This window comes from Burkholderia sp. D-99 (genome assembly GCF_011605345.1).
Lineage (GTDB): Bacteria > Pseudomonadota > Gammaproteobacteria > Burkholderiales > Burkholderiaceae > Burkholderia.
This window is the reverse complement of the sequence record NZ_JAAOXM010000013.1, coordinates 1-57,671: the sequence shown is the minus strand read 5'-3', so window position 1 is coordinate 57,671 and position 57,671 is coordinate 1. Positions and strand designations below refer to the sequence as shown.

Annotated in this window: 47 protein-coding genes and 1 pseudogene (1 of these 48 running past the window's edge); 15 read left to right on the top strand and 33 right to left on the bottom strand. The window is 64.7% G+C overall.

Annotated features, from left to right (window positions below):
* From HAV18_RS32325 to HAV18_RS32315, 3 genes are all read right to left on the bottom strand, one after another.
* Nucleotides 1-684, bottom strand: partial view of a SulP family inorganic anion transporter gene (locus HAV18_RS32325; RefSeq protein ID WP_166964136.1) — the start only. 1,047 nt of this gene lie to the left of the window's left edge; 684 of the gene's 1,731 nt are visible here — the first part of the coding sequence; its start codon is at nt 682-684; the stop codon falls past the left edge of the window.
* A gap of 7 nt (nt 685-691) precedes the next feature.
* Nucleotides 692-1,318, bottom strand: a complete 627-nt coding sequence (locus HAV18_RS32320; RefSeq protein WP_166964134.1) for a ParB-like protein — start codon at nt 1,316-1,318, stop codon at nt 692-694.
* Nucleotides 1,319-1,446: 128 nt separating this feature from the next.
* Entirely contained in the window at nt 1,447-1,989 is a 543-nt protein-coding gene (locus HAV18_RS32315; RefSeq protein WP_166964132.1) for a GNAT family N-acetyltransferase, read from the bottom strand.
* Between the two features lie 281 nt (nt 1,990-2,270).
* Here HAV18_RS32315 and HAV18_RS32310 point away from each other — a divergent pair, with 281 nt between their 5' ends.
* The 4 genes from HAV18_RS32310 to HAV18_RS32295 all read left to right on the top strand — a co-directional run bounded on the left by HAV18_RS32310 (nt 2,271) and on the right by HAV18_RS32295 (nt 7,387).
* Nucleotides 2,271-3,491 carry an MFS transporter gene (locus HAV18_RS32310; RefSeq protein WP_166964130.1) on the top strand — a complete coding sequence of 407 codons (1,221 nt, stop codon included), beginning with the start codon at nt 2,271-2,273 and terminating at the stop codon, nt 3,489-3,491.
* Between the two features lie 215 nt (nt 3,492-3,706).
* The gene (locus tag HAV18_RS32305; protein WP_166964128.1) at nt 3,707-4,528 is read left to right on the top strand and encodes a TetR/AcrR family transcriptional regulator; all 822 of its coding nucleotides are present in this window, start codon (nt 3,707-3,709) and stop codon (nt 4,526-4,528) included.
* A gap of 157 nt (nt 4,529-4,685) precedes the next feature.
* Nucleotides 4,686-6,440, top strand: coding sequence for an AMP-binding protein (locus tag HAV18_RS32300; protein ID WP_166964126.1), 1,755 nt, complete (start codon nt 4,686-4,688; stop codon nt 6,438-6,440).
* Between the two features lie 29 nt (nt 6,441-6,469).
* Nucleotides 6,470-7,387 (top strand): DUF1571 domain-containing protein, encoded by a 918-nt coding sequence (locus tag HAV18_RS32295; RefSeq protein ID WP_166964125.1) that lies wholly within the window; start codon nt 6,470-6,472, stop codon nt 7,385-7,387.
* A gap of 27 nt (nt 7,388-7,414) precedes the next feature.
* Here the strand turns inward: HAV18_RS32295 and HAV18_RS32290 are convergent, their stop codons facing one another.
* Entirely contained in the window at nt 7,415-7,699 is a 285-nt protein-coding gene (locus HAV18_RS32290) for a hypothetical protein (RefSeq protein WP_166964123.1), read from the bottom strand.
* A 295-nt stretch (nt 7,700-7,994) separates the two neighbouring features.
* On the opposite strand from HAV18_RS32290, the gene hfq reads away from it, so the two are divergent.
* On the top strand, nt 7,995-8,576 hold the full coding sequence (gene hfq, locus HAV18_RS32285) for an RNA chaperone Hfq (protein WP_048020710.1): 582 nt from the start codon (nt 7,995-7,997) through the stop codon (nt 8,574-8,576).
* Between the two features lie 77 nt (nt 8,577-8,653).
* On the opposite strand, the gene HAV18_RS32280 is transcribed toward hfq, so the two are convergent.
* From HAV18_RS32280 to HAV18_RS32215, 14 genes are all read right to left on the bottom strand, one after another.
* The gene (locus HAV18_RS32280) at nt 8,654-9,361 is read right to left on the bottom strand and encodes a DUF2968 domain-containing protein (protein ID WP_166964121.1); all 708 of its coding nucleotides are present in this window, start codon (nt 9,359-9,361) and stop codon (nt 8,654-8,656) included.
* A 54-nt stretch (nt 9,362-9,415) separates the two neighbouring features.
* The gene (locus HAV18_RS32275; RefSeq protein ID WP_166964119.1) at nt 9,416-10,807 is read right to left on the bottom strand and encodes a sigma 54-interacting transcriptional regulator; all 1,392 of its coding nucleotides are present in this window, start codon (nt 10,805-10,807) and stop codon (nt 9,416-9,418) included.
* A 108-nt stretch (nt 10,808-10,915) separates the two neighbouring features.
* Nucleotides 10,916-12,853 carry a pilus assembly protein TadG-related protein gene (locus HAV18_RS32270; protein WP_166964117.1) on the bottom strand — a complete coding sequence of 646 codons (1,938 nt, stop codon included), beginning with the start codon at nt 12,851-12,853 and terminating at the stop codon, nt 10,916-10,918.
* A 95-nt stretch (nt 12,854-12,948) separates the two neighbouring features.
* Nucleotides 12,949-13,275: a DUF3613 domain-containing protein gene (locus HAV18_RS32265; RefSeq protein WP_166964115.1), complete on the bottom strand. Its 327-nt coding sequence runs from the start codon at nt 13,273-13,275 to the stop codon at nt 12,949-12,951.
* Between the two features lie 20 nt (nt 13,276-13,295).
* On the bottom strand, nt 13,296-14,141 hold the full coding sequence (locus HAV18_RS32260) for a tetratricopeptide repeat protein (protein ID WP_208102205.1): 846 nt from the start codon (nt 14,139-14,141) through the stop codon (nt 13,296-13,298).
* A gap of 17 nt (nt 14,142-14,158) precedes the next feature.
* Nucleotides 14,159-15,151 carry a type II secretion system F family protein gene (locus tag HAV18_RS32255; RefSeq protein WP_166964112.1) on the bottom strand — a complete coding sequence of 331 codons (993 nt, stop codon included), beginning with the start codon at nt 15,149-15,151 and terminating at the stop codon, nt 14,159-14,161.
* Nucleotides 15,152-15,155: 4 nt separating this feature from the next.
* Nucleotides 15,156-16,157, bottom strand: a complete 1,002-nt coding sequence (locus HAV18_RS32250) for a type II secretion system F family protein (protein WP_166964110.1) — start codon at nt 16,155-16,157, stop codon at nt 15,156-15,158.
* Nucleotides 16,150-17,517, bottom strand: a complete 1,368-nt coding sequence (locus HAV18_RS32245; RefSeq protein WP_166964108.1) for a CpaF family protein — start codon at nt 17,515-17,517, stop codon at nt 16,150-16,152. The genes HAV18_RS32250 and HAV18_RS32245 overlap by 8 nt, the downstream gene beginning before the upstream one ends.
* 3 nt (nt 17,518-17,520) lie before the next feature.
* A complete protein-coding gene (locus HAV18_RS32240; protein WP_166964105.1) occupies nt 17,521-18,795 on the bottom strand; it encodes a fimbrial protein in 1,275 nt (424 codons plus the stop codon).
* A 60-nt stretch (nt 18,796-18,855) separates the two neighbouring features.
* Nucleotides 18,856-20,184, bottom strand: a complete 1,329-nt coding sequence (locus HAV18_RS32235; RefSeq protein WP_166964103.1) for a type II and III secretion system protein family protein — start codon at nt 20,182-20,184, stop codon at nt 18,856-18,858.
* A 65-nt stretch (nt 20,185-20,249) separates the two neighbouring features.
* Nucleotides 20,250-21,182 (bottom strand): Flp pilus assembly protein CpaB, encoded by a 933-nt coding sequence (cpaB, locus tag HAV18_RS32230; protein WP_166964101.1) that lies wholly within the window; start codon nt 21,180-21,182, stop codon nt 20,250-20,252.
* Nucleotides 21,183-21,268: 86 nt separating this feature from the next.
* The gene (locus tag HAV18_RS32225; RefSeq protein ID WP_166964099.1) at nt 21,269-21,715 is read right to left on the bottom strand and encodes a TadE family protein; all 447 of its coding nucleotides are present in this window, start codon (nt 21,713-21,715) and stop codon (nt 21,269-21,271) included.
* On the bottom strand, nt 21,712-22,212 hold the full coding sequence (locus HAV18_RS32220) for a prepilin peptidase (RefSeq protein WP_166964097.1): 501 nt from the start codon (nt 22,210-22,212) through the stop codon (nt 21,712-21,714). Before HAV18_RS32220 ends, HAV18_RS32225 begins: the two co-directional genes overlap by 4 nt.
* A gap of 114 nt (nt 22,213-22,326) precedes the next feature.
* A complete protein-coding gene (locus HAV18_RS32215) occupies nt 22,327-22,536 on the bottom strand; it encodes a Flp family type IVb pilin (protein ID WP_166964095.1) in 210 nt (69 codons plus the stop codon).
* A 677-nt stretch (nt 22,537-23,213) separates the two neighbouring features.
* Between HAV18_RS32215 and HAV18_RS32210 the strand changes: the two genes are divergently transcribed.
* From HAV18_RS32210 to HAV18_RS32195, 4 genes are all read left to right on the top strand, one after another.
* Nucleotides 23,214-24,890: a collagen-like triple helix repeat-containing protein gene (locus tag HAV18_RS32210; RefSeq protein WP_166964093.1), complete on the top strand. Its 1,677-nt coding sequence runs from the start codon at nt 23,214-23,216 to the stop codon at nt 24,888-24,890.
* Between the two features lie 40 nt (nt 24,891-24,930).
* Complete coding sequence (locus HAV18_RS32205; RefSeq protein WP_166964091.1) at nt 24,931-26,352, top strand: collagen-like triple helix repeat-containing protein; 1,422 nt, start codon at nt 24,931-24,933, stop codon at nt 26,350-26,352.
* A gap of 144 nt (nt 26,353-26,496) precedes the next feature.
* The gene (locus HAV18_RS32200; protein ID WP_166964089.1) at nt 26,497-28,182 is read left to right on the top strand and encodes a ShlB/FhaC/HecB family hemolysin secretion/activation protein; all 1,686 of its coding nucleotides are present in this window, start codon (nt 26,497-26,499) and stop codon (nt 28,180-28,182) included.
* 161 nt (nt 28,183-28,343) lie between these two features.
* On the top strand, nt 28,344-28,805 hold the full coding sequence (locus tag HAV18_RS32195) for a DUF2147 domain-containing protein (protein WP_166964087.1): 462 nt from the start codon (nt 28,344-28,346) through the stop codon (nt 28,803-28,805).
* Between the two features lie 117 nt (nt 28,806-28,922).
* On the opposite strand, the gene HAV18_RS32190 is transcribed toward HAV18_RS32195, so the two are convergent.
* The 6 genes from HAV18_RS32190 to typA form a co-directional block, all read right to left on the bottom strand.
* Nucleotides 28,923-29,333, bottom strand: coding sequence for a transposase (locus HAV18_RS32190; protein WP_166964085.1), 411 nt, complete (start codon nt 29,331-29,333; stop codon nt 28,923-28,925).
* Between the two features lie 144 nt (nt 29,334-29,477).
* Nucleotides 29,478-30,575: a cell division protein ZapE gene (zapE, locus tag HAV18_RS32185; RefSeq protein WP_166964083.1), complete on the bottom strand. Its 1,098-nt coding sequence runs from the start codon at nt 30,573-30,575 to the stop codon at nt 29,478-29,480.
* 98 nt (nt 30,576-30,673) lie between these two features.
* A complete protein-coding gene (lpdA, locus tag HAV18_RS32180) occupies nt 30,674-32,104 on the bottom strand; it encodes a dihydrolipoyl dehydrogenase (protein ID WP_166964081.1) in 1,431 nt (476 codons plus the stop codon).
* Nucleotides 32,105-32,185: 81 nt separating this feature from the next.
* Complete coding sequence (gene odhB / locus HAV18_RS32175; protein ID WP_166964079.1) at nt 32,186-33,460, bottom strand: 2-oxoglutarate dehydrogenase complex dihydrolipoyllysine-residue succinyltransferase; 1,275 nt, start codon at nt 33,458-33,460, stop codon at nt 32,186-32,188.
* Between the two features lie 135 nt (nt 33,461-33,595).
* Nucleotides 33,596-36,460 (bottom strand): 2-oxoglutarate dehydrogenase E1 component, encoded by a 2,865-nt coding sequence (locus HAV18_RS32170; RefSeq protein ID WP_166964077.1) that lies wholly within the window; start codon nt 36,458-36,460, stop codon nt 33,596-33,598.
* Between the two features lie 319 nt (nt 36,461-36,779).
* Nucleotides 36,780-38,606, bottom strand: coding sequence for a translational GTPase TypA (gene typA, locus HAV18_RS32165; RefSeq protein ID WP_166964075.1), 1,827 nt, complete (start codon nt 38,604-38,606; stop codon nt 36,780-36,782).
* 328 nt (nt 38,607-38,934) lie between these two features.
* On the opposite strand from typA, the gene HAV18_RS32160 reads away from it, so the two are divergent.
* From HAV18_RS32160 to HAV18_RS32145, 4 genes are all read left to right on the top strand, one after another.
* Nucleotides 38,935-39,426, top strand: coding sequence for a MarR family winged helix-turn-helix transcriptional regulator (locus HAV18_RS32160; RefSeq protein WP_011351804.1), 492 nt, complete (start codon nt 38,935-38,937; stop codon nt 39,424-39,426).
* 87 nt (nt 39,427-39,513) lie between these two features.
* Entirely contained in the window at nt 39,514-41,010 is a 1,497-nt protein-coding gene (locus HAV18_RS32155; RefSeq protein ID WP_166964073.1) for an efflux transporter outer membrane subunit, read from the top strand.
* A gap of 52 nt (nt 41,011-41,062) precedes the next feature.
* Entirely contained in the window at nt 41,063-42,277 is a 1,215-nt protein-coding gene (locus HAV18_RS32150; RefSeq protein WP_166964071.1) for an efflux RND transporter periplasmic adaptor subunit, read from the top strand.
* Between the two features lie 28 nt (nt 42,278-42,305).
* Nucleotides 42,306-43,865: a DHA2 family efflux MFS transporter permease subunit gene (locus tag HAV18_RS32145; protein WP_166964069.1), complete on the top strand. Its 1,560-nt coding sequence runs from the start codon at nt 42,306-42,308 to the stop codon at nt 43,863-43,865.
* Nucleotides 43,866-43,950: 85 nt separating this feature from the next.
* Here HAV18_RS32145 and truB read toward each other — a convergent pair whose 3' ends face one another.
* The 9 genes from truB to HAV18_RS32100 all read right to left on the bottom strand — a co-directional run bounded on the left by truB (nt 43,951) and on the right by HAV18_RS32100 (nt 56,118).
* Complete coding sequence (gene truB / locus HAV18_RS32140; RefSeq protein ID WP_166964067.1) at nt 43,951-44,883, bottom strand: tRNA pseudouridine(55) synthase TruB; 933 nt, start codon at nt 44,881-44,883, stop codon at nt 43,951-43,953.
* A 13-nt stretch (nt 44,884-44,896) separates the two neighbouring features.
* A complete protein-coding gene (rbfA, locus tag HAV18_RS32135) occupies nt 44,897-45,292 on the bottom strand; it encodes a 30S ribosome-binding factor RbfA (RefSeq protein ID WP_166964065.1) in 396 nt (131 codons plus the stop codon).
* A gap of 113 nt (nt 45,293-45,405) precedes the next feature.
* On the bottom strand, nt 45,406-48,339 hold the full coding sequence (gene infB, locus HAV18_RS32130) for a translation initiation factor IF-2 (protein ID WP_166964063.1): 2,934 nt from the start codon (nt 48,337-48,339) through the stop codon (nt 45,406-45,408).
* 91 nt (nt 48,340-48,430) lie between these two features.
* Nucleotides 48,431-49,906 carry a transcription termination factor NusA gene (gene nusA / locus HAV18_RS32125; RefSeq protein WP_166964061.1) on the bottom strand — a complete coding sequence of 492 codons (1,476 nt, stop codon included), beginning with the start codon at nt 49,904-49,906 and terminating at the stop codon, nt 48,431-48,433.
* Nucleotides 49,906-50,364, bottom strand: coding sequence for a ribosome maturation factor RimP (gene rimP, locus HAV18_RS32120; RefSeq protein ID WP_011351796.1), 459 nt, complete (start codon nt 50,362-50,364; stop codon nt 49,906-49,908). The genes nusA and rimP overlap by 1 nt, the downstream gene beginning before the upstream one ends.
* A gap of 459 nt (nt 50,365-50,823) precedes the next feature.
* The gene (rluB, locus tag HAV18_RS32115) at nt 50,824-52,590 is read right to left on the bottom strand and encodes a 23S rRNA pseudouridine(2605) synthase RluB (protein ID WP_166964059.1); all 1,767 of its coding nucleotides are present in this window, start codon (nt 52,588-52,590) and stop codon (nt 50,824-50,826) included.
* A 60-nt stretch (nt 52,591-52,650) separates the two neighbouring features.
* On the bottom strand, nt 52,651-53,682 hold the full coding sequence (gene scpB / locus HAV18_RS32110) for an SMC-Scp complex subunit ScpB (RefSeq protein WP_166964057.1): 1,032 nt from the start codon (nt 53,680-53,682) through the stop codon (nt 52,651-52,653).
* 272 nt (nt 53,683-53,954) lie between these two features.
* Complete coding sequence (locus tag HAV18_RS32105; protein ID WP_166964055.1) at nt 53,955-55,157, bottom strand: pyridoxal phosphate-dependent aminotransferase; 1,203 nt, start codon at nt 55,155-55,157, stop codon at nt 53,955-53,957.
* A gap of 58 nt (nt 55,158-55,215) precedes the next feature.
* The gene (locus HAV18_RS32100; protein WP_166964054.1) at nt 55,216-56,118 is read right to left on the bottom strand and encodes a LysR family transcriptional regulator; all 903 of its coding nucleotides are present in this window, start codon (nt 56,116-56,118) and stop codon (nt 55,216-55,218) included.
* A gap of 431 nt (nt 56,119-56,549) precedes the next feature.
* Here HAV18_RS32100 and HAV18_RS32095 point away from each other — a divergent pair.
* Both HAV18_RS32095 and HAV18_RS32090 read left to right on the top strand, forming a co-directional pair.
* Nucleotides 56,550-56,945 (top strand): annotated as a pseudogene (locus HAV18_RS32095) (transposase); the annotation flags it as partial.
* 201 nt (nt 56,946-57,146) lie between these two features.
* On the top strand, nt 57,147-57,398 hold the full coding sequence (locus tag HAV18_RS32090) for a hypothetical protein (RefSeq protein ID WP_166964051.1): 252 nt from the start codon (nt 57,147-57,149) through the stop codon (nt 57,396-57,398).
* Nucleotides 57,399-57,671 lie beyond the last annotated feature (273 nt).

Below are 57,671 nucleotides of genomic sequence, written 5' to 3'. Positions count from 1 at the left end.
ATAGCCGGCCGCGATCGACAGCACGATCACGACGAGCGTCGCGGGCACGCGCGAGCTCCGCCCGAGCGTGAACAGCAACGCCAGTGCGATCGCACCGAGCACGACGCTCGCGAGATTCGCATGCGGCGCGCCGGAGATCAGGTCGAGCGCGACATGCGGCGCATCGCTGTGCTGCACGGAAATCGCGAGAATCTTCGGCAACTGCTTGATGACGATCGTCAGCGCGAGGCCGAACGTGAAGCCGCGCAGCACCGGCCGCGCGACGAAATCCGACATGCCGCCGAGCCGCGCGGCACCCGCCAGGATGAACAGCACACCCGTCATCGCGACGAGCGCCGCCGCGAGCGCGAGCTGCGCGGCGAGCGCCATCCCCGACTCCGCGAGCACGGTCGCCGCGAGCACGGCGGCTGACGACGACGTCGACGACACGATCGCGAACCGGCTGCTGCCGGTGAGCGCATAGACAACGAGCCCCGACAGCAACGCGATGAGACCGGCCTGCGGCGGCAGGTTGGCCAGCCCCGCGTACGCGACTGCCTCGGGTATCAGCAGGCCCGCGATCGACAGGCCGGCCAGCGCATCGAGGCCGATGCGTCGCGTGGGCGGCGGCGAGTTCGCGTCGAGCGCGGAAAAATGGTCGGCGTGCTGCGGGCCGGCATCGGGGCGGATCGGGGCGGTCGTCATGAGGTGGTCAGGGTTTGACGGCGATGACGCCCGACCATCCGGGCAGATAGCGTGCGTCCTGCTCATGCGCGCGATGCAGCGCGATATCGAGCGCCTTCGCGAAATTCTTGCGGATCTGGTCGAGCGACACGTGCTGGCGCAGGTAGTCGGCCCACAGGAATTCGCTGAACGGCGTCGCGTCCTTCGCATAGCCGCCCGCCGTGCGCAGCTCGCCGGCGAGGCTGCGGTACGGATCGTCCACGAGCCCCGTCAGCGCCTTCGGCAGATTCCCGTAGTCGCGGCGCGTGCCGTCCGCGCCGAACGGATGCACCCACTGGTTGTGTTCCATCATCCGCCAGAAGATCGTGTGGTCGAGCCAGGACAGATCCTTCAGCAGCATCGCGTTCACGCGCGCCTCGCCTTCCTCGATCAGCGCGAGGCCGAGATGGTGATGATCGGTGATGTAGTGCAGCCCGTCCGGGCCGAGCACGGCCGGGAACCAGTGCGATTCGATCGCGGCCTTGCGCGCGCCCTTGCTGAGCGCCTTCCAGTGCTTGCGCTTCGCCTTGACTTCGCGATAGCCGACCGTCATCTGCGTGGGACGCAGTTCTTCAAGCTTGACGGGAATCAGGTGAACATCGTTACCGAGTGCCATGGTCGTACCCCATGTTGCGAAATTCCGGCAACGATACTCCTGATCGCGCGAGCCGTTAATACGTCATGACCTCGATACGCATCCGGTTGACGATCTCTGACAAGCGCTCGCGCACGCATGGCGCCGCGCTACACGCTCAGATCGTTGCGTTCGAGACGATGTCGAATGTAAGGAATGCCATCGTGCACGACGCTCACTCGGCGCATCCCGAGCTTGCGCGCGACATTAAGCGAGCCGCTGTTGGCCTCCGCGATATCGGCGATCACGCGCGGCAGGCGCACGGTGTCGAAGGCATGACGCACGACGGCCGCGGCGGCCTCACTCGCGATGCCGTGCCCCCATGTCGCACGCACCAGCCGCCAGCCGATCTCGACGTCGCGCGCGCCGCCTGCATAGTCCGGAATCAGCAGGATCCAGCCGACGAACGCATCCGGCGCGGCCTTCTCGAAGATCGACCAGTAGCCGAGGCCCGGCGGATAGTCGCGCGTGATCCGGTGCGTGACGAAGCGCCGATGCTCGACGGGATCGTGCCACGGGCCCGCGATGTGCCGCGTGACCTCCGGATCGCGGTCCATCTCGACACACGCATCGAGATCGGCCAGCACACGCGGACGCAGCCACAGCCGGGCAGTTTCGAGCACGGGCAGCGTGGCTGCGGAACGTTCGGTCATCTGGACTCCTGATTCGGTGACGATGCGCACCGGGCGCATTACAAAACAGATACAAACAGCCTTCCGGAATGATACAGATACCTGTCGCCGGTTTCGCGCGACGCCGTTTCCCATTCCGAAACAGTTCATTTCCTAGGGATTATTCCCGATTCGACGTCATCGCGCCCCGCATCGCTCAGCGCCGCGGCCTACACTCGATCAATGCCCCCGCACCGCGCGCAAGCCGGGCCGGCATCCGCATGCACATCGTGAGCGCGCAAGCCAACGAGGAGACCTCGGACATGAGCTGGACCCGCGAACAACGCAACGTCACGATTGCCGCTTACCTGGGCTGGACACTCGATGCGTTCGATTTTTTCCTGATGGTCTTCGTGCTGAAGGACATCGCCGCCGAATTCGGATCGACGATCCCCGCCGTCGCGTTCGCGCTCACGCTGACGCTCGCGATGCGCCCGCTTGGCGCGCTGATCTTCGGCCGGCTCGCCGATCGCTTCGGTCGCCGCCCGACGCTGATGGTCAACATCGCGTGCTACTCGCTGCTAGAACTCGCATCGGGTTTCGCGCCGAGCCTGACCGCGCTGCTCGTGCTGCGCGCGTTGTTCGGCGTCGCGATGGGCGGCGAATGGGGCGTCGGCTCCGCGCTGACGATGGAAACCGTGCCGACCCATGCACGCGGCTTCGTGTCGGGACTGCTGCAGGCCGGCTATCCGAGCGGCTACCTGCTCGCGTCCGTCGTGTTCGGCCTGTTCTACCAGTACATCGGCTGGCGCGGGATGTTCATGGTCGGCGTGCTGCCCGCGCTGCTCGTGCTGTACGTGCGCGCACACGTGCCCGAATCGCCGGCGTGGAAACAGATGGAGAAGCGCCCGCGCCCGAGCCTCGGGGCCACGCTGCAGCAGAACTGGAAGCTCACGATCTACGCGATCGTGCTGATGACCGCGTTCAACTTCTTCTCGCACGGCACGCAGGATCTCTATCCGACGTTCCTGCGTGAACAGCATCACTTCGATCCGCATACCGTGTCGTGGATCACGATCGTGCTGAACATCGGCGCCATCGTCGGCGGCCTGTCGTTCGGCACGATCTCGGAACGGATCGGCCGGCGTCGCGCCATCTTCATCGCTGCGCTGATCGCCCTGCCCGTGCTGCCGCTGTGGGCATTCTCGAGCGGCCCGGTTGCCCTCGCCGCGGGTGCGTTCCTGATGCAGATCTCGGTGCAGGGTGCGTGGGGCGTGATCCCGGTTCACCTGAACGAGATCTCGCCCGACGAGATCCGGGCGACCTTCCCTGGCGTCGTCTACCAGCTCGGCAACCTGCTCGCGTCGGGCAACGCGACGATGCAGGCATCGCTTGCCGTTTCGCACGGCAACAATTACAGCCTGGCGCTCGCGCTCGTGGCCGGCATCGTCGCCGTCGTGATCGCCGTGCTGATCCTGTTCAGCCGCGAGCGGCGCGGCATCGACATGACGCAATCGGTCAATACGCGTAGCGCGGTCAGCTAGATCTGCGTATTTCCGCATCGCACCATCGCGCGTGCCCCGCCCCGCCGGGGCCGCGCACAATACTTTCCGCATTCGCACATCGAACTAGAGGAATTTGTCCAGATTCCCCGCTTGCCCGCTCGGCCCGTGATTTTTTATCTTAATAAAAACGACTGTTTGAATCAGATAATCAAATCACCTGTTCGCGGCCGGGAGACCGGCATGGGAGGCGGAACATGGCAGTAAGTCAGGAGGGGCGACCGTCCGCAGGACGGCCGTCCGGGGCGCGGTCATCCGGCACTCGGCAGACCGGCGGGACGAAGGCGCGCATTCTCGATGCGGCGGAGGATCTGTTCATCGAGCATGGCTTCGAGGCGATGTCGATGCGCCAGATCACCTCGCGCGCGGCGGTCAACCTCGCCGCGGTCAACTACCACTTCGGCAGCAAGGAGGCGCTGATCCACGCGATGCTGTCGCGCCGGCTCGACCAGCTCAACCAGGAGCGCCTAGGCATCCTCGACCGCTTCGATGCACAACTCGGCACGCACATTACCTGCGAGCACGTGCTCGGCGCGATGTTCATTCCCGCGCTGAAGGCATCGCGCAATCCCGAACGCGGCGGGCCCGGGTTCCTGCGGCTGATCGGCCGTGCCTACACCGATCCTTCGCCGTTCGTGCGCAACTTCCTGACCGCGCACTATGCGAGCGTCGCGGGCCGCTTCTTCGACGCGTTCCAGCGCGCATTGCCGCACCTGCCGCGCACGGAGCTCGGCTGGCGGCTGCACTTCGCGATCGGCGCGCTGTCGGGCGCGCTCGCGGGTGCCGAAACGGAAAGCCTGATCGACGAGTTCTCGCAAGGCCGCACGATGAACGACGTGCAGATGATCGCGCGACTGTCGTCGCTGATCGTCGCCGCGCTGAAAGCGCCGATGCCCGACAGCGCGCAACTGTCGATCTTCGCGGCCGTACTCGACGACGCAGGCGCAAGCGAAGTGTTCGGGCTGCCGCAGTCGGGCACAACCACCGCCGATACGGCGACGCTGCATTCCACGAACTGAGCGCGCGAGGCCACGCGCGGCTTCCTGTTCACGATTTGATTGAAACGCGCGGTCGCGCAGGGCATCGAGGTGCCCGCGCCGATCGACCGTGCGGCACGGGGCACGGGCCGGCGCCGAAGCGCCTGCCCTCGCCGAGAGCAAAGACCGGAGACACGTCATGTCATCTTCCGCAGCACCCGCAGCGGCCCAGGTTCCGCCGAACACCGACGGCATCTGGTACGCGTCATATCCGCCCGGCGTCCCGCACGACATCGACGTCACGCAATACGCATCGCTCGTACAGTTCTTCGACGAATGCACGAGCCGCTTCGCCGAGCGCGTCGCCTATGTGAGCGCAGGCGCATCGATGACCTATCGCACGCTCACGCAGAAAGTCGACGCGTTCGCGTCGTATCTGCAAAGCCTCGGCGTCAAACCCGGCGATCGCGTCGCGATCATGCTGCCGAACACGTTCCAGTACCCGGTCGCGCTGTTCGGCACGCTGAAAGCCGGTGCGATCGTCGTCAACGTCAATCCGCTCTACACCGCGCGCGAACTCGCGCACCAGCTGAAGGACAGCGGCGCGCAGACGATCGTCGTGTTCGAGAATTTCGCGCACACGCTGCAGGACGCGCTGCCGGAAACGCAGGTGAAGAACATCGTCGTCACCGCGCTCGGCGACCTGCTCGCCGACGGCTTCAATGCGAAAGGACGCCTGATCAATTTCGTGCTGAAGCACGTGAAGAAACTCGTACCGGCCTACCACCTGCCGCAGGCCATCCGGTTGCGCTCCGCCCTCGCGCTCGGTGCGCGCGGCAAGCCGCAGTCCGTGCCGATGTCGCGCGACGACCTCGCATTCCTGCAATACACGGGCGGCACGACGGGTGTGGCGAAAGGCGCGATGCTCACGCACGGCAACCTGATCGCGAACCTGCTGCAGGCGAAGGCCTGGATCGCCGACCAGGTATCGGGCGACGTCGAAACCGTGCTCACGCCGCTGCCGCTGTATCACATCTATTCGCTGACGGTGAACGCATTCATCTTCATGGGGCTCGGCGGGCGCAACATCCTGATCGCGAACCCGCGCGACATGACGATGGTGATGAAGATCATCCGCAACGAGACGTTCACCGGCATCACCGGCATCAACACGCTGTACAACGCGTTCCTCGACAACGAGGAATTCCGCAAGCGCGATTTCTCGAAGCTGAAGCTCGCGATGGCGGGCGGGATGGCGATGCAGCGCGCGGTCGCGGAACGCTTCCAGCAGGTGACGGGCCGGCCGGTCGTCGAAGGTTACGGCCTCACCGAATGCTCGCCGATCGTCACGATGAACCCCGTCGACCTGAACGACATGGCCGCGTTCAGCGGTTCGATCGGCCTGCCCGCGCCGTCCACCGTCGTGCGCTTTCGCCGCGAGGACGGCACCTGGGCGCCGATCGGCGAACCGGGCGAGCTGTGCGTGCACGGCCCACAGGTGATGCGCGGCTACTGGCAGCGCCCCGACGAGACGGCCAAGGTGATCGACGCCGACGGCTGGCTCGGCACCGGCGACATCGGCGTGATGGACGAACGCGGCTTCATCCGCCTGATCGACCGCAAGAAGGACATGATCCTCGTGTCGGGCTTCAACGTGTATCCGAACGAGATCGAGGAAGTGCTGGTGATGCATCCGGGGATCAGCGAAGCCGCGGCGATCGGCATTCCTGACGAGGTACAGGGCGAACGGATCAAGGTGTTCGTCGTGCGCCGCGACCCGTCGCTCACGGCCGACGACGTGCTCGCGCACTGCCGCAAGAACCTGACCGGCTACAAGATGCCGAAATTCGTCGAGTTCCGCGACGCGCTGCCGCAGACGAACGTCGGCAAGATCCTGCGCCGCGCGCTGCGCGACGAGGAACTCGCCAAGCTCAAGGCCGCGAAGCAAGGTTGAACGATCCATCGCCCACGGAGACGCCGTCGATGAACGAAGGAACGAAACGTCACGCGCGGCATGCCGCCGCCGTGGCAGTCGCCTGCCTGCTGTCGCTCGTACATGCGGGCCTGCATGCACAGGAAACAGCCGACGCCGCGAGCGCGGCAACGGGCATCGCACTGCCGGCGGACCTCGCGAAAGTCACGCGCGAGCCGGTCACGCAGCAGGCGCGCTGGCTGCGCACGGCCGCGCAGCGCGGCGCGCTTGCGCAACTTGATGACGCGACGCTCACGGCGCTCTTCAAGGCACTCGATCCGCTCGCCGTGCCGCTCTACATCCGTAACGGCCCCAACGGCTATCCGTCGTACCAGTTCACGATGGTGCGCCAGGAGCGCATCAGCGGAAAATGGTCCGATACGCCCGACCGCATGCTCGTGAAGACCACCCGCGAGCCGCTGCGCGTCTATGCGAAATGGCTGCCGGGCGGTGCGCATGCCGGACAGGAGACGATCTACGACACGACGCAGCGCAAGGACGAGATGTACGGCCACCTTGGCGGCCTGCTCGGCAAGATTCCGCTGTGGACGGCACTCGACGGCGCACTCGCGCGCGCCCAGTCGAATCACCAGGTGAAGGATCTCGGCACCGAGTTCATCACGAACCTGTACCTGACCGAAGGGAAGAAATACGTGGAGGCCGGCGTGCAGCGGCCGACCGATGTGGAAGCCAGGACGGTCGGCGGCGTGCGCGTCGTCGCGCTCACCTACGAAACACCGACCGGCCGGCCGCAGTTCTACGCGAAAAAGGAAGTCCTCGGGCTCGACCTGCACGCGCCCTATTTCCGGACCGTCGAGTCCTATGACAACGACGGCAAGATCTTCGAGCGGATCGTCATCGAGAAAATCGCGCCGGCGACGCTCGACGACACCGCATTCGACCCGAAAAATCCCGACTACGCGTTCTGATGCGCACCGGCGGGGCTGGCCTCGGGCTCAATCGTCATCGTCGTCGCCATGGTGCCGGTGCCAATGCTTATCATAGTGCTTGCGCCACTTGCGATAGCGATCGTCGTCGTCATCGCCGTAGTAGCCGTATCCGTATCCCGGATAGGCGACCACGGCCGGCTGCGGCGCCACATAGACCGGCGCCGGCTCGACATAGACCGGCGCGACCGGTACGCCGATGCCGACCGACAGGTCGACATGCCCCGCCATCGCACTGCCGGAAGCGAGCAACGCCACGCCCCCGACCCACCCTGCCCATCGCCACTTGTTCATGTTCTGAATTCCTGATATGCCGGCCCGCCCGGCTCGCGCAGCCAATGTAAGCGTCGCGCGAGAACCAAGGTGATACGGCACTGCGAGAGTCGTAACGCGGCGTAACGAAATGGCATTGGCCGTTCGGCCGAATCGCGAAAATGCGCTGGAACGTCTATAGTGGGTTACGGTTCGACACAATCACGACTGCGCGCTTCCCGATCGAACAGGGTAGAATCCCGCCAAATACCTTGTGGACGAACACGCCACACACACGCACAACATATTCTCTGACGCAGGCTCCTGCCGCACCTCAATGGCCAATCCCGCAGAATCCCATCCGCAAAACGACTTCATCAATTCGGCGCGCAAGGAACGTAAGCGCGTTGAAATCTATCTCGTCAACGGCATTCGTCTGACGGGGTGTATCGAGTCGTTCGACCAGTACCTGGTGATGCTGCGCACCCCCGTGGGTCTGCAAGGCATCTACAAGCGCGCGATTTCCACGATCCAGCTCGACACGGGCGGCTCGCGCCCGGGCGGCAGCGGCGGCCCCCGCGGTCCGCGTACCGGCGGGCGCCCCGGCGGCCGTGAAGGTGGCGGTCACAGCCCGTACGGCTCGCACGGCGGTCCGCGTGAATCGCGCGGCGACGGCGGCTACGGCTCCCGCGAACCGCGTGAAGGCTATGGCTCGCGCGAACCGCGCGAGGGTTACGGCTCGCGTGAGCCGCGCGAAGGCTACGGCGCCCCGCGCGAACCCCGTGAACCGCGCGAAAGCTACGGCGCGCCGCGTGACGCCGGCGACGCATCCGGCAACGCATCGCCGTCGGATTCCCGCGGCGGCAACGGGCCGGTGATCGTGACACGCCGCCGGCGAATCGTGCCGGACGGCCAGTAAAGCAAAAGGGCAAGCCAACCGGCTTGCCCTTTTTACTTGTGCGGCCGGCGCGGCATGTCGCCGCACCGCTGCCGGGTTCAGCGTGCCGTCGTCGGCAAGCCGGCGTCGGCCTCGCGCTGCAACGAACGCACCTGCTGCTGCAACGCACGCAGCTGCGACTGAAGCTCGGCCTGCTGCGCCTGCAATGCGGCCGTCTCGTTACGTACGCTCTTCTGGCGATCCGCGACTGCCGCCTGTTGCTGGCGTGCGATCGAGATATCGGCCTGCAGACGCCGCGCGCGGTCCTGCGTGACTTCGATCTGCTTGTCCATTTGCGCCTTCTGCGATTCCAGCTTCGCTGCCCGCAGCTCGTTCACGGACAGCCGCTCCGCCTGGCGCGAGAAATCGCGATAGATCGCTTCCGCACGCGTTTCATCGTAAGTCTTGATCACACGCCAGAACGCCTTCTGCTGGAACAGCGCGACGAAGTACGCGCCGTCCTTTACGTTGAACAGCAGGCTCGCACCGTAGCTGCCGTTGTAGCTCGTGCGCATCTCCGTCAGCGTGTGCGCCTGGATCTGGCGCTGCAGGTCGTCGACCGTGCTCGGCCCCGTCGACTCGCCCGCCAGCGGCTGCACCGACGTCTGGACCTGCGGATCGATCACCGGAATCGCGGCCACCGGCGCCGACGCCTGCTGTACTGCCGGCGAACCGCTGTCTGCCAGACTCTGCGCATAAGCGCCCTGCATGCCTCCCACCATGGCGAGCAACACGCACGCCTTTCCCAACCCCGTCATATGGCTCATGAAGTTCTATTCCCGCCCGAGTCGTTGTAATTCAGCGCGATTTTATCTCATTAATTACTCACTTTCGCGGGTCTCGGGCTCCTCGTCAAAGATCTGATATTTGCGCATTTTTTCCCACAGTACCTTGCGGCTGATACCGAGCTGCTGCGCCGTATCCTGACGCCGCCAGCCGTTTGCGTCGAGCGCCGCAATCACGCGGTTGCGCTCGTTCATGTCCCACTTGCTGCGATCCACGAAAACCTCGGCCGCGCTCTCCGCCGGTACCGGCTGCGCCGAATTGCGCGCGTGCGCGATCAGCCGCTGCAACCGCGCGGCATCCCACCCACCCGTCTGCCGCACCGTCACGCCGACGCGCTCGGCGAGGTTGCGCAGTTCGCGCACGTTGCCGGGGAAATAGCTGTCCGCGACCGAATCCGTCAGCCAGTACGGCAGATCGGACAACTCAGCGAGTCGTTCCTCACCGACGACCTGTGCGACGAACGACTTGAACAGCGCGATCTTGTCGACGGCGCCACGCTCTTCCAGCGACGGAATGCTCAGCTCGATCACCGCGAGCCGGTAGTAGAGATCGGCGCGGAACAGGCCATCCTTCACGAGCTGCGGCAGCTTCTTGTTGCTCGCCGCGACCAGGCGGAAATCGACCTTGACCGGCGTCGTTGCGCCGACGCGCAGCACCGCGCCGTCCTCGAGCACGCGCAGCAGCTTGACCTGCTGGTACAGCGGCAGATCGCCGACTTCGTCGAGGAACAACGTGCCACCGCCCGCCTGCTCGAAATAGCCTTTATGCGCAACAACCGCGCCCGTGAACGATCCCTTCGCATGACCGAAGAACAGCGATTCGAACAGGCCGTCGGGAATCGCGCCGCAGTTTACCGGCACGAATTCGCCGTGCCGGTAGCGCGAATGCTTTTCGTGCAGCAGTTGCGCGATGCGCTCCTTGCCGACGCCGGTTTCTCCGTGCAGCAGCACGTTGGTGTCGCAGTCGGCGAAGGTATCGACTTCGTGCAGCAGTGCCTGCATCGATTCCGAGTGCGCGACGAGTTCGGTCGGATGCGACGTTTCGGCCGTATGCGCACGCAGCTGCGTGACGAGCTTGCCGATCATGCCGCGCAGCTCGGCGCACGTGAAGTCGAGCGGCAGGATATGTGAATACTCGGGCGGATACTGCGACGCGTCGTGATCGCGCGCCGCGCCGACCCAGACGACCGGCATGCCGATGTTGGCCTGCCAGTCGCGCAGGAACGCCGCGCCGATTTCGATCATCGTCACGCTGATGATCGCCAGCGACGGACGCAATGCGGCGCGCTCGGGCGAGATCTCCGCGTTGTCGGCGCGGATCACTTCGACGTCGAAGCTCGCCATGCACCGGGCGACGCGGTCGACAATGTCCGCCTTGCCTTCCCAGACGTACAGGTCGAGCTCTTCGATTGCGGGCGTGGTTCTCATGATTCGGGTGCGGCTTCAGTAATTGACGAGTTGCTTGGCATTGCAGCTCAGTGAGCGGTTGCAGGCGGCAACGACGCTGCCTGCCTTGTTGACTGAACGTTCAGGCATTTATTGGACCAGCATAGGGTTGCCGCATTTGATCGAGTCCGGTGTGTTCGTGACATAGGCATTCCCCAGGCTCAGACCGAGCAGGCCCGTGACGGAGGTCAGGAGAGAATCGACAGGCTGCAGGAGCAGCGGAACGAGTGTGCTTCCCAATGCAGACAGAAGCGGCCCCGTCAGAATATCCAGCAACGGATTCAAGATACCGGCCAGCACCGATACCAGTCCGCCACTCGCCGACACCGAGATCGACAGGCCGCTGCCGACAATACCCTGAACCGCGGGTGACAGAAACTGATCGGTTCCCGTGCTCAGCATGTACGGCGATGCCGGACTCGGCGAACCGGATGCCCCTGGGCCAGGATACGTGAACGTCAGCGGAGTCGGCGTCTGATTGGCAACGGGAACCGTCAGCTGTCCAGGCTGCAGATTGATATTGACGGATATCTGATTCAGGTTGATAAGCCCCAGCGTCAACACGTTGAGCGCTGAAATCACGGTATTGAGTCCCAGCAGGCTGAGCAGGCTCTGCAGGTTCACGGATACCAGCGTGATCGGGGTTCCGCTGCCGGCCGTATATCCGGATGGCGCGTTGAGGTTGATCGGCGTATTCGCCGAACCGCCTATGTACACGGCAACCACCCCAGTCTGTACATTCACCTGCGCGGTCTTCGTACCGTTCGCGGTACAGGTGACGGACGCGAGGCCCGCCGTTGCCGGCGCCACATATGCGGTGATCGGCAGTTGAACGGCGGCAAGCGACGTTGACTTGCCTGATGAACAAGTGCCCCCCGGATAGACCAACGAGCCGTTGGGGCATGTCGACAGCAGCGAGATCGACGTATTGAGGAACACGTTCCCCTGCGCGGTCGACGTGTTCGTCGAACAATTGGTCGTTCCGCAATTCGTCGGACCGGGAGGACCGCTCGCCGTGGCCGGCGGTGTCCCCGCGAGCGACACGGAACCCGATACAGTCGCATTCAGCAACGGTGCGAGTGCGGTCGGCGTCTGAACGGTAATGCTGGGGATCGTGACCGGATTGGTGCCGTTCGCTATCTGCAATGCCGTCGACAGCAATCCGAGCGCATTGACACTGGCATTGACAGCGGAGCTTCCCGTTGCAGTCGCAGCCGAAACCAGTTGCCCAAGTGCGATTTTCGGACCACCGCACACGCTGTTGGAACACAACGCGGCGACGATGGCATTCAGAACGTTCAGGTTCACCCCGACCAGATTCTGCTGCGTCGCCGCCTGCACTGTCGCGTTGGCCAGTTGGCCAAGCGTTACGGTGCCATTCAACACGGACGTGCTCGTGCCGACCGGCAAATTGGCGAGAATGCCGGCCAGCTTCAGGTTGACTTGTGCGAGCCCCTGATAGTCGACAGCCTGCAGGCTCAGCGCGTTGGGTGACCCCGTCAGCACCTGCAGCAACTGATTGGCCAACCCGCCGTTCAACGCCGCCAACGACGTGGTCAACGTAAAGGTATCGGTCGGCACGCTCTTGGCAATGGCCGACGCGCTGATGGTTGCGTTATTGATAAAAATCCCGCTTACCCGCTCGGAAACGGTCACGCACACGGCGTTGACCGATTGCCCGGCGCTGACCGTTCCGCCTGACAAGCCGGCGCATTGGTTAATGGGGGACGGCGTTGCTCCCGAGGTGCGCGTGAACTGGGCGCTCGCGCCGCTGGTTGGCGGCGGGCTCCAGATCCCGCACGTCACGGTTGCAGTGGCCTTTCCCGACAGCAGGCTTGCCGGTACGTTCGTGACTTGATTGACCGCATTCGTTGCGGCCGTGCAATTGGCGTCGCTGGCGACCTGCGTCACGGCGGACAGCGCGGCCGTATCGGCAGCCGACTGCATATGGCGTCGTTCGGCATAGTAGCGACCGATATCGGTCGCGCCCAGCACGATGACCGCTATCGCCAGGAAAATCGTCGCCATGATCGCGGCGCCACCACGCTGACGGCGTTCGCCCCGGCAGCCAACCCGGCGCCGCCGAGCCACGAGTGATTGATCTGTGCGCATCGGCGTCTCGCTTACTGCGCGCTTTGCCCGCCACCCGACATGCCACCGGCAGCACCGAGCTGCGAATTCATCGTGTCAGGAATCTTGTTCTTGAACGAGTCGAGATAGCGTTGATAGACGAGCGACGCCACGTCGCCGAGCACCGGTTGCGCTGGCGCCGCAACACGATTGCCCCGCTGCATCGCGAGCCATTCCTTCGCGGAGCGCTCGACGTCGGACGCGTGCGGCGCATTTGCGTCTTGCGCACGAGCGACAGTCGAGCCGGCCACGATCCAGGCGATCGCACCAATTACTGCGATCCGGCCCACGCGCACGTTTCGATGGTGTTTATTGTTCATGTCGTTCCCCGGATGTCTGTTCATTGTGCAAAGCGCTGCAACAGCGGCACGGTCTGGTCATAGCCGAAATTGTTCGCCATCGGTGTAATCGGCGCTGCGGCGGCACGACGCGACACCACCGGTGGCGTCGCGACCGCACGCTGCTGCGCATGTGCCGCCGCAACGATCTTCGCGGCGTCGCCATTGATGTCCTTGCGGATATCCGCCGGCAGATGTTGCTGATTCATCAACCGTTGAGCATCCTGAGCGCGCCCCGCCGCGATGAGATAAAGCGCAAGATTGCTGACGATCTTGGGATTGCGCTGATCCAGTTCGGCCGCCTTCATCAACGGCACCCGAGCACCGACGATGTCGCCGCTGCGCAACTTCGCGTACGCGAGATCGGACAGCAGCGACGCATCGGTCGGCGCAAGCTCCGATGCCTGCGCGAGCGCCTGCGCCGCGCGATCGAAATCGCCTGCCGCGCCCGCGATCAACCCGAGCCCGCGATAGCCTCGCGCGGCAAGCGGCGTTTTCAGCAGTTGCGTATAGACGGCCGCGCTGGCGGCCGGCTGGTCGGTCATCCGCAGCGCGTCCGCGCGCAACAGGACCGATTCCGGAATCGCGCCATATGTCTTGTCGTATGCATCGATATGCGCGAGCGATGCAAAGTAGAGCCCCTGCGCCTGCATCCGCTGGATCAGACCCAGATACATCCCGGGCGTATCCGGTACGGACTGCTTCTGATCGGCCGCCTGCATCAGCGCCGCCCGCTCGGTCTGCGAGCTGACGCCGTACCCGTTTTCCTTGGTTGCGCACGCACCGAGCAGCAGTACCACTGCCGCAGCCGCCCCCATTTGCGCTGCCATCCCGCTGATCCGCTTCATCGTCTTTCCTTCCACCGTCAATGGCGCGACGACAGCGCATGCGTCACCGCCAGCAAACCCGGTCCGGCCGTCACGATCAGCAAGGCGGGCAGCAACGTCAACACCATCACGCCAGTCATCTTCACGGTCAATCGGCCGATCCGTTCACGCAACATCGCACGACGCGTCTCGCGCAACCGGTCGCCGAACTGCTTGAGCGGCTCCTGCACCGCACCGCCATGCTTGTCGACCTGGACCATCAATCGCACGATCGCGCGCAGATCCTCGTTGTCGAATCCGCTGGACAGGCGCTGCAACGACTGCTCGCGCGTCCGGCCTGCCGCGAACTGGCGCTGTGCAATTCCCATTTCCGACGACAGTACCGGCATCATTCCGCGAAAGTCGTTCGTCACGACCTGCAGGCTCTGATCGAGCGACAACCCGACGCCCTGCAACAGACGCAGCATGTCGACGAGCAACGGCAGTTCGTCGATCACGCTCTGCCGCCGCGCCGCCGCGCGGCGCTGCACGTACAGCTTCGGCAACATGAAGCCGAGCCCGAAAGCGGCAAACATACCGATCATCCACATGCCGCCCTTCATCCGCCCGCTCGCGAAAATCGCGAACAGCAGCGGCAACCCGATCCCGCACGCGACCCGGGCGCTCAGGAACAACCCTCGCGTGCGCGTATCGACGTAACCGCATTGCTCGAGCAGGCGGCGATCCTCTTCCGCGACAACGTATTTGCCGAATCCGGTTTCGAGCCAGCGCACACCAGCCGCCGACAGACGATCGAGAATACGTTCGACGCGCTGGCCCCGACGTACGTCGGGCTTCGCTGGCGCATCGCCGTCCGGCGCCGTCCGCGCTTTCGCTGCTTCGAGCGTGGCCATACGCCGATCGAGCGCATCGACAAGCGCGCGCTCGGCGCGCGTCGCCGCACTCGCGCGCAACAATGCAATCATGCCGAACAGCAGCACGCCGAGTGCGCCGCTCGCCAGGGCAATCGCTCCGATCTGAGTCGCTGTCATAGCATCACCTGAGCCGAGCCATTCGATACAGCCAGACACTGCCGGCCAATTGCAACAGGAACGCGAACATGAGAAGCGTCCGTCCACCCGGATCGTTCCACATCCCGTGCAGATACTTCGGATTGGACACGATGATGAAGCTGCCGATCCCGATCGGCAACATCACGAGCACAAAGGCCGACAACCGCGTCTCCGCCGACATCGCAGTCAACTCGCGCTCCGCCTGTTCGAGATCGCGCATGAACACGGCCATGCGTTCCAGCATCACATCCGCGCGGCCGCCGTACTTGACCGACAATCGCAATACGGAGCCGACAAGTTCGAACTCCTCAGTCCGGTAAATTTTCGCGATGTGCATCATTGCGCGATCGATTTCGACGCCGCCTCGCAGCATCCTCGACACGTGGTCGAGACAGCCGCGAAGCGGCTCCTCGGTCGTCTGCAGCGCGGACTGGAACGCCGCCGGCACGCTGTTGCCAAGCGTGACGAGACGCACGATCCCGTCGAGGAACGACGGGATCTGCCGGACAATCTTCAGCCTGCGCCGCTGAATTCGCGATGCGAGCCAGACCCCGAGAATCGAACAGCCGCACGCAAGCGCCGCGAAGCACGCGAGCGTGCCACCGCGATTGCCCGCGAACGCCGCGATCGCAACCAGCACGACGAGCGCGACAAGCGTCTTGCCGCGTGCATCCTCGATGCCCGCGCGACTTTCAAGGTTCGTCAGATACTCGGATGCCGTCGCATACCAATGCTTCCAGAACGTGTCGGACGATGCGCTCCGTGCCGCACCTGGCTGCGTCGGCACCGCGCGCGCGGCCCCTGCCGCCGATGGCCGTGCTGCCTGCGCGGCGACACCGGCACGTGCGCCGGGTTCAAGCCGGCTGTCGATAAAGCGCTTCGCGTCGGTCCGTACGCGCCGGGTTTCCGCGTGACGCCACAGCATCATCGCAGCCGCGACGCACAGCATCGCGAAGGCCAGCACCCAAACCATCGCGCTATACATTGAAGCCCCCGCCGCGACCGAACCCGCCACCACCGAAGCCGCCGCCATACCCGCCATCGCCAAACCCGCCGCTCGTCAGCGTCTGACGGAAACGCGCGAGCTTCGGCGAATGCGGATGAATGCCGAGCGTTTCCCAGTGATCGACTTCCTCGCCCTCCGCCGTCACACGCGCTTCGTAGCGGTAAAGCTCCTGTGTGGCGATGATGTTGTCGGACAGCCCGGTCACTTCGGTGATCGACAGGATCCGCCGCCGCCCGTTCGACAGGCGACCGATCTGCACGATGAAGTCGATTGCGTTCGCAATCTGCCGGCGCAGGCTCGACTCGGTGCCCTGGAAGCCCGCGAAACCGGCAAGCATCTCGAGACGGTACAGGCACTCGCGCGGTGAACTTGCGTGCACGGTACCCATCGAGCCGTCGTGACCGGTGTTCATCGCCTGCAGCATTTCCAGCACTTCGCCGCCGCGCACTTCGCCGACGATGATCCGGTCCGGGCGCATCCGCAGCGTATTGCGCAGCAGGTCGCGAATCGACACGACGCCGGTACCGTCGAAACCGCCCGGACGGCTCTCGAGACGCACGACGTGCGGGTGGTTCAGCGACAGCTCCGCCGTATCCTCGATCGTCACGACACGCTCGATCTCCGGAATGTGGAACGCGAGCGCGTTGAGCAGCGACGTCTTGCCGGAACTCGTGCCGCCCGACACGAGAATGTTGCAGCGCGCCTCGACCGCCGCCTGGAGCAGCGTGTTGATCTCTTCGTTGAACGTCCCGTTGCCGAGCAGATCGGACGGCTTCAGCGGATCCTTGCGGAATTTCCGGATCGATACGACCGGGCCGTCGATCGACAGCGGCTCGATCACGACGTTCACGCGGCCTCCGTCGGGCAGCCGTGCATCGACCATCGGGTTCGACTCGTCGAGACGGCGACCGATCGGCGCAAGGATCCGACGCACGATCCGCAGCAGGTGCGCGTTGTCCGTAAAGCGAACCGGCAGCTTCGCGAGGATCCCGTGACGCGACACGTACACGTCGTTGTAGCCGTTGATCAGGATGTCCTCGACCGCCGGGTCCGCGAGCAGGTCCTCGATCGGCCCGAAGCCCGCAAGCTCCTTCGTCAGGGCTTCGGCGATCGCCCGCACCTCGTTCTCGTTGAGCGGAATGCGGCGCAGGCGCACGAAGCTGTCGATCTCGAGATCGACAAACTGGTTGATCGCCTGTCGGGACCATCGGCCGAACTCGGCGCCCAATTCTTCGATGCGCGTCAGCAAATGTTCATGCGCGGCATTCTTGATGTCATGGAATTGCTGCGTCTGGGGGAACGGCGCTGCGCCGTCGGCGAATTGAATGTCGTGTGCCATCGCTTACGACCGCTTGGACGAGGGTTGAATGAAGCGCTTCAGCGCGGACAGGCCGGATGCCGGACGCGCGGCGGACGATCTGACCGACACGCCTGGCAGCCGCGCGGCGAGCGACTCGAGCGCACGCACGTACGGGTCGCGCTCCGTCATGTCGACGATGAGCCGGCCCTGGTTTGCCGCATGGCCGATCGCGACGCGGCGCGACGGCAACGTACCCACCAGCGCCAGGCCGAGACGTTCGGCAATCTGTGCCGGCGTCAGATCAAGTGCGGGATCGTACTGGTTGACGACGAGCCGTACACGATCGGTGTCGACACCCGCATCACGCAGCCCGGTGAGCAGATCGGCAGCGGACACGATCGACGCGACGCCCTGATCGCAGACAAGCCACGCTTCATCGGCCGAGTTCGTAATCTGCGCAACGAACTCGCGGTTCGAAAAGCCACCGAGATCGACGATCTGCTGATCGAAGAACGCGCGAAACCGGTTCAGCAATCCGGCACATGAAGCATACGAAACGTCGCGCAGCCCGCCGAGATCGGCCGGCAGCGTCGTCAATGCAACGCCGCTCTCATGCCGGGTCAGCGCGGTGTTGACGAAGGTCCGGTCGATTCGGCGCAGGTTGTGAACCGCATCGATGAAATGAAATTCGCAGCGGGTATTCAGGAACAGCGCGCCGTCGCCTGCCGGCAGCCCCAGGTCGACGAGCGCGGTCTGGCGGCCGGCCGGTGTGCCGCCATTCGACTCGCCGCCCGCCGCCGGGCTCACCGCACGCTTCTGCAGCAACACGGCAAGATTCGCTGCGAGCGTGCTCACGCCCATGCCCGCACGGGCACCGAGCAACGCGACGAGCTTGCCGTGACGACTTGCCGGCTCGCCGACGTTCGCGAGCAGCCCGCGCGTCGTGCGCAACGCATCCTCCGCCGCGGCCGACACGTCGATGAAATCGCGCACGCCGGCGCGCAATGCGGCGAGCGTGCTCTCCGGCTGGGCAAGTGAGCCGAGCGCGACAATCGGCAGCCCCGGATGGGATGCGCGTACCGCCGCGGCTGCCACGCTCGCCGCCGTGCTGCCGCCTGAAAAATCAATGAAGACGAGCGCGGGATTGAGACCCGTGATGCGCTGCGCGAGCACGCCCGGCTCAAGTGACGCCGCCTCGACCGCACCGGCCGATATGAGCGAATCCGCCAGCCAGCGGACATGCGCCTCCTGTTGCGATGCGCAAACGAAATAGTCTGTCACGGCGGGTTCACACAATGATTGGATTCGCGCGTTCATGTTGAACACCCCCGATTACGCAAGGCGTGACGATACGTCGCGACTCGCGATGCATCGCACTCATTTCGAAAAACCCGGAGCCGCATCCGGCGATGCCGCTCCGCCCAAATACGATTTCCAGACCGGCCCGTCACGCTGCTCGGACAGTTCACCGGGCGTCGCGGGCAATACCGCTCCCTTCGCGATCGGCGCGACGAGATGCGGCGTCACGATGAACAACAATTCCTTGTCGTTCTGCTGATAGTTCAGATTCTTGAAGAACGTACCGATGATCGGCAAATCACCGAGCAGCGGCACCTTGCTTACGTTCGACATCGTCTGGCGATCGATCAGGCCGCCAATCACGAAGCTCTCGCCGTCGCCGAGCTCGACCGTCGTGTCGGCACGGCGCGTCGTGATCCCCGGCACCGCAACGCCGCTGATCGTCACGCTATTCACGTAATCAAGCTGGCTCGATTCGGGCGCAACCTTCAACGCGATCCGCTGCGGGCTCAGCACCGTGGGCGTCAGCGACAGTCCGACACCGTACTGCTTCCACTGGATGGCGGTCGAGCCGAGCCCTTGCGGCGACGGCACGGGAATCTCGCCGCCGGCGAGGAAGCTCGCGCTCTGACCGGACAACGCGACGAGCGTCGGCTCCGCGAGCACGCGGGCGAGATTGTTCGATTCGAGCAGCGACAGGTCGGCGAAGATCCCGCGTCCCGCGGCATTCACGACCAGATTGAACGCGGACGAAACGGGCGAACCGAGGGTAGGAATGTAGCCCGCCGTGCCGGGGGACCCACCGTTATACGATTGCACGCCGCCTGGCGAGAACGATCCGAACGAAAAGCCGTTGCTCTGCTTGAAGAAATTGAACCCGACCTGCTTGAGCACCGAGCGGCTGAATTCGACGACCCGCACGTCGACCTGCACGACACTCTTGCCCGCGATCGTCGAGCGATCGATCACGGCGCCCTTCCCGCTCATGTTCTTGCCGACCGCGGCCGCACGCGCATGCGCATCGAGCGTCGCCGACGAGCCCTGCAGCACGGCCGTGCCACCGTATGCATTCACGCGCGGCGTGGAACCGTCGAGCACCGCTTGCGCTGCCGCGTCGACGACCTCGACGTTCCAGACGGTCGGGTCCTCGTGACCGCGCTCCCACAGCATCACATTCGTCGCGCCAGGCGCTTTCGCCGTCAGCAGCACGGAACCCGAGCGGCTGCCCTTCATGATCAGCACGTCGGCGATTGCCGGATCGCCGACCGCGACGCGCTGCAACGTACGGCCCGCCGAAAGCTGCCGCTGCGCGCCGACCGCGAGCTCGATCGTGCCGCTCGCGCTCGCAAGCGATGCGAAAGTCATGGTGCAGATGGCAATCGCGAATGCAATCAGTGTGTTTTTCATTGTTTGGTAGACCGTCACGCGGCCCTTTACTTGTCGTCGCTGATATCGATGGCCGTCGATGTCGTTCAATAGGCAACCGTTTCCGACCGGCCGCCACGGATCACTTCGATTCCTCCCCCGCCGCCCCCGACCGACCGTACCGCCGGCGGCAGACGCGATGGCAGCGGCGGCACGTTCACGTTGGCTACCGGGGTTCTCGGTGTGCCGGACAGTTGCTGCAGTGAGACGCCCGCGGCGGCGAGCGCCGACGGCGACAGCTTGTTGTCGGTACGCATCGCGACCGTCTGCATCGCAAGCTCGTCGTCGCGCGGGTTGCGCAACGCGAAAGTGAGGCGTCCGCTCGCCTCGCCAAGCGTCAGCGCATCGACTTGCGCGGTCGGCACCGCAAGCACTGCGATGCGGGCACCGGAAGGTTGGCCGTTGTTGCCATTGGTGGTGCTGCCGCTGTCTCGATCGGGTGTCGCGTCACCAAACGACAGCACGCGCACCTTCGACAACAGCAGCCGCGCCTGCGTCTGCGAAACCTCGCCGTCAAGCATCGTGCCGCCGCCTTCTCGCTTCAGATTCAGGAATACGTCGACGAAATTGCCGGGCCGCAGCCGGTTGCCGACCGCATTGGTTTCGTCGACCCGGACGGCGACCGCACGCTCACCCGGCTGAACATCCTCGGCAAGCCCCGACACCAGCGCCCCCGCGACGACCGGCGACGAAGCCGCAATATCCGCTGCCGGCACCCGGCCCACGAGCACAGACGGATCGGCAAATGCGCCCGTCGGCACCGGTGCGGTCTGCCTGATCTTCAATGCGTCGGCCGTAATCGGCTGGCCGGCGGGCAACACGCGCGTCGCAATCACGACCGGAACCGGGCTTGCCGCAACGGTTTGCTGGACAGGCGCGGCATTCTGCGTGCCACGTCCAAGCATCCACGCGTAGATTCCGAGCAATACGGCGATTGCGATCAGCAGTCCCGCGATGATCTTCGTTAAATTGTTGGCCATGTTGTTGTGTGGATGCCGGAATGAAAGTCCGATAGGTTTCTGCCCGATTCGCGTGTCAGCGTGCCCGTCGCGTCACGATAAGTACTTCATAGGATCGACTGCGGAATTTGCACGACCGCCGTACTCGTCAACGGTTGACTCAGTATGCTTCCCAGGAACGGCATGGTCGTTATCCAGTCCTTGGGGGTGTAATTCACCGTGACCGACAGGCAGTACAACGACGGCGGAACCGACGTGTCGTAACTGCACTGCGGTGCCGCGACTTGCGGCGTACCGACATTCAGCCAGGCCACGACGCTCTGTGCCGTCGTCGTTGCGTTCGTAATACGCGCGGCAAGACTGGGGGCGTAAGCCAACCCGGCCCGCGCACCTTCGCTGGCAGCAAACGTCACGCTCTGCTGAATCGTGAATATCATCCCGAAAGCCACGATGCCGTAGAAAATCACGAACAACAATGGAAACACGATCGCGAACTCGACCGCCGTCGCACCACGCTGCCGACGGCGTCCACGCGGCTGCATCTGTCGTTTCATCGCACGCCCCCTGTTGCGACAAGAAAGACAACCCATGCGGCAGCCGGTGCCGTGAGGCATGCCGCATAGGGTGTTGCACGGTATTTGCCAAGCGCCATTGCCGGCTGGCCCCGTTGCCACAACGCGCCGATCGACGTGCGCGACAGCAGCATCAGGGCCAATGCGTGAATACCGGCGGCAAGACTGGCGGCAATCCAGATCCACAGAAGCGCATGTACGCCGCACCACACGCCGATCGCCGCAAAGATCTTGACGTCCGCCGCACCCATGACGCGCAGCAAGAAAAGAGGAAAAAAGGCGACCAGCCCGACCAGCAAGCCGATCATCGCCTGTGCCGGGAGAATGCCGAACGGACCAGCGTTGAAATACGCTCCGCCCAGGCCAAAGAACATCCCCGCCAGGACGAGCGAATTCGAAACGCGCCGATAACGGATGTCGCTGGTTGCGACGAACGCAGCCCAGACCAGGAACACCCCGCTGAAAATGAAATGTGCCATCGCACCGCAACCCGCGATAAATGTCGCGGAGGGCGGACTGCCAACGACAATCCGCCCGCCGCAACACCAAGACGACTCAATGTTTCGAGGTCGTGCTGACTAACGTCAGGTGGGTTACTTAAAGATGGTGGCAGCCGTGCAGTTCGTGGCCGTCGTCGGGGCACTAATACATGACCCGAGATTCGTGAACATATTACCGAGACTCGTGCCGATGTTGGAAGCACCCGCCAGAATCGCGACAGCGATAAGACCCGCAATCAGCCCGTACTCGATCGCGGTAACCCCGTTGTTTTCCCTAAGGAAACGCTTGATGATTGCTTTCATTTTATTCCTCGTGCCTGTATTTACGTTCTTTGGCCTTTTATACGTATACATCCCCGCATATCTGGCCGTTGCCCCGCGCTGTTCGCCACATCTGCTGCAACGACAACCAGGTGCACTTTCTTTATAGATTGCCCCGAGGGGCATGGCTCACCATTTGATGCAAGTTAACATTCGCGATAGTGACCCTCCTCGAACGTTGTGTACCGAACCGTACATTTCCTTACATCTGCTCCGGATTCTATATCCGATCCTATTTAACTTCCAACCTCTTTTAACGGCCTGGATCGAAAAAAATGACCAGGAGCACAGCGTATTTGTACGGCGTTTCGGTACGACTTACACATAGGATTTACGATAGGTTAGATGTGCACACCTAATCCACCAGTAAAACAATTGCCTCGTCCACCAAGCCTGCGCGGCCTCCACGTTACGTCGCACGCGTAACGCCAATGTTGTGACGTTACGTTACGAAACGCTCGAAACCGTTCTCATTCGTCTGCACTTAAACAGATTCAACAATCTTTCAATTTCCATAACCTCCTTTTCCGACAAGGAATTGCCCCGTTTAAAACCTGTTGTCGAACCGTCGGGCATCGAAATGGCACGACAGTTGCAGAGTAGTCCCCGCACCACTCAACACAACGAAGTTCACAACACATTTTTAATGCGAGGACAAAATGGACATTAAGGTTATCCCCCATGGCGTGTTCCGGACGACTCTGATCGCGGCCACCGTTGCAGCCATGCTTTCCCTCTCCGCGTGCGGCGGCTCCGGTTCCATCAGCCAGGGGCTTGGCGGCGGCTCGAGTTCCGGTGGCGGCGATACGATCTCCACGTCGGGCACGAGCGGAACCTCTGGTTCGAGCGGTACGTCCGGCACCAGCGGAACCTCGGGCACGAGCGGCACCTCCGGCACCAGTGGTACCTCTGGCACGAGTGGTACGTCCGGCACCTCCGGCACCAGCGGTACGTCCGGCACGAGTGGCACGAGCGGCACCTCGGGTGTGTCGTCGAACGCAGTGGGAACTGTCCTCGCAAGCAGCAGCAACATCGTGACGGGTGTCGGCGGAACCGTCTCGGGTCTCGGTTCCGTCATCGGCAGCCAGTCGCTGCCGGGCGTCAACCCGGCCACCACGCAAGCCGCAGGCGGCATCGTGCAGAGCGTCGGCGGTGCAGTGACCGCACTCGGCAATGGCCTCGGCAACGGTCTCGGCCAGCTCGGCGCAACGAAGGATCCGCTCGGCACCACGCTCGCCAGCACGGGCGGCGTGGTCAACCAGCTGGGCGGCGCAGTCACGCAGACGGGCAACCTGGTCACGAGCCTCGGCAGCGGCCCGCTGTCGCCGCTCGCACCGGTCACCGGCGCCGTCGGCGGCCTCGTGTCGACGCTCGGCGGTGCCGTCTCGAACGGCGGCAACACCCTCACCAACGCACTGTCGACCGGTCCGATCCAGCAGGTCACGCAGACGGTCAGCTCGGCCATCACGCCTATCACGACGATGGTCGGCCAGACGACCCAGACGATCGGCTCCGCGACCGGCCTCGGCGCGCCCGTCAACACGCTGCTCGGCACGGTCGGCAACGGCCTGAACCAGGCCGGCGCCCTGCTCGCGTCGGCGGGCGGCAACCCCGTCACGACCGGCCTTGGCAACACGGTCTCGTCGACGGGCAACACCGTGAAAGCCGTCGGCGGCCTGCTCACGGGCGGCACCGGCGGTGTGACCAACCCGCTCGCACCGCTCACCGGCCTCGTCTCGACGGTTACCGGCGCACTCGGTGGTGCAACAGGTGGCGGCAGCGGCCCGCTCGCCCCGGTCACCGGCCTCGTTTCGACGGTTACCGGCGCACTCGGCGGCGCAACGGGCGGCGGCAGCAGCCCGCTCGCCCCGGTTACCGGCCTCGTCTCGACGGTTACCGGTGCGCTCGGCGGCGCAACGGGTGGCAGCGGCGGCCCGCTCGCCCCGGTCACCGGCCTTGTCTCGACGGTTACCGGCGCACTCGGGGGCGCAACAGGCGGCAGCGGCGGTCCGCTCGCGCCGGTCACCGGCCTCGTCTCGACGGTCACGGGCGCGCTCGGCGGCGCAACGGGCGGTACGAGCGGTAGCCCGCTCGCGCCGGTCACGGGTCTCCTCGGCGCGGTGACGGGCGCACTCGGCAGCGCCACGGGCGGCGCAGGCGGCGGCAGCCCGCTCGCCCCGGTGACGAACGTGGTGTCCACGGTAACCAGCACGGTCGGCGCGCCGGCATTGACCGGCGGCACGGGTGCCGTCACGAACTCGGGTTCGTCGTCGAATCCGCTCGCGCCTGTCACGTCGCTGATCGGCGGCCTGCTCGGCGGCACGCACGGCAAATAAACCAAGATCCATCAATCGACAAGACAGCGAGGAGTCAAGCATGTCCCAGCAACGTTCCCTCACGACAGCCGCGCTGCGCCAGTGGCGCGTGCCCCTCACGGCCTTCGCCGCAGCCTGCCTGCTGGCCGCCTGCGGCGGCGGCGGCGTCAGCTCGCCGCCGACCAGCAGCAACAACAACCCCAGCAGCACGAGCGGTACACCAAGCACGAGCGGCACCAGCGGCACGCCCACCGGCACCAAGGGTGTCGTCAGCACGGTTGGCCAGACGGCCACCGACCTCGGCAGCACGGTCGGCAACATCAGCGTGCCGGGCCTCGGCGACGGTGTGACGAAGGGTGTCGGCAGCACGCTCTCCAGCACCGGCACGATCGTCGGCGCAGCTGCCGATGCCGTGAGCAACGGGCTGGGACAGATCGGCACGACTAAGGATCCGGTCGGCACGACTGTCGCGGGCCTCGGCAATGTGGTCGGCGCGACGAGCAACACGGTGGCCGGCCTGAGCTCGACGGTCAAGGCGCTCGGCACGGGGCAACTCGCGCCGCTCGCGCCTGTCACGACCCCGGTCGGCACCGTGCTCGACACGGTGGCCAATGGCTTGACGGCCGCCGGCACGACGATCGGCTCGACGCTGTCGTCGGGCGCCGTGCAACAAGTCACGCAGCCGCTCAGCTCGGCGATCACGCCGCTCGTGATCACCGCTGGCCAGGTCACGCAACAGGTCGGCACGACGACCGGCCTCGGCCAACCCGTCTCGGGCCTGCTCGGCCAGGTCGGCGGCGCGATCAGCTCGGCCGGCAAGCAGGTCGGCGGCACGTCGAGCCAGCCGCTCGTCGGCGACGTCGGTCAGCTCGTGACCGCGGTCGGCAACACCGTGACCAACGCGGGCGGCCTCGTCAACCCGAACGGCCCGAACGGCGCGGCACCGATCCCCGGCCTGATCACGAGCCTCGTCGGCGGCTCGACTGCGACCGTACAAAACGGCACGTCGTCGGGTTCCGGCTCGACGAATCCGCTCGGCGGCCTGCTGTCGGGTCTCGGCTCGACGCCGCTCGGCTCGCTCACGGGCGCACTTGGCGGCGCGACCGGCGGTTCGGGCAGCAGCCCGCTCGCGCCCGTCACGGGCCTCGTGTCCACCGTTACCGGCGCGCTGAGCGGTGCAGCGGGCGGTAGCGGCGGTCCGCTCGCCCCCGTCACGAATCTCGTATCGACGGTCACGGGCACGCTCGGCGGTACAACGGGTGGCGCAGGCAGTGCAAACCCTCTCGCGCCTGTTACCGGTTTGCTGAATACTGTCACCGGAGCAGTTGGCGGCGCAGCAGGGTCAGGGGGAGCGAGCCCGCTCGCGCCGGTCACGTCGCTGGTCGGCAGCGTCACGGGTACGGCAACGTCGGGCGGCGGCTCGACGGGCCTGCTGGCACCGGTAACGGGGTTGCTGGGTACGCTGGGTAGCGTTGGCAAGTAAGGAGGACGGTCGCACCTTTGCAGCCGGAGCGGATGGCGCGACCGTACAAACACAACCGGCATGGCGGCACGCGGCGCGCGGCACCCTGGTGTCGCGCGCCGGCATTACAAAGAAGACGAAAAGCAAGGCCAACGAGGAAGAACAATGAAATCCAGACTCGACAGATGGATGATGCTGCTCGCCATCGCGGCAGCAGGCACGGCACATGCACAAACGCGCGTTGGAGGTAACCCGCTCGACTCCCTGCCCCAGATCAACGCGCCGAAAACCGGCCCGAACGTGACCGTGCAGGTCGCACCGCAAGCGCCACAGTTGCAGGAGCTGCTGTCGCGCCACCTGACGCCGACGACGTTCCAGGTCGAAGGCGTGAAGTCCGTGCCGTTCGAGGAAATCTCGCGTCGCTTCACCCCCCTCGTCGGCAAGGACATCACGATCGGCGATCTGATCGAAACCGCCAACGGCGTGACGAAGCTCTACCAGGATCGCGGCTACGCGCTGTCGTTCGCGTTCGTTCCCGCGCAGACATTCGAGAACGGCGTCGTGCGCATCACGGTTGTCGAAGGCTATGTGTCGGACGTGAAGGTCACCGGCAAGCCCGGTGCAATGGAATCGAAGATTCGCGCGATCGCAGCGCATATCACCGACGATCGCCCGCTGCGCCGCGCGACGTTCGAGCGCTACGTGAACACCTTCGGCCTGTTGCCCGGCCTCACCGTGAAGGCGAACGTGCCGCCGCCGCAAACCACCGACGGTGCCACGACGCTTGAACTCGCGGTCGACCGCAAGGCATTCAACGTCAGCACCGGTATCGATTTCAATCACCCGGGCGTACAGGGCCTCATCACCGCGACCGAAAACGGCCTCACGAAGTTCGGCGAGCAGTTGAGCATTTCCGCGCTGGCGCCGCCGGGGCGCGACAAGCAAACTTATTTCGCATTCAGCGGCGCGGTACCCGTCGGCAGCAGTGGCCTGATCACGCGCCTCGACGCAAGCACGTATCGCGGCAAGCCGACCGACAATCCGGGGCTGCCGTCGTACGTGCAGCGTACGGTCAAGAACGAGAAGCTTGGTCTTTCGGCCTCCTATCCGATACTGCTGAACAACCAGCGCAGCCTGCTCGGCACGGTGTCGGGCTACGCGGCGCACAACGAGGACAACTACCAGAACCAGATCAACGGTGCGACCCTCGACAACCGGTCGCAGGTTCGCGTGCTGCAACTGCAGCTTGACTACACGAACGTCCAGCCGAAACAGGTGCGAAAGTTGAGCGTCAACGTCGCCAAGGCGTTCGACATTCTCGGCGCATCGAAATCGCAGGTCGCGCAGGCGAACGGCTCGACGATCACGTACGCCGATCCGACATCACTGACCTTCGTCCGTACCGGCGCGACCTTCACGCAAACCAATGAATGGCCGTTCCGGATCGGCACGTCGGTCTCGCTGACCGGGCAATACAGCCCCGACTCGCTGCCGACTTCCGAGCAGATCTCGTTCGGCTCGACGCGCTACGCGCTCGGCTATCAGCCGGGCGAAGCGTCGGGTGACTCGGGATGGGGGATGTCGCTGGAGGTCAACCGTGGCTTCACGCCGGGCTGGACGTATATGAAATCCGTCACGCCGTACATCGCCTACGACATGGCGCGTGTGTACCTGCATGCAGGCACGCCATCGCCGAACCGCATGTCGTCGGTCGGTATCGGTGTACGTTTCACGGACAGCCGCTTCTACAGCCTCGACCTGAACGTCGCGAAGCCGGTGGGTGACGCGCCGGTCGAAAGCGCATCACGCAGCCCGCGCATCAACGCCGCATTCTCGTATCAGCTCAACTGATCGGTCACCAGACAGCCCGCGCCACGCGGGCTGTTTCGATTAGAGTCCCCTCTATCAAACGTGGCGTGCGGTTTCACGTATTCTGGCGAAGCTCGCAACATGCCCGCCCCATGCAGACGGTCGTGCGGGCAAATCGAACACGACATACAAGGAGGACGACAATGATTCAACTGACCCGCCCGTTGCGTGCAATCGCCGTTGCCGGCGCACTGCTCGCCTGCGCAGCCCCCACGTTCGCACAAGCCGACAATCCCATCGGCATGTGGCAGACGATCGACGACAACACGCATCAGCCGAAGGCACTCGTGCAGATCGCCGAGGACGGCGACGGTGCGCTGACCGGCAAGGTCGTCAAGGGCCTCGGTGCGAACGATACGCCCGATCGCCGCTGCAGCGCCTGCACGGACGAGCGCAAGGATCAGCTCATCAAGGGCATGACGATCATCAAGGCAATGAAGAAGGAAGGCGACCACTGGGACGGCGGCAACATTCTCGACCCGGAGAACGGCAAGGTCTACAAGTGCAAGATGACGCTTGAAGACGGCGGCCAGAAACTCGTCGTGCGCGGTTACATCGGCGTGTCGCTGCTCGGCCGGTCGCAGACCTGGGTGCGCCAACAATAACGCGGCTCGCGCTGAAACGCGCAGCTCAATGAAAAAATCGGCCTGACGATTTCGTCGTCAGGCCGATTTTCTTTTGGTACGTTGCGTCGCCGCAAACAAGACGGCAAACAGCGGACATCATGCCGCCTGCTTCATCGCGCCCGGCGCATAGCTGCCCGGTGTGCGACCCACGGGTGCCACACCGCTACGCGCCTCCGCTGCTTTCGATTGCGCATGCTTGCGCATCCGCACGGACAATTCGTTGCACAGGTTCACGCCCGAGTCGCCATAGAGCTCGCGCATCACGTTCAATAACGTGCCCGTCTCGTGCCAGACCTTGAAGCGGCGATGGCAGGTCTGATACGAAGGGTAACGGCGCGGCATGGCCGACCACGTTGCGCCGCTGTAGATGACCCAGAGTACGCCGTTCAGCACGGCACGCGTATTGGCCAGCGGCCGGCCGCGCAACTCGGTGCGCGGCTGCATTTCGGGCAGAAGCGGCGCGGCGCAGCGCCACTCGTGGTCGGTCAGATCGCGATACGGTGTCATGGACATCTCCAGCCTTGGTAACCATGACACAACGATATCGGCTCACCTCAACAATGAATATAAGACAAATCCGAAAATACCCTGAGATCACGCCGATTTGACCGGAATTGACGTTTGAATCCCGCCAATTGCCGGAAATCGCACTCAGGTCAGCGACGTATCGACGATGCGGCGCGGCGTTTCGATGTATTCCTTCGACTGCATCTCGACGATTCGCGAAACCGTACGCGCAAACTCGTTGGCCATCGGGCCTTCGACGTACAGTTGCTCCGCCGGCACCGCCGCAGACATCAGCAACTTGACCTTGTGGTCGTACAGCACGTCGATGAGCCAGGTGAAGCGGCGCGCCTCGGACGCCATCCGCGGCGACATCTGCGGCACCTCGGACAGCACGATCGCGTGGAAGCGGCTCGCGAGTTCGAGATAGTCGTTCTGCGAGCGCGGGCCGCCGCACAGCGTCGCGAAGTCGAACCATACGACGCCGTCCGCCTTGCGCAGCGCCTTCAGCTCGCGCTTCTCGATATGCAGGAGCGGGCTTTCGTCGGGTACCGCCGCGAGCTTCGCAAATGCATGGCGCAGTTCGCGATCGGCGTCGGCGCCGAGCGGCGTGTGATACATCTTCACCTGCGCGAGCGTGCGCTGCCGATAATCGACACCCGCGTCGACGTTGAGCACGTCGAGCTTGTCCTTGATCAGCGCGATCGCCGGCAGCATGCGGTCGCGATGCAGGCCGTCCGGATACAGGTCGTCGGGATCGTAGTTGGACGTCATCACGAACTGCACGCCGTTGTTGAACAGGCGGTCGAGCAGACGATACAGGATCATCGCATCGGCAATGTCCGACACGTGGAACTCGTCGAAGCAGATCAGCCGGTAGCGCTTCGCGATGCGCCGTGCGAGTTCGTCGAGCGGATCGGCCTGCCCTTTCAGTTCCTCGAGCTCACGATGCACCTCGCGCATGAATTCGTGGAAATGCAGGCGCGTCTTGCGCTGCACGGGCACGACCGCGAAGAAGCTGTCCATCAGGAAGCTCTTGCCGCGACCGACGCCGCCCCACATGTAGACGCCGCGCGGGAGATCGGGATGATTGATCAGCTTCTTGAATGCGTTCGAGCGGCGCGCCTTGTACTCGACCCATTCGTCGAAACATTGCTGCAGGCGATCGACGGCCGCGCGCTGCGCGGGATCGGACTGATAGCCGCGCGTGGTCAGTTCGCGCGTGTAGTATTCGGTGACGTTCATCGGGCAAACCGGAAAAAACGAAGGCGGACGGGAACCCCCGCCCGCCCTCGTCATGAGACGGCTGCGCCGGCCGGCGGCCGGCAGGCGCTATACCGTGCTCAGCTGTTCAGCGAGCGCTTGTCGACGGCGAGCGCCGCTTCGCGCATCACTTCCGACATCGACGGGTGCGGATGGCAGATACGGGCGATGTCTTCCGACGCCGCCTTGAATTCCATCGCCACCACGGCTTCGGCGATCAGGTCCGACGCGTTCGCGCCGATCACGTGCACGCCGAGCAGTTCGTCGGTCTTCGCATCCGCAATCATCTTCACGAAACCGTCCGGCGCGTTCATGCCGAGCGCGCGGCCGTTGATCGAGAACGGGAACTTGCCCGACTTGATCTCGCGGCCTTCCGCCTTCAGCTGCTGCTCCGTCTTGCCGACCCATGCGATTTCCGGGTACGTGTAGATCACCCACGGAATGCAGTTGTAGTCGATGTGCGGCTTCTGGCCGTCGATCACTTCCGCGACCAGCACGCCTTCATCTTCCGCCTTGTGTGCGAGCATCGGGCCGCGCACCACGTCGCCGATCGCGTACACGTTCGGCACTGCCGTGCGGCAATGGTCGTCCACGTCGATGAAGCCGCGCTCGTTCGCCTTCAGGCCGATTGCCTCGAGGCCGAGGTTGTCGGTGTTCGGTACGCGGCCGACCGACACGATCAGGCGGTCGGCGTCGAGCGTCTGCGCGTTGCCGTCCTTGTCCGTGTAAGCGATCGACACGCCGTCCGCGGTCGTCTTCACTTCGCCGATCTGCACGCCGAGATGGATGTCGAGGCCCTGCTTCTTGAACAGCTTGGCCGCTTCCTTCGCGAGCGCTTCGTCAGCTGCGCCGAGGAATGCCGGCAGCGCTTCGAGCACCGTCACTTCAGCGCCCAGGCGACGCCACACCGAGCCGAGCTCGAGGCCGATCACGCCTGCGCCGATCACGGCGAGTTTCTTCGGCACCGCGTCGAACGTCAGCGCGCCTTCGTTGTCCGACACGATCTTGTTGTCGACCGGGATGCCCGGCAGGTGACGCGCCTTCGAGCCCGTCGCGATGATCACGTTCTTCGCGGTGACGACTTCGGCTTCACCCTCGCCGCTCACTTCGATCTGCACGCCGGCGTCGGTCTTGCCGGCGAACTTGCCATGGCCCTTCAGCCAGGTGATCTTGTTCTTCTTGAACAGGAACTCGATACCGGACGTCATCTTCTCGACGATCGCGTCCTTGCGGCCGATCATCTTCGCGATGTCGATCTTCACGCCGTCGGCGGTGATGCCGTGGTCGGCCAGGTGGTGCGACGCGTTCTCGAACTCCTCCGACGAAGCGAGCAGCGCCTTCGACGGGATGCAGCCGACGTTCAGGCAGGTGCCGCCGAGCTTCAGCGCGCCGGCCGGGTTCTTCCACTTTTCGATACAGGCAACGGTCTTGCCGAGCTGCGCGGCGCGAATCGCGGCGATGTAGCCGCCGGGGCCGGCGCCGATCACGACGACGTCAAATTCCTTGGACATGACAATCCTTTCTACTTGTACGCCCGCGGGTTCGCGCGTGTGCGCGAACCCGCGGAGCGGGTCAATGCAGTGAGACTCGGCTTACAGGTCGAGCAGCAGGCGGGCCGGATCTTCCAGCGCATCCTTCATCGCGACGAGCGACAGCACGGCTTCGCGGCCGTCGATGATGCGGTGGTCGTACGACAGCGCGAGGTAGTTGATCGGACGGATCACGATCTGGCCGTTTTCGACGACCGGACGCTCCTTCGTCGCGTGCACGCCGAGGATTGCCGACTGCGGCGGGTTGATGATCGGGGTCGACAGCATCGAGCCGAACACGCCGCCGTTCGAGATCGAGAACGTACCGCCCGTCATTTCCTCGATCGACAGCTTGCCGTCCTTCGCCTTCTGGCCGAACTCGGCGATCTTCTTTTCGATGTCGGCGAGGCTCAGCTGATCCGCGTTGCGCAGGATCGGCACGACGAGGCCACGCGGCGAGCCGACAGCGATACCGATGTCGAAGTAGCCGTGGTAGACGATGTCGTTACCGTCGATCGACGCATTGACGAGCGGGAACTTCTTCAGTGCATGGACAGCGGCCTTCACGAAGAACGACATGAAGCCGAGCTTCACGCCATGTTCCTTCTCGAACTTGTCCTTGTACTTGTTGCGCAGTTCCATGACCGGAGCCATGTTGACTTCGTTGAACGTCGTCAGGATCGCGTTGGTCTGCTGCGATTCGAGCAGACGCTCAGCGATACGCGCACGCAGGCGCGACATCGGCACGCGCTGTTCCGGACGGTCGTTCAGCCAGGTCGTTGCCGATGCCGGCACCTTCACTTCCGGCAGCGACGGCTTCGCAGCGGCAGCCTTGGCCGGTGCGGCAGCCGGAGCAGCCTTCGGTGCGCTGCCAGCGGCCAGCGCGTCGCCCTTCGTGACGCGGCCGTCGCGGCCCGAACCTGCGACGTCGCCCGCCGACAGGCCCTTCTCGGCCAGCAGCTTCGATGCGGCCGGCGATGCGGTGGCCGACGATGCCGTTGCGGCGACCGGCTGTGCAACCGGCGCGGCTGCAGCAGGCGCTGCTGCCGGCTTGACTTCGGCGGCGCCCGCCGCGGCTTCGGCTGCACCTGCCTTCGCTTCGGTGTCGATCGTCGCGATCAGCTGATCGGCAACAACGGTGTCACCGTCGTTCTGCAGCACTTGCGCGAGCACGCCCGCGGCCGGTGCCGGCACTTCGAGCACGACCTTGTCGGTCTCGAGTTCGATCAGGATTTCGTCCTGCGCGACTGCTTCGCCCGGCTTCTTCTTCCACTGCAGCATGGTGGCTTCCGAAACCGACTCCGAAAGCTGGGGGACTTTGACTTCTACGATAGCCATGTGATTTTCCTGGATGCTTAATCTGGGGTGTGACGAGGTTCGTGCGATCCCTTCGGCCGGTGCGGCGCGCCACGCGCCAGGCGGGCCAAAAGAGACGGGAAAGCGCACTGCGCCTTCCCGTTTCGCTTCCGTCGGTTATTTCGCGATCGATGCGCTCTTCAAGCGGCCGAAAGCACCTTCGATGAGGGCCTTCTGCTGCTCGTAGTGCTTCGCGTAGTAGCCAACCGCCGGCGAGGCCGAAGCCGGACGGCCGCTGTATGCCAGCTTCTGCCCTTCCTTCATGCCTTCCTTCAGATGGTGCTCGACGTAGAACCAGGGGCCTTGGTTCTGCGGCTCGTCCTGCACCCAGACCACTTCAGTCGCGTTCTCGTACTTCTTCATTTCGGCTTCGAACTGCTTGTGCGCGAACGGATACAGCTGCTCGATACGGATGATCGCGACGTCGTTCGCCTTCGCTTCGCGGCGATGTGCGACGAGGTCGTAATACACGCGGCCCGAGCATGCCAGCACGCGCTTGACCTTCTTCGCGTCGATGCCGCCGTCGGTTTCGCCCAGCACCGGCTGGAACGAACCCTTCGCCAGTTCCGACAGGTCCGATACCGCTTCCTTGTGACGCAGCAGCGACTTCGGCGTCGCGACGATCAGCGGCTTGCGGAACAGGCGGATCATCTGGCGACGCAGCAGGTGGAAAATCTGCGCCGGCGTCGTCGGTTGAACGACCTGCATGTTGTGATCCGCGCACAGTTGCAGGAAACGCTCGATACGCGTGGACGAGTGTTCCGGACCCTGGCCTTCATAGCCGTGCGGCAGCAGCATCGTGAGACCTGACACACGGCCCCACTTCACTTCGCCCGACGAGATGAACTGGTCGATCACGACCTGCGCGCCGTTGACGAAGTCACCGAACTGCGCTTCCCACAGCACGAGCGTGTTCGGCTCGGCGGTCGAGTAACCGTATTCGAAGCCCAGCACGGCTTCTTCCGACAGCACCGAGTCGATCACCGTGAACTTCGCCTGGCCTTCCGCGATGTTCTGCAGCGGCACGTACGTGCCGTCGTTCCAGCGCTCGCGGTTCTGGTCGTGCAGCACCGCATGACGGTGCGTGAACGTGCCGCGGCCCGAGTCCTGGCCCGTCAGGCGCACCGAGTAGCCCGATGCGACGAGCGACGCGAACGCGAGGTGCTCGCCCATGCCCCAGTCGAGCGGCTGGTCGCCGCGCGCCATGTTGCGGCGGTCGTTGATCACGCGCTCGACGAGCGGGTGAACCTTGAAGTTTTCCGGGACCGTCGTGATGCGTTCGCCGAGGCGCTTCAGTTCGGCGAGCGGCACGGCCGTGTCGGCTGCGTCCGTCCACTTGCGGTTCAGGAACGGAACCCAGTCGACCGCGTACTTGCTCTTGTAGTTCGACAGGACCGGGTCGACCGTGTGGTGACCGTCGTCCATCGCCTTGCGGTACGCCTTCACGTAGCTGTCGGCGTCTTCCGCGGTGATCACGCCCTGCTGCACGAGCTTCTCGGCGTACAGCGCACGGGTGCCCGGGTGCTGCGCGATCTTCTTGTACATCAGCGGCTGCGTGACCGCCGGCGTGTCCTGCTCGTTGTGACCCAGCTTGCGGAAGCAGACGATGTCGATCACGACATCCTTGTGGAACTGCATCCGGTAATCGATCGCGATCTGCGTCGCGAGGATCACGGCTTCCGGATCGTCGCCGTTCACGTGCAGCACCGGCGCCTCGATCATCTTGACGACGTCGGTACAGTACAGCGTCGAGCGCGCGTCGCGCGGGTCGGACGTCGTGAAGCCGATCTGGTTGTTGATGACGATGTGCAGCGTGCCGTGCGTGCCGTAACCGCGCGTCTGCGCGAGGTTCAGCGTTTCCATCACGACGCCCTGGCCAGCGAAGGCCGCGTCGCCGTGGATCTGCACCGGCAGCACTTGCAGGCCGTCTTCGTCGCCGCGACGGTCCATCCGTGCCTTCGCGGAACCTTCGACCACCGGGTTCACGATTTCGAGGTGCGACGGGTTGAACGCGAGCGACAGGTGGACCGGGCCGCCTTCCGTCGACACGTCCGACGAGAAGCCCTTGTGGTACTTCACGTCACCTGCCGGCAGGTCGTCGACGTGCTTGCCTTCGAATTCGGCGAACAGGTCGGCCGGCATCTTGCCCAGCGTGTTGACCAGCACGTTCAGACGGCCACGGTGGGCCATGCCGATGATGATTTCCTGCACGCCGCGCTTGCCCGCGTGCTGGACGACTTCGTCCATCGACGCGATGAAGCTTTCGCCGCCTTCGAGCGAGAAGCGCTTCTGGCCGACGTACTTGGTATGCAGGTAACGCTCGAGGCCTTCCGCGGCCGTCAGGCGATTCAGGATGTGCTTCTTCTCGTCTGCCGAGAAGTTCGGCGTCGCGCGGGTCGACTCCAGGCGCTCCTGCCACCAGCGCTTCTGCTCCGGGTCGCTGATGTACATGTATTCGGCGCCGATCGTGCCGCAATACGTGTCGCGCAGCCCCTTGACGATATCGCGCAGCGAAGCCTGGTCGAAACCGAAATACAGGTTGCTCGCGCTGTATGTCTGGTCGAGGTCGCCTTCGGAGAAGTCGTAGAACGCGGGTTCGAGTTCGGGAATGGCGGGACGTTCGCGGCGCTTCAGGGGATCCAGATTGGCCCATTGCGAGCCAAGGAAGCGATAAGCGCTGATGAGGGACTGCACGTGAACTTGCTTGCGCGCCGCAGCAAGATTGGTGCTGCTTTCGCGCGGAATGAAGGCATTGGCCTTCGCACGCTCGGCAAACGATTCGACGATCGGAAAGTGGGCGACGTCATTGGCATTCGAACCGTCCGTTGCAGGCACATTCTGCAGCGCGTCGAAATACTCTCGCCAGTTCTCTGGCACTGACGCCGGATTGTTGAGGTATGCATCGTACAGTTCTTCAACGTACGAAGCATTGCCGCCGAACAGATAGGAGTTCAGCTGAAACTGCTTCATTACATCTGACATTTTACGCTCACCTTTCTTCGAGCTTCTCGAGAAATAGCGGGTTACTCAACCTTCCGCGACACGGCCTGACCGTTTAGCGGATTGCGAATCAAGTCTTGCTTGGAAGGACCTAAAACTTGCGTGCGCGCAGCATATCACAGAACCGATACCGAAGTTCACCGTGAAATGTGCCTGAAAGCACCGCGCGACGGGGTTTTGCCGGATTGCCACACCCCGCAGGAACAGTGTTTTGCAGGCAGCCCGATTGCACATCGCGCAGATGCAAAAAAGGCCGCCCCGAGGGCAGCCTTTTCCGTCACGATCGGGAACGTTCGAACGCTCAGTCGACCGCGCCTTCGCGGCTCGCGCGGCGACGCTCGTGCTCCTTCAGGAAGCGCTTGCGCAGGCGGATCGACTGCGGCGTCACTTCGACGAGCTCGTCGTCGTCGATGAATTCGACCGCGTACTCGAGCGACATCTGGACCGGCGGCACGAGGCGCACGGCTTCGTCGGTACCCGACGCGCGCACGTTGGTCAGCTGCTTGCCCTTGATCGGGTTCACGACAAGGTCGTTGTCACGGCTGTGGATGCCGATGATCATGCCCTCATAGAGCGCATCGCCCGGCTTCACGAACATGCGGCCGCGATCCTGCAGCTTCCACAGTGCGTAGGCCACGGCGGCGCCGTCGTCCTGCGAGATCAACACGCCGTTGCGGCGCTCGAAGACAGAACCGTCCTTGACCGGTGCGTACGAGTCGAAGATGTGGCTCATCAGGCCCGTGCCACGCGTGAGCGTCAGGAATTCGCTCTGGAAGCCGATCAGGCCACGCGCCGAGATCTTGTACTCCAGACGCGTGCGGCCGCGGCCGTCCGACGCCATGTCGAGCATCTCGCCCTTGCGGCGGCCGAGCTCTTCCATCACGCCACCCTGATGCTCGTCCTCGACGTCGACGGTCAGCAGTTCGTACGGCTCGTGCCGCACGCCGTCGATTTCCTGCATCACGACGCGCGGACGCGACACGGCCAGCTCATAGCCTTCGCGACGCATGTTCTCGACGAGAATCGTCAGGTGCAGCTCGCCACGACCCGACACCTCGAACACCGTTTCGTCGCCGGTGTCCTTCACGCGCAGCGCGACGTTGTGGTTCAGTTCCTTCATCAGGCGGTCGCGGATCTGGCGGCTCGTGACGAACTTGCCTTCGCGGCCGGCGAGCGGCGACGAGTTGACGAGGAAGTTCATCGTCAGCGTCGGCTCGTCGACGGTGATCATCGGCAGCGCTTCCGGCGCATCCACCGCGCAGATCGTCGCACCGATGCCGACGTCTTCAATACCGTTGATCAGCACGATGTCGCCCGCTTCGGCCGTTTCGACCTGCACGCGCTCGAGGCCCGTGAACGACAGCACCTGGTTGATCTTGCGGTTCAGCACGTCGCCTTCCGGGCCGAAGCGCATCGCGACGGGCTGGCCCGGCTTGATGCGACCGCGCGTGATGCGGCCGACGCCGATCCGGCCGACGTACGTCGAATAGTCGAGCGACGTGATCTGCAGCTGCAGCGGCGCGTCCGGATCCGCCGGACGGACCGGCACGTGCTCGAGGATCGCCTCGAACAGCGGACGCATGTCACCTTCGCGCGCGGCCGGGTCGAGCGACGCGTAGCCGTTCAGGCCCGACGCGTAGACGATCGGGAAGTCGAGCTGCTCTTCGGTTGCGCCGAGCTTGTCGAACAGGTCGAAGGTCTGGTTGATGACCCAGTCGATCCGCGCGCCCGGACGATCGATCTTGTTGACGACGACGATCGGCTTCAGGCCGAGCGCGAGCGCCTTCTTCGTGACGAAGCGCGTCTGCGGCATCGGGCCCTCGACCGCGTCGACGAGCAGCAGCACCGAGTCGACCATCGACAGCACACGCTCGACCTCGCCGCCGAAGTCCGCGTGCCCCGGCGTATCGACGATGTTGATGTGCGTGCCCTCGTACTCGACCGCGCAGTTCTTCGCGAGAATCGTGATCCCGCGCTCTTTTTCGATGTCGTTCGAGTCCATCACCCGCTCCGCAATCTGCTGGTTCTCGCGGAAGGTGCCGGACTGGCGGAGCAGTTGGTCGACGAGCGTAGTCTTGCCGTGGTCGACGTGGGCGATGATGGCGATATTGCGAAGGGCGCGGGTCATAGAAACCTGGAAATCGTTTGAACGCGCAAAAGCGCCCGCTCGTTTTTTCACGGGCGCGCGCATTGCAGCTTGGAAAGCCACAAATTATAGCACGTGAGAATGTCGAGAGCTGACGAGGTCGTTGCAACGCAATCGGCCGGCCGGCAAGCCCTCCCCTCGAACACGCCAATCGGTCGAAGCCCGCGTCGTCGGCGAGCGCAAAAAACCTTACCACGACAAGGGATTTCGGCGACACGAAGCGCGCCCTTTGCCGTTCGATTAACATTTGCCGCGGCAAGCAACTGTGCCTATACTGCTGCCTAGTCAACTATTGCAGCTTCAGGGTTTTATGTCGGATTCTTCTACCCAACCACCCGTTTCGCCGCTGTCGTCGTATCAGATGAACGACAGCGTCGGTTATCTGATGTCGCGCGTGAAGTCGGTGATGACCAACCTCGTCACGCAACGCACGCAGGAAGAGCTCGGCATCACGGGCACGCAGGCGAGCATGCTGTTCATGATCGCGGTCGGCAAGTGCTCGACGGCCGCCGAGCTCGCGCGCGAGTACGGGATCGACGCGAGCGCGGTCACGCGCCTGCTCGACCGGGTCGAGAAGCGCGGGCTGCTGTCCCGCGTCCGCAGCATCGAGGATCGGCGTGTCGTGCGACTCGAGCTGACCGACGAAGGCCGTGCGCTCGCCGAACGGCTCCCGCCGATTTTCCGCAGCGTGCTCGACCAGGTGCTGGACGGGTTTACGCCGGAAGAAGTCGGGTTCCTGAAGAGCATGCTGCGCCGCATTCTCAGCAACTATTGCGAGACTGCCGGCGGCAGCATCACGTAATAGTTGCCATAACAATTACTTTTGACAGATTAATGTAAGGAAATCCTTGCAGTGTCCATCATTCATTCCGAGTCAGGGATCAGCGCGATGAAATCCTCCCCGTTGTCCGTGCGCGCCGGGTCGTGCCGCGCCGCCGTTGCCGCCGCGGTCGCCGCACTGGCGCTGGCGGGCTGCGCGAATTACATCGGCATCAAGAGCGACAAGCAGATCGCCCCCGCGTCGCAATTCGAATCCGCCCAGAGCCTGCCGGCCCAGGGCGGCCAGTGGCCCGCGCTCGACTGGGCCGGCCAGTTCGGTGATCCGCAGTTGCCGAAGCTGATCGACGAAGCCCTGCAGGGCAGTCCGTCGATCGCGCAGGCGCAGGCGCGCATCGCAAAGGCGTCGTCGTATATTGAATCGTCGCGCTCGAACCTGATGCCGAAGGCGGAAGCCAGCTATTCGTGGACGCGCGAGCTGTATTCGGGGAACGCGTTGTTCCCGCCCCCGTACGGCGGCCAGTGGTACAGCGAGAACAACGCGCTTGCGAGCGCGTCGTGGGAACTCGACCTGTGGGGCAAGAACCGCGAACGTCTGCACACCGCCGTGTCGCAGGAAAAGGCGGCCGAAGCCGACATGCAGCAGGCACGCATCACGCTCGCGTCGTCGGTCGCACGCACCTACAACTCGCTCGCGCAACTCTATGCGCTGCGCGATATCGCCCAACGCGAGATCACCAACCGCGAGACGGTCGGCAAGATCACCGACGGCCGCGTTTCAGCCGGCCTCGACACCAACGTCGAACGCCAGACGGCCCGCGGCAATATCGCGACGACCCAGGCTTCGCTGTCCGATCTCGACGGCCAGATCACGACGGTGCGCTACCAGCTCGCGGCACTGCTCGGCAAGGGCCCGGATCGCGGGCTGCAGATCGCGGCGCCCGTGCTGAACCCGAACGGCGAAGTCGCACTGCCCGGCAACCTGCCGGCCGATCTCGTCGCGCGGCGCCCCGACATCGTCGCCGCGCGCTGGCAGGTCGAAGCCGCGATGCACGACGTGAAGGAAGCGAAGGCCGAGTTCTATCCCGACGTGAACCTCGCGGCCGGCTTCGGCTTCGATGCGTTCGGCTGGGGCAAATTCCTGAACTTCGCGAGCCGCCAGGCGCAGTTCGGGCCGGCGATCCACCTGCCGATTTTCGACGCCGGCGCGCTGCGCGCGCAGCTCAAGGGCCGCTACGCGGACTTCGACCTGTCGGTGGCGAACTACAACCAGACGCTGATCAGCGCGCTGAACGACGTCGCGACGCAGGTCGCGTCGATCCGCGCGGTCGATCGCCAGATGGGCGATGCGCAACGCGCACTCGACGCATCGACGCGCGCATATGACCTCGCGGTCATCCGCTACAAGGCCGGCCTGTCGCCGCAGCTGCAGGTGCTGACCGCGGACAGCAACCGCCTCGCATCGGAGCAGACGGTGACCAACCTGAAGATGCGCCGGCGCGACATGCAGCTCGCGCTGATCAAGGCGCTGGGTGGCGGGTTCGACGCGACCGGCACACCGCTCGCCGCGCCCGATGCCGACAAGCCGACAAAACAGGCCGCCAACTGATCCGGCGCCACCACTACGCAGACACTCGAAATAACGGACGGAGAAAATCGCCATGAGCGACCAACAAAACGCCGCCAGCGCGCAGCCGCAGAACAACGGCAAGCGCAAACGGATGATGACGCTGCTTGTCGCGGTCATCGTGATCGCGGCCATCGCGTATGGCCTGTACTACTTCCTCGTCGCCCGCTTCCATGAAGGGACCGACGACGCGTACGTGAACGGCAACGTCGTGCAGATCACGCCGCAGGTCACCGGCACCGTGATCGCGGTGAAGGCCGACGATACGCAGACGGTCAAGGCCGGCGATCCGCTCGTCGTGCTCGACCCGGCCGACTCGCAGGTCGCGCTGCAGCAGGCCGAAGCCAATCTCGCGCAGACGGTGCGCCAGGTGCGCGGCCTGTTCGTCAACGATGACCAGTACCGCGCGCAAGTCGCGCTGCGCCAGTCCGACCTGTCGAAAGCCGAGGACGACCTCCGCCGCCGCATGGCCGTCGCGCAGACGGGCGCCGTGTCGCAGGAAGAAATCTCGCACGCACGCGACGCCGTACGCGCCGCCCAGGCTTCGCTCGACGCGTCGCAGCAGCAGCTCGCGTCGAACCGCGCGCTGACCGCGAACACGACGATCGCATCACATCCGAACGTGATGGCCGCGGCCGCGAAGGTTCGCGACGCGTACCTGGCGAACGCGCGTAACGTGCTGCCCGCGCCGGTCACCGGCTATGTCGCGAAACGTTCGGTGCAGGTCGGCCAGCGCGTGTCGCCGGGCACGCCGCTGATGTCGGTGGTGCCGCTGAACGCAGTGTGGGTCGATGCCAACTTCAAGGAAGTCCAGCTCAAGCACATGCGCATCGGCCAGCCGGTCGAGCTGACGGCCGACATCTACGGCTCGTCGGCGGTCTACCACGGCAAGGTGGTCGGCTTCTCGGCAGGTACGGGCTCGGCATTCTCGCTGCTGCCGGCGCAGAACGCGACGGGTAACTGGATCAAGGTCGTGCAGCGCCTGCCGGTGCGGATCGAACTCGATCCGAAGGATCTCGACAAGCACCCGCTGCGCATCGGCCTGTCGATGCAGGTCGACGTGGACATCAAGGACGAACGCGGCGACCAGCTCGTTAACGCACCGAATACCGTCTACGAGACCAACGTGTTCGCGAAGTACGGCGACGAAGCCGACGCCGAAATCGCCCGCGTCATCGCCGAGAACGCAGGCGGCAACGCATCGGCGCCGGCCGCGGCGAAGTCGAACGCCGTCGCGAAAATGATGTAACCGTTCCGACTCCGGAAAGACAACCGACATGGCACAGGCTCCTGTCTCTCACCCGCCCTTGCAGGGCGGGAAGCTCGTGGTCGGGACGATCGCGGTATCGCTCGCGGTGTTCATGAACGTGCTCGACACGTCCATCGCGAACGTCGCGATCCCGACCATCTCGGGCGACCTCGGCGTGTCGTCCGACCAGGGCACGTGGGTCATCACGTCGTTCGCAGTCGCGAACGCGATCTCCGTGCCACTGACCGGCTGGCTGACCGACCGCTTCGGGCAGGTTCGCCTGTTCCTCGCGTCGATCATCCTGTTCGTGATCTCGTCATGGATGTGCGGGCTTTCGCCCAACCTGCCGTTCCTGCTGGCGTCGCGCGTGCTGCAAGGCGCGGTTGCGGGCCCGATGATTCCGCTGTCGCAAGCGCTCCTGCTGTCGAGCTATCCGCGCGCCAAGGCGCCGATGGCGCTCGCGCTATGGGCGATGACGACGCTGATCGCGCCCGTTGCCGGCCCGATCCTCGGCGGCTGGATCTCGGACAACTACTCGTGGCCATGGATCTTCTACGTCAACATCCCGGTCGGCATCGCCGCTGCCGCCGCGACGTGGACGATCTACCGCAATCGAGAGTCGGCCATACGCCTCGCACCGATCGACGGCGTCGGCCTCGCGCTGCTGGTCATCTGGGTCGGCTCGCTGCAGGTCATGCTCGACAAGGGCAAGGATCTCGACTGGTTCGCGTCGACGACCATCATCGTGCTCGCGCTGACCGCCGTCATCGCGTTCGCCTTCTTCGTCATCTGGGAATTGACCGCCGAGCACCCGGTCGTCGACCTGTCGCTGTTCCGCATGCGGAATTTCACCGGCGGCACGGTCGCGCTGTCGATCGGGTACGGCCTGTACTTCGGCAACCTCGTGCTGTTGCCGCTGTGGCTGCAGACGCAGATCGGCTACACCGCGACCGACGCCGGTCTCGTGATGGCGCCGGTCGGGTTGTTCGCGATCCTGCTGTCGCCACTCACCGGGAAGTACCTGCCGCGCACCGATCCGCGCTTTATCTCGACGGCGTCGTTCCTGACGTTTGCGCTGTGCTTCTGGATGCGGTCGCGCTACACGACAGGCGTCGACGAATGGTCGCTGACGCTGCCGACGCTCGTACAGGGCATCGCGATGGCCGGCTTCTTCATCCCGCTGGTATCGATCACGCTGTCCGGCCTGCCCGGCCACCGCATTCCCGCGGCATCGGGCCTGTCGAACTTCGTGCGGATCATGTGCGGCGGTATCGGCACCTCGATCTTCCAGACGGCCTGGGACCATCGCAACAACCTCCATCATGCGCAACTGGTCGAGCAGACGAACGTCTACAACCCGACGTTCAACCAGGCCGTCACGCAGATGGGCAACCTCGGACTGACGCAGGACCAGGCGCACGGGCTGATCAACAACCTGGCCACGCAGCAGGCCGCGCAGCTCGGCGTGAACGACCTGTTCTACATCTCGGCGGCGATCTTCGTGCTGCTGATCGGGCTGATCTGGATCACGAAACCCGAGCGCTCAGGTGGCGGCGATGCCGGTGCCGCGGCATCGGCTGCACACTGAACACGCAGCCTGAACGCAAACAAAAAGCCCGGTCGACTTCGACCGGGCTTTTTTAATCCGCCGGGAGCGCGTTCGCGCGGATGCGTCAGGCCGCCGTGACGACGAGCCGCTCCGGTGCCAGTACGCCGCTTGCCTTGCGGGCCACGCCGAGCAACCGAGTCGCATCATAGACGCGCACGCGCCCGCCTTCGGCCGCATCGATCGGATCGAGCGCCGACAGCGGCAGACGCTGGCCGTGCAGGAACCGCTTCGCGCTCGTTTCATCGAGGCGAACCAGCGGAAACGTCGACAGCAACGCATCGACCGGCTGGAGCCACGCATCGCGCGACGCTTCGTCGGCCTCGGTCAGCGCTTCGAGCGTCACCGCATGCTCGAGCGTCAGCGCACCGACGCCCGTGCGGCGCAGCATCGTCAGATGCGCACCGCAGCCGAGCGCCTCGCCGATATCCTCCGCCAGCGTGCGCACGTAAGTGCCCTTGCTGCAGGTCACGCGAAACGTCACGTCGGGCAGGTCGCACGCGAGCAGGTCGAGTGCGAGGATCGTCACATTGCGGCCCTCGCGCTCGACGGTTTGCCCCGCGCGCGCATATTCGTACAGTGGCTTGCCATCGCGCTTGAGCGCCGAATACATCGGCGGCACCTGCACGATCTCGCCGGTGAATCGCACGAGCGCGGCTTCCACTGCCGCGCGATCGCATTCGACGGGCCGCGTGTCGATCACCTCGCCTTCCGCGTCGCCGGTGGCCGTACGCTGGCCGAGACGCATCGTCGCTTCGTAAGTCTTGTCCGCTTCGAGCAGATCCTGCGAGAACTTCGTCGCCTCGCCGAAGCACAGCGGCAGCAAACCCGTAGCCAGTGGATCGAGCGTGCCGGTGTGACCGGCTTTTTTCGCGAGCAGCAGGCGCTTCGCGCGAATCAGCGCATCGTTGCTCGAGAGGCCGATCGGCTTGTCGAGCAGGAGGACGCCGTCCAGCACGCGCCGGGGCACGCGCGGACGTTGGGATGCTGCAGTCGTCATAGGCCGGTCGAGCTCAGTCGTCCTTGGTGTCCGCGTCGGCCTCGTCGTCCTTCGCGCGCGTCGAGTTCGCTTCCTTGATCAGGCGCGACATTTCCACGGCCTTTTCGATCGTCTGGTCGTAGTGGAAATGCAGCGTCGGCACCGTATGGATGTGCAGGCGCTTGAACAACAGGTTGTGCAAGTGACCCGACGCGTGATTCAGCGCTTCCTGCGTCTTGGCCGGATCGCCGGTCAACGCGGTGAAGTAGACCTTCGCGTGCGCATAATCCGGCGTGAGTTCGACGCTCTGGATGGTCACGATGCCGACGCGCGGGTCCTTGACCTCGCGCATGATGAGTTCGGACAGATCGCGCTGAATCTGATCGGCGATCTGCACGTTGCGATTGGGGGAAGTACGTTTCCTGGACATGATCGATCCGTGATCCGTTTATCAGGATGAAGCGGCGGCCAGTATTGGCACGCCACCATGAAATGGGCGGGACAGGCCCAAGCCTGCCCCGCCCATGAGCCGATGCGCGAGGGTTACAGCGTACGCGCGACTTCGGTCACTTCGAAGACTTCGAACTGGTCGCCTTCGACGATGTCGTTGAAGTTCTTCACCGACATACCGCACTCGAAGCCTTGCTTCACTTCCTTCACGTCGTCCTTGAAACGCTTCAGCGATTCGAGTTCGCCCGTGAAGATCACGACGTTGTTGCGCAGCACGCGCACCGACGACGAGCGCTTGACGATACCGTCCGTCACCATACAGCCGGCGACCGCACCGATCTTCGGCACCTTGAAGACCTGGCGCACCTCGACCATGCCGGTGATGACTTCGCGCTTCTCCGGCGCCAGCATGCCCGACATTGCCGCCTTCACCTCATCCACTGCGTCGTAGATGATGTTGTAGTAGCGGATATCGATGCCATTCGACTCGGCCAGCTTGCGCGCCTGTGCATCCGCACGCGTGTTGAAGCCGATGATGACAGCCTTCGATGCCGTTGCGAGGTTGACGTCGTTTTCGCTGATGCCACCCACCGCGCTGTGCACGATCTGCACGCGCACTTCGTCGGTCGACAGCTTGAGCAGCGACTGCACGAGCGCTTCCTGCGAGCCCTGCACGTCCGCCTTGATGATGAGCGGCAGGTTCTGCACTTCGCCTTCGCCCATCTGCTCGAGCATGCTTTCCAGCTTCGCGGCCTGCTGCTTCGCCAGCTTCACGTCGCGGAACTTGCCTTGACGGAACAGGGCGATTTCACGCGCCTTGCGCTCGTCCGGCAGCACGATCACTTCTTCGCCCGCGCCCGGCACTTCCGACAGACCCTGGATTTCGACCGGGATCGACGGGCCGGCTTCCTTCGCCGGCTTGCCGTTCTCGTCGAGCATTGCGCGCACTCGGCCGTAGGCCGTACCCGCCAGCACGATGTCGCCGCGGTTCAGCGTACCGGACTGCACGAGGATCGTCGCGACCGGGCCTTTGCCCTTGTCGAGCTTCGCTTCGATCACGATGCCCTTGGCCGGTGCTTCGACCGGCGCCTTCAACTCCAGCACTTCGGCTTGCAGCAGCACGTTCTCGAGCAGATCGTCGATACCCGCGCCCGTCTTGGCCGACACCGGTACGAACGGCGAATCGCCACCGTACTCTTCCGGCACGACGCCTTCCGCAACCAGTTCCTGCTTGACGCGATCGAGGTTCGCGTCCGGCTTGTCGATCTTGTTGATCGCCACGACGATCGGCACACCACCCGCCTTCGCATGGGCGATGGCTTCCTTCGTCTGCGGCATCACGCCGTCGTCGGCTGCCACCACCAGCACCACGATGTCGGTCGCCTTCGCGCCGCGTGCACGCATTGCCGTGAACGCTTCGTGACCCGGCGTATCGAGGAACGTGATGACGCCACGCGGCGTGTCGACGTGATAAGCGCCGATGTGCTGCGTAATGCCGCCCGCTTCGCCAGCGGCAACCTTCGCGCGGCGGATGTGGTCAAGCAGCGAGGTCTTGCCGTGGTCGACGTGACCCATGACCGTGACGACCGGCGGACGCGGCAGTTGCTCCGCATCGGTACCCGTTTCGCCTTCGACGAGCAGTGCTTCCGGATCGTCCAGCTTCGCGGCAACCGCGCGGTGGCCCAGTTCCTCGACGATGATCATCGCCGTTTCCTGGTCCAGCACCTGGTTGATCGTGACCATCTGGCCCATCTTCATCATCACCTTGATGACTTCGGAGGCCTTGATCGACATCTTGTGCGCGAGATCGGCAACCGACACGGTTTCCGGCACGTGCACTTCACGGACGATCGGTTCGGTCGGCGCCTGGAACGTCGAGCTGTCCTGATGACGGCCGCGCCCCTTCGGGCCGCCGCGCCAGCCGCGGTCGACGCCGCCGCTTGAATCGCCGCGCGTCTTGATGCCGCGGCGCTTCGACGCATCGTCCTGCCAGCCGCCCTTGCCTGCGCCCGGCTTCTTGTTGCGGTCGCCCGCGCCTGCCGGCGCTTGCGTCGTTGCCGGTGCCGCACCGGCCGGCTTCTTCACGGCCGGACGCGCCTGCGCACCTTCCGGCTTTGCCGGCTTGTGCAGCGTGCCCTTCGCTTCGGCCGGCTTCGGCGGTTCGACCGGCTTCGGCGGCTCGACTGCCTTGACCACGGCCTTGCGCGGCGTGTTCATCATTTCGCGAATCGCGCGCGCTTCGGCTTCTGCCGCCGCACGACGCTTGCTGATCTCTTCCTGCTCGGCGCGCGCCTTGTTCGCCGCCTCGCGGGCAGCGTCTTCAGCCTTCTTCGCCGCTTCGCGCTGCGCCGCACGTTCGGCGGCTGCGCGCGCTTCGTCCTGCGCGGACTGCGCGGATTGCGCCGATTGCGCAGTCTCCGCTTCCTGTTCGGCTGCAGCAGCCTGCTGCGCGGCTGCCTGCTGCTGTGCCGCCGCAGCTTCGGCCGCGGCACGCTTCGCTGCCGCTTCTTCCTCGGCGCGACGGCGCTCGGCTTCAGCCGCTTCCTCACGGGCACGACGTTCCGCTTCGTCGCGCTCGAGGCGTTCTTGACGCTCGCGCAGTTCCTGCGCCTGCTTCTCGAGCAGCTCGGCCTCGCGGCGCGCTTCTTCTTCACGACGCTTCAGTTCCGCATCGTCGTCCGCTTCGGCGACCTGTGCCTGACCCTGTTCCGCACCTTCGGCCACGTCGTCGCGCTTGACGAACGTACGCTTCTTGCGGACCTCGACCTGAATGGTGCGAGCCTTGCCCGTCGCGTCAGATTGCTTGATCTCCGACGTATGCTTGCGGGTCAGCGTGATCTTGCGCTTGTCGCCGTCGGTTGCGCCGTGCGACTTGCGCAAATGATCGAGCAGACGCGCCTTGTCCGTTTCGGACAGCGCATCGTCTTCACTCGCTTTCTGGACGCCCGCTGCCTGCAGCTGTTCGAGCAGCACACCAGCAGGCATTTTCAGTTCCGCGGCAAATTGGGCTACGTTGTTACTCGCCATTCATTCCTCTTAGTGCAAGGACCGATTCCTTGCGGTTAGCATCGGGTCAGGCCATACGGCCGCCATCAAATCAGTGCGCCATGGTCATTTCTCACTGGAACCAGTGTTCACGTGCTTTCATGATCAACGCCTTAGCGGCATCCTCTTCCATCCCGGTCATGTCGACCAGTTCATCCACAGCCAACTCGGCGAGATCGTCGCGCGTCTGCACGCCGTGTTCGGCCAGCTTCGCGAGCAACTCCGGCGTGATGCCGTCGAGGCTCTTGAGATCCAGCGCTGCGTTCTCGACCTTTTCTTCGTTCGCGATGGCCATCGTCAACAGCGCGTCGCGTGCGCGGTTGCGCAGTTCGTGCACGGTGTCCTCGTCGAACGCTTCGATTTCGAGCATTTCGTTGAGCGGCACGTAGGCGATCTCTTCCAGGCTCGTGAAGCCTTCGTCAATCAGGATGTCGGCAACTTCTTCGTCGACGTCGAGACGCGCCATGAACAGCGCACGCAGCCGGTCGCGCTCTTCACCCTGCTTCAGGGCGGACTCGTCCGGCGTCATGATGTTGATCTGCCAGCCGGTCAGTTCGCCTGCAAGGCGAACGTTCTGACCGCTGCGGCCGATCGCGACAGCCAGCTCGTTCTCGTCGACGACGACGTCCATCGAGTGCTTTTCTTCATCGACGACAATCGACTGGACGGCTGCCGGCGCGAGCGCGCCGATCACGAACTGGGCGGGATCCTCCGACCATAGCACGATGTCGATGTTTTCGCCACCGAGCTCGTTGCGCACAGCCTGCACGCGGGAACCGCGGATGCCGACGCAGGTGCCGATCGGATCGATCCGCTTGTCGTACGCGATGACGCCGATCTTCGCGCGCACGCCCGGGTCGCGGGCAGCCGCCTTGATCTCGAGCAGGCCCTGCTCGATTTCCGGCACTTCCATCTCGAACAGCTTCATCAGGAACTCGGGCGCCGTACGCGACAGCTCGATCTGCGGGCCGCGCGCGGTGCGGTCGACCTTCGCGATGTACGCGCGCACGCGGTCGCCCACGCGCAGGTTTTCCTTCGGGATCAGCTGATCGCGGCGCAGCAGCGCCTCGACACGGCCCGATTCGACGATGAAGTTGCCCTTGTCGAGGCGCTTCACCGTACCCGTCATGATCTTTTCACCACGCTCGAGGTAGTCGTTCAGGATCTGCTCGCGCTCAGCGTCGCGCACCTTCTGCAGGATCACCTGCTTCGCGGCCTGCGCGCCGATGCGACCGAATTCGATCGACGGAACGGGTTCCTCGACATACTCGCCGACTTCGACGTCGGGCTTCTGCTCACGTGCTTCGAACAGCAGGATCTCGCGATCCGGCTCCTGCAAACCCGCCTCGTCGGGCACGACGAGCCAGCGACGGAAGGTTTCGTGCTCGCCGCTTTCGCGATCGATATGGACGCGGATTTCGGCGCCTTCGTCGAACAGCTTCTTGGAAGCAGATGCGAGCGCGGCCTCGAGGGCGCCCAGCACTACATCCTTTTCGACGTTTTTCTCGCGCGCCAGCGCATCCACCAGCATCAACACTTCGCGACTCATTATTTGCGGCTCCTAAAGTCAACTTGCGGAATCAGGCGGGCTTTGTCGATATCGGCCAGCGTGAAATCCAGCATGGCCGCCTCGCCCTTCTTCCCTTCAAATTCCAAACCGATCGTTTCGCCATTCGGCGCGTGCAGAATGCCCCGGTACGTCTTGCGCCCGTCCAGCGGCTTTTTCAAGGTCACGGAAACTTCGCTGCCAGCGAAGCGCTCGAAGTCGGCCAGCTTCTTCAACGGGCGGTCGAGCCCCGGGGACGAGACTTCGAGCCGTTCGTAATCGATGTTTTCGACCGTCAAGACGTGCTGGAGCTGACGCGTGACCTTTTCGCAATCTTCGAGCGAGATGCCGGCAGGCTGATCGATATAGATGCAAAGCATGCCGCGCCCGGTGCGCTCGAGATCCACCAGCTCGTAGCCGAGCCCGGTGACCGTGGTTTCTATCAGTTCCGTCAGTTGCACTGTGTCCTCTCAGGTGTTCGCGCCCGCCGCTCGCGATTACACCCGCGGGCGCGCGCCTTAGCCGGCGCAGGAAGCGCTACCCGAGATGCCTAACCGTTTCAGCAAAAAAAAATGGGCGGAACGCCCATCTTCTTACTGGTGGTCGCACCTGAGCCGCACATTGAATCCGTACGCCCAGCGACTCCGCGATTATAGCGATTTTTGGCGCAAACGCCAAGCCAGCCGGTAAAAGCAGCGTGTCGCCCGCCTTTACCGACCCAAAAATCCGAAATCGGGTTATCCGATCAGCCAGCACCATCCTGCCAGGCCGGAGATCGGTCATGCCGGCTGCGATGCAGCGGCACGCGACATATATATAGTCGAAAGCGATCAACGCGATACGCCGTGCCGGCAAAATCGGCGGGATGCCGATCGGGCCGGCACGCCGGCGGCTTTGCGCCGCCGCGCGCCAATGCGCGGTTAGCGGCTGCGCGTACGGCTGCGCTGCGGGCGCTGGCCGCCGCGCGGACCGCCGCCACTGCCGGCGCCTTCAGCCCGATTGCCGTTCGGATTGCGATTGCCGCCACCCTTGCTGCCGCCGCGCTTGCCGCCCGCGCCTTCGCGCTTGGGGCCCGCGCCGTACGATGCGCGATTGCCGTCGACATCACGGCCGCCGCCTGCGCGGTTGCCGTCGCGGCCGCCCGTACCCCGGTTGCCATCACGACCACCGCCGGTACGGTTACCGTAGCCCGACGGCGAAACCGGCAGGCTGCCGTAGCCGCTCAGGCCCGGCAGGCCCGGCGCGCCGCGACGGCCGCCGCCGCGACGCGGCTGGTCAAGCTGCCCGTGCGTCGTCAGCACCGGCTCACGACCGATGAAACCCATCGACGTCTCCATCGGATCGGGCTGGCGGCGCTCGGTCTGGCCGGCACCACCGCGCTTGCCCTTCTCCTCGGTCGGCGCCTTCAGGCCGACGGTCGCCATCAGCGTGCGCACTTGCGCGTCGTCGAGCTCTTCCCAGCGGCCGCGCTTCAGGCCGCGCGGCAGCGGGATCGGGCCGTGACGCGTACGGATCAGGCGGCTCACCATCAGGCCGACCGCCTCGAACATCCGGCGCACTTCGCGGTTGCGGCCTTCGGCCAGCGCGACGTGATACCAGTGGTTCGTCCCTTCGCCGCCGCCATCGCGGATGCGCAGGAAATTCGCCGGACCGTCATCGAGCTCGACGCCGTGCAGCAACTTCTGCCGCATCCCTTCCGCCAGCTCACCGACGACGCGCACCGCATACTCGCGCTCGACGCTGTAGCGCGGATGCATGAAACGGTTCGCGAGGTCGCCCGAAGTCGTCAGCATCAGCAGACCTTCGGTATTGAAGTCGAGGCGGCCGACCGCAAGCCATTTCGCCGTCTTCATCGGCGGCAGGCGATCGAACACCGACGGACGGCCTTCCGGATCCGCGTGGCTGACGATCTCGCCAGTCGGCTTGTGGTACAGCAGCACGCGCGGCGGCTTGTTCGGCAGCTTGCGCTTGACCGGCTTGCCGTTGATCCGCACCTGATCGGTCGGCATGATGCGCTGCCCGATGTGCGCGGGCTCGCCGTTCACCGACACGCGGCCGGCAACAATCAACTCTTCCATTTCGCGGCGCGAGCCCATGCCCGCCTCCGCCAGCACCTTGTGAAGCTTCGGCGCGTCGTCGTCCGGCGACAGCACGCGCTTGTTGGCCGGCTGCTGGTTGCGGCCGCGACGCAGCATCGGCGCTCGTACACCGCTACCGCCCGCGGAATTGTCCGCGTCGAATGCCGGGGACGTCACGTAGGCGAACAGTTCGTCCTCGGACGCGTCGCCTTCCGCCTTCGCCGCGCCACCTTCAGTCTTCGATGCGCCGCCGCGACGGCCCTGGCTACCCTGGCCGCCCTGGGCCTTGGCCGCACTCTCGCGCTTGCCGGCCGGCTTGCGGCCGCCCTTGGCCGCACCTTCCTTGCGCGGCGCACGCGCCGGCTGCTGCGCTTCAGCGGCTTCGGCCGGCTGCGCGTCAGCACCTTCACCGCCCTGCGGCTCGCCTTCGGCGCCCTTCGACTTGGCTGCCGCGCGACGCCGCGCGATCAGGCTGCGCGGGCCTCGCCGCAGACCGCGGCGGGGACGCTCGTCGCCACCCTCGGCCGAAGCGCCCTGCTCCGGTGCATCGTCGGCACGCGCTGCCTGCACGGCAGGCGCGGACGACTCAATATCGTGGATATCTGTCAAAACAACCTCAAAATGTCAGGTCTCGCGCCCGGCGCGGGCGCGGCAAGAAGTTGGCCGCGATCAGGCGCGACGCTGTTCAGGTTCTGCTTCGTCGTCCGGCAGCGCGTCGGCACCGATGGGTGCACTGGCGCTTCGTACGGCATCGGCGAGACTGTCGGACGTGTCGTCCAGCATCTCGCCGTCCGCAGGACGGGAACGGGGGGCGTCGGCTTGTCCAGCCTCGCCGGGCATGTCGCCGGCCGCTTCCGCTCCGTCTCCGGCAACCGCTTCGGCAGCCGGCTTGCGATCTTCCTCGCTCCAATCCGCACGCAGCGGTTCGGGCTGCACACCGGCCGGCACTGCTTCGGCACCAGCCTGCTCCAATTGTTCCGTTTGCCCGCGATCAGCATCGAGCGTATCGCGGCTCGCGATTTCCTGCGTCGACACGACGTCCGCCGCGAAACCACCCGGCAATCCTGCCGACTGGTCGACGGATGCCTCGCCCGCCTGCGGCGCGTCGCCCGCTGCATCTTCGGCAATCGCCATGTCCCCATCGAAATCCATTGCCTGCTGCGCCAGCAGCGCGGCCTCGATGTTCGCTGCCGGCTCTTCGAGCGCAGGCAGGTCGTCGAGCGCCTTCAGGCCGAGGTCGTCGAGGAACTGCTTGGTCGTCGCATACAGCGCCGGGCGCCCCGGCACGTCGCGATGACCGATCACTTCGATCCAGCCCCGATCCTCGAGTTGCTTGACCACCTGCGTATTGACCGTGACGCCGCGAATCTCTTCGATGTCGCCGCGCGTGACGGGCTGCCGGTACGCGATGATCGCGAGCGTTTCGAGCACCGCGCGCGAATATTTCGGCGGCTTCTCGGGATGCAGGCGATCCAGATAGTGACGCATCGCCGGCTTGCTCTGGAAGCGCCATCCGGTCGCCAGCGCCACCAGTTCGACGCCGCGGCCGGACCAATCCTGTTTCAGATCTTCGAGCAACGTGCGGACCGTGTCAGCCGACACGCCGTCGGCAAAGAGCTTGCGCAAATCGCCGAGCTTCAGCGGTTCCTGCGCGCAGATCAAAGCAGTCTCGAGGACGATCTTCGCCTCTTGGGTATTCATGCAGCTAGGCCAGACCCTGTGGTCAAACGAACCGGATCAATAAACAGACGAAATGAACGGAAGACGCGCTCGCCCGATTCTGATCGGTCATATTGATGGGAGCACGAACCGGGGGCGGCGAACCAACTTCAGGTCAGGCCCAAACCGGACGGAACAGCACGGCTCAACGACGGAACCGCGTGACTGAGCGCCATATTACGCAAAATTGCCCGGTGCGTAAAGATGAGCCGAACGGGTTGCCGCCAGCGCGCCGATTCCGCTCCGGCCCCGCTTCAGCGGGCGCCCGCTCCGCGCTCGAGGAACCGGCGCAGCCGCTCGACGCCCGCGTCGAGTCGTGCCGGATCGCACGCGTAGCACCAGCGCACGAACCCCTCCCCCTCCGGACCGAAGGCGCGGCCGGGCGCAAGGCCGAGCCCCGCGTCGCGCACCAGCGTCTTGCAGAACGCCAGGCTGTCGGCCGCGCCCGGCAGGCGCAGGAACAGGTACATCGCGCCCGGCGGTGGCGGCACCTCGACACCCGGCAGGGTGCGCAGCGCGGCAACCAGGTGATCGCGCGCGTCGCGCAGCGCCGCGACGAACGACCGCACGAACGGCTCGCCATCGCGCAGCGCGACTTCACCCGCGGCCTGCACGAAACCTGGCGCACACGACGTGTTGTATTCGACGAGCTTCGACAGATCACCCATCACCGTCGCCGGCGCGATGAGCCATCCCAGGCGCCAGCCCGTCATCGCCCACGCCTTCGAAAATGAATTCACGACGACGACCCGTTCGTCGCGCGACGCGATGTCGAGGAACGATGGCGCGCCGCCCACGCCGAACGCGAGCCGCTCGTACACCTCGTCGGCAACCAGCCAGATGCCGTGGTGGCGGCAATGGGCGAGCACGGCTTGCTGGTCGTCGCGCGACATCGTCCAGCCGGTCGGATTGTTCGGCGAATTGATCAGCAACACCCGCGTATCGGGCGTCAGCGCCGCAAGCAGCCGCCCGATATCGAGCTGCCAGCCCGCATCGCCATAGCCGAGCGGCACGCATTCGACCTGCGCCCCGAGAATCTTCGGAATCTCGACGAGATTCGGCCACAGCGGCGTAACCGCGACGACGCGCTCGCCCGGACCGACCAGCATCTGTGCGGCCAGCATCAGCGCGCTCACGCCCGAACTCGTCACGGCCACGGTGTCGGCCGCCGTCGCACCGTGACGGGCGCTGACGTAGGCCGCAATCGCGTCGCGCAGCGGCGCGGTACCGAGGTTGTGTGTGTAGAAGGTTTCGCCATCGCGCAGCGCCGCCGCAGCGGCATCGCGGATGAAGTCCGGCGTTACGCGGTCGGATTCGCCGAACCAGAACGGCAGCATGCCCGGCACACCAAAGCCGGCGTTTGCCACTTCCCGGATCAGCGACGGACGCAACGCGTGCACCGCGTCGCGCGCCGCGGGCGCGCTGGCCACCGGAAGAGAATCATCGTAATGCGCCATCGAGAACCACCTTCAAGGAACACGATCCGCGTAGTGTACCGGCGTGCCTCGGTGCGCGTCAGTCGAGGTCCTCCGCCCTCGCCGGCATCTGCCGCACGAGTTCCCAGATCGCCTGCGCAGCCGGCGACAACGACCTGTCGCGGCGGCGCACCAGCTCGACCGTGCGTTCGGTGCGCGGCGTGAGCGGCCGCGCGACGAGCGTCGAGCCGGCAGGTAGCGGCAGCGACAGCCACGGCTGCACGCTCACACCGACGCCGGCCTCGACGAGCCCGAACACGGTCGCCGAATGCCCTAGCTCCTGCATGACCGTCGCGTTGACGCGATGGGCGGCCAGCGCCGCATCGATCAGCGGCCGGCTTCCCGACGCATGATCGAGGAGCACGAGGCGCTCGCCGTCCAGCGCCGTCCAGGGCACCTCGGCACGCGCCGCGAGCGGATGGTCGGCGCGCGCGACAAGGCAGAACGAATCGGTCATCAGCGGCTCGCAGACGAGATCGGCAATCGTGAGCGGCCCGATCACGACGCCGAAATCAACCTCGCTCGACTTCACCTTGCGCAAGACGTCGCTCTGCACGTCGTCGCGCAAGCCCAGCGTCACGAACGGGAACTGGCGCTCGCACGACGCGACCACGCGCGGCATCAGCCGGCATGCGATCGTCGGGCTGGCCGCGACGATCACGCGCCCCCGGCGCTGCTCGCCGATCTCACGAATCTCGCGCAGCGTGTCGTCGAGATCGTCGAGCAGACGAGACACGCTCGCGATCAGGTTCGCACCGACATCGGTCAACTGCACGTCGCGCGTCGTGCGGTCGATCAGCTTCAACCCGAGCTCGGCCTCGAGCTCGCGCACGCAGCGGCTGACCGCGGACTGCGTGAGCCCGATTTCGTCGCCCGCGCGACTGAAGCTCTTGAGCCGCGCGACCTCGATGAAGACGCGAAGCTGGCGCAGCGTGACGTTCATTTCCTGACCTCATCAATCGGCGATATCGATGCGCGATTTTAATGCGCGAATCCGGCCTCGATGTGCGAATCAGGCACCCGCCTCACATGTTTCGCTGCGGTGCAATACATACGCGAACGCACGTGGCGCGGGCGAACTGCACAAGATTGGTGATTGTCCCGATTTGCTGGCGGGTTATTTTGGCGTCTTATACGCCCCTAGCTGACTTAGCCGTTAGCTCGCTGCCAAGCGGCTCTCGAGGGAATTACCTCCGACATGGCACGCTTCGTGCATAACCTGGCGCACAGGGCGCAGGTTTCGTCGGACGGAAGAGCAGAAACGCCGCTGCCGGCCAACCGGACGCCCCCACCCGGCACTCGACGATCGAGTGCTTGAAGAGTGCGCGGCGCAGGGCAGCGCACCGGAGTTAGCTTCGCTGAGGTGAGGACATGATGCTGTTCGACGATTTGAGAGATAACGAGTGGGCGCTGGTCGAGGGTCTGTTTTGCTCGGAACCCGCACGGAGTGAGCGGCGCGGCCGCCCCCGCGTGGAAGCCCGCTCGGTGGTGAACGCCGTGCTGTGGGTGCTGTCGACGGGCGAAGGCTGGTCGAAGCTGCCGGGCCGCTATCCGTCGCCGCCGACTTGCCGCCGTCGCTTCGACGAATGGCAGGCGGACGGCACGCTCGCCGAAATCGTGAAGCGACTCGGCACGAGCGGCCGGCAGATCTCCCTGCGCGGGCGCATCGGTGCAAGCGCTGCGAAGCCGCCCGCACCGCCGAGCCGCGACCGGCTGCGCGGCGCATTCTGGACCAATCCGGAATCCTGGCGCGCGCCCGTCAAGATGGCGTAACGAATGCTCGATCGGGCGGCTTCGGCCGCCCGGTTTCATTCTGCGACGCGGCCTGTTCGCGACGCCCGCGTTGCCGTCGATTACCGCTGTCGCACCGCGATACATCTATTTACCAATATTTACAGCAAGCCTGCACTCCCACGCTTACCTTAGCGACATATCAACAGGCCGCGTCGACGGCTTGAAGGGAGCCCCGCCATGAAACCAATGTCACTGCTCGTTGCATGCGGCATTGTCATTTCCCTGGCGTTGTCCGCTCCAGCCCACGCCGACGATCGCGCGAAGCCGCCCCATCGCCAGCAGGACCACCGGAACACGCTCCGCCAGCCGCCGCCCGCCAACCCGCCCAGTCGGCAGACCGTGCCGCGCGGAGACCTGCGCGGCGACATCGCCAGCAATGCGCGCGCGCGCACCGGCTCGCAGCCGTTGGACGCACCGCGTCATCCGTAGTCCTGCCAATTTCAGGATTTCGCCAAAGAAAATGCCCGCCGCCGGGAACTGCGCCGCATGCGACGAGTCACAACGTTGCCATGAGCACAGCGTGGCAACAGCAAAAGTATCCGGTACGCCCGTATCCTCGTGATACGGGCTTTTTTTTGGTTCATCGCAGGAAACCGTGGAGCCTTGGAGAGCGATTGCGTAACCTGATGCCTGACTTTATGGAGGTCAGGAGGCAGAATTGCTCGATCGCAAGGCACTTCAGGCACTGGGTTGCTGGACAGG

What these genes read in the sequence shown, in the direction of transcription:
- HAV18_RS32250 (WP_166964110.1), bottom strand. Translation starts at nt 16,157, where the DNA reads ATGTATAGCGCGATGGTTTGGGTGCTGGCCTTCGCGATGCTGTGCGTC.
- hfq (WP_048020710.1), top strand. Translation starts at nt 7,995, where the DNA reads ATGGCCAATCCCGCAGAATCCCATCCGCAAAACGACTTCATCAATTCG.
- infB (WP_166964063.1), bottom strand. Translation starts at nt 48,339, where the DNA reads ATGGCGAGTAACAACGTAGCCCAATTTGCCGCGGAACTGAAAATGCCT.
- HAV18_RS32310 (WP_166964130.1), top strand. Translation starts at nt 2,271, where the DNA reads ATGAGCTGGACCCGCGAACAACGCAACGTCACGATTGCCGCTTACCTG.
- HAV18_RS32170 (WP_166964077.1), bottom strand. Translation starts at nt 36,460, where the DNA reads ATGTCAGATGTAATGAAGCAGTTTCAGCTGAACTCCTATCTGTTCGGC.
- HAV18_RS32160 (WP_011351804.1), top strand. Translation starts at nt 38,935, where the DNA reads ATGTCGGATTCTTCTACCCAACCACCCGTTTCGCCGCTGTCGTCGTAT.
- HAV18_RS32295 (WP_166964125.1), top strand. Translation starts at nt 6,470, where the DNA reads ATGAACGAAGGAACGAAACGTCACGCGCGGCATGCCGCCGCCGTGGCA.
- cpaB (WP_166964101.1), bottom strand. Translation starts at nt 21,182, where the DNA reads ATGGCCAACAATTTAACGAAGATCATCGCGGGACTGCTGATCGCAATC.
- HAV18_RS32270 (WP_166964117.1), bottom strand. Translation starts at nt 12,853, where the DNA reads ATGGCGACGATTTTCCTGGCGATAGCGGTCATCGTGCTGGGCGCGACC.
- HAV18_RS32240 (WP_166964105.1), bottom strand. Translation starts at nt 18,795, where the DNA reads ATGAACGCGCGAATCCAATCATTGTGTGAACCCGCCGTGACAGACTAT.
- HAV18_RS32280 (WP_166964121.1), bottom strand. Translation starts at nt 9,361, where the DNA reads ATGAGCCATATGACGGGGTTGGGAAAGGCGTGCGTGTTGCTCGCCATG.
- scpB (WP_166964057.1), bottom strand. Translation starts at nt 53,682, where the DNA reads ATGAATACCCAAGAGGCGAAGATCGTCCTCGAGACTGCTTTGATCTGC.
- odhB (WP_166964079.1), bottom strand. Translation starts at nt 33,460, where the DNA reads ATGGCTATCGTAGAAGTCAAAGTCCCCCAGCTTTCGGAGTCGGTTTCG.
- HAV18_RS32265 (WP_166964115.1), bottom strand. Translation starts at nt 13,275, where the DNA reads ATGAACAATAAACACCATCGAAACGTGCGCGTGGGCCGGATCGCAGTA.
- HAV18_RS32235 (WP_166964103.1), bottom strand. Translation starts at nt 20,184, where the DNA reads ATGAAAAACACACTGATTGCATTCGCGATTGCCATCTGCACCATGACT.
- nusA (WP_166964061.1), bottom strand. Translation starts at nt 49,906, where the DNA reads ATGAGTCGCGAAGTGTTGATGCTGGTGGATGCGCTGGCGCGCGAGAAA.
- HAV18_RS32090 (WP_166964051.1), top strand. Translation starts at nt 57,147, where the DNA reads ATGAAACCAATGTCACTGCTCGTTGCATGCGGCATTGTCATTTCCCTG.
- rbfA (WP_166964065.1), bottom strand. Translation starts at nt 45,292, where the DNA reads ATGTCCAGGAAACGTACTTCCCCCAATCGCAACGTGCAGATCGCCGAT.
- typA (WP_166964075.1), bottom strand. Translation starts at nt 38,606, where the DNA reads ATGACCCGCGCCCTTCGCAATATCGCCATCATCGCCCACGTCGACCAC.
- HAV18_RS32100 (WP_166964054.1), bottom strand. Translation starts at nt 56,118, where the DNA reads ATGAACGTCACGCTGCGCCAGCTTCGCGTCTTCATCGAGGTCGCGCGG.
- HAV18_RS32260 (WP_208102205.1), bottom strand. Translation starts at nt 14,141, where the DNA reads ATGAAGCGGATCAGCGGGATGGCAGCGCAAATGGGGGCGGCTGCGGCA.
- HAV18_RS32195 (WP_166964087.1), top strand. Translation starts at nt 28,344, where the DNA reads ATGATTCAACTGACCCGCCCGTTGCGTGCAATCGCCGTTGCCGGCGCA.
- HAV18_RS32245 (WP_166964108.1), bottom strand. Translation starts at nt 17,517, where the DNA reads ATGGCACACGACATTCAATTCGCCGACGGCGCAGCGCCGTTCCCCCAG.
- truB (WP_166964067.1), bottom strand. Translation starts at nt 44,883, where the DNA reads ATGACGACTGCAGCATCCCAACGTCCGCGCGTGCCCCGGCGCGTGCTG.
- HAV18_RS32225 (WP_166964099.1), bottom strand. Translation starts at nt 21,715, where the DNA reads ATGAAACGACAGATGCAGCCGCGTGGACGCCGTCGGCAGCGTGGTGCG.
- HAV18_RS32205 (WP_166964091.1), top strand. Translation starts at nt 24,931, where the DNA reads ATGTCCCAGCAACGTTCCCTCACGACAGCCGCGCTGCGCCAGTGGCGC.
- HAV18_RS32105 (WP_166964055.1), bottom strand. Translation starts at nt 55,157, where the DNA reads ATGGCGCATTACGATGATTCTCTTCCGGTGGCCAGCGCGCCCGCGGCG.
- HAV18_RS32275 (WP_166964119.1), bottom strand. Translation starts at nt 10,807, where the DNA reads ATGAGAACCACGCCCGCAATCGAAGAGCTCGACCTGTACGTCTGGGAA.
- HAV18_RS32300 (WP_166964126.1), top strand. Translation starts at nt 4,686, where the DNA reads ATGTCATCTTCCGCAGCACCCGCAGCGGCCCAGGTTCCGCCGAACACC.
- HAV18_RS32255 (WP_166964112.1), bottom strand. Translation starts at nt 15,151, where the DNA reads ATGACAGCGACTCAGATCGGAGCGATTGCCCTGGCGAGCGGCGCACTC.
- HAV18_RS32150 (WP_166964071.1), top strand. Translation starts at nt 41,063, where the DNA reads ATGAGCGACCAACAAAACGCCGCCAGCGCGCAGCCGCAGAACAACGGC.
- zapE (WP_166964083.1), bottom strand. Translation starts at nt 30,575, where the DNA reads ATGAACGTCACCGAATACTACACGCGCGAACTGACCACGCGCGGCTAT.
- HAV18_RS32315 (WP_166964132.1), bottom strand. Translation starts at nt 1,989, where the DNA reads ATGACCGAACGTTCCGCAGCCACGCTGCCCGTGCTCGAAACTGCCCGG.
- HAV18_RS32220 (WP_166964097.1), bottom strand. Translation starts at nt 22,212, where the DNA reads ATGGCACATTTCATTTTCAGCGGGGTGTTCCTGGTCTGGGCTGCGTTC.
- HAV18_RS32210 (WP_166964093.1), top strand. Translation starts at nt 23,214, where the DNA reads ATGGACATTAAGGTTATCCCCCATGGCGTGTTCCGGACGACTCTGATC.
- HAV18_RS32215 (WP_166964095.1), bottom strand. Translation starts at nt 22,536, where the DNA reads ATGAAAGCAATCATCAAGCGTTTCCTTAGGGAAAACAACGGGGTTACC.
- HAV18_RS32200 (WP_166964089.1), top strand. Translation starts at nt 26,497, where the DNA reads ATGAAATCCAGACTCGACAGATGGATGATGCTGCTCGCCATCGCGGCA.
- lpdA (WP_166964081.1), bottom strand. Translation starts at nt 32,104, where the DNA reads ATGTCCAAGGAATTTGACGTCGTCGTGATCGGCGCCGGCCCCGGCGGC.
- HAV18_RS32155 (WP_166964073.1), top strand. Translation starts at nt 39,514, where the DNA reads ATGAAATCCTCCCCGTTGTCCGTGCGCGCCGGGTCGTGCCGCGCCGCC.
- HAV18_RS32290 (WP_166964123.1), bottom strand. Translation starts at nt 7,699, where the DNA reads ATGAACAAGTGGCGATGGGCAGGGTGGGTCGGGGGCGTGGCGTTGCTC.
- HAV18_RS32305 (WP_166964128.1), top strand. Translation starts at nt 3,707, where the DNA reads ATGGCAGTAAGTCAGGAGGGGCGACCGTCCGCAGGACGGCCGTCCGGG.
- HAV18_RS32145 (WP_166964069.1), top strand. Translation starts at nt 42,306, where the DNA reads ATGGCACAGGCTCCTGTCTCTCACCCGCCCTTGCAGGGCGGGAAGCTC.
- HAV18_RS32190 (WP_166964085.1), bottom strand. Translation starts at nt 29,333, where the DNA reads ATGACACCGTATCGCGATCTGACCGACCACGAGTGGCGCTGCGCCGCG.
- HAV18_RS32320 (WP_166964134.1), bottom strand. Translation starts at nt 1,318, where the DNA reads ATGGCACTCGGTAACGATGTTCACCTGATTCCCGTCAAGCTTGAAGAA.